Genomic DNA, 47,750 nt, shown 5'->3' with positions numbered 1-47,750 from the left:
CGCATGGAGGCGATTTCGTACAGAGCATCTTCCATCGCGCCATCGCTCAGGTTGTACCAATGCTGCATGCAGTGAATACGTAGCATGGTTTCCAGCGGATAAGGTCGCCGGCCATTACCAGCCTTGGGGTAAAACGGCTCGATGACTTCCACCATGTTTTGCCATGGCAGAATCTGCTCCATGCGGGACAAGAAAATCTCTTTTCTGGTCTGACGGCGCTTACTGCTGAATTCATTGTCGGCGAAGGTGAGCTGATGACTCATGATGAACCCTTTTTCATGGCTCCAGATGACAAACATGATCTCATATCAGGGACTTGTTCGCACCTTCCCTAACGCATATCATGGTTAGGTAAGTCACGCCACATATAGCCTTCATTAATATATGCTGGATTAGATTTTAACTTTGATAGCGCTTCATTGATATCAGATATAACTCTATAACCCCACTCAGTTTTCGGTGCAGCAACATAAGTTGATATTTCTTTTGGCTGTCCAGCTATCGGAAGAACTTTGAACTTCCCTAGATAAGCCTTTTTATTTAAATCAGATACTGTTGATGAGCCATACCCAAACTTACTTTCTGTGTAATAGATAATTTCCTCTGGGTATGCGACGGTAAAACCATTTACATCTTTTAATAGCATATCCAGGACATTACCCATCGGAGCATTGAGAGAGTAGTTAACTCTCTTATTTGTTTTATCTTTAATTGCGAGGTCAAATTTACTTCCATATGAACGAGATGCTATGAAATAGCCAAGTTTATCCTTCGATTGAATCAACCGAAGCAAATCAACACCGTCTCCATCAATTATATACTGCTTATAAGTGTTAAGCTCACTGGATGGTATGATTACATGTGGTGCAGTTGATAGTGTTTTATGAAAAGTAGAAAATGTTTGATACTTCTCTCTTTCAGGTGTCTTTATCATATTTCCACAAACAACTTTCTGTCCTTGCTCCATCATATGCCGGATCCTGGCGATGTTAGCCCATATGATCACATGGTTATACTGGGGCAATTCAGCTCTGATCATAGCGTCAGTAACATCAACCACACCTCTACCTGAATAGCTACCATCCTTAATATAAAATGGAGGGATATCATATTGAACCCAATGGATTGTCTCTTTTGCAGTTACATCGACAGATATAATAAAAGAGATGAGTATTAGAAGAATCCTTTTCATGGCAATTTCACCTCTCTATTATACTGATATAAACCATAGTGCGGCGATTAGTCAGCAACACTAACATCTTCACAAGAAAATATTGGCATACGTATGCGCTTTCGTAAACCTACTAACGTAGAAATTTCTGGTTTTCTGTATCGTCAAGGATGGTGCTGAACGTTGATACGCCGAACTCTCCCGCTTGTCGCCATACACGGCAGCATGAGGCTTGATTGTTGCTGTCCCATAGAGCCCATAGAGCCCATAGAGCCCATAGAGCTTGTACGCTATGTGGCGTGCTCTTGAGATCAAGTGCTGTCAGTCAATGGTTAGATAAAAAATGGTTTTCAGGTGAGAACCACACCTACACAATCAGTATTTGAAAATCATGGAATTTTGATATATGAACTATATTTTCGCCTTAAATCATCAATATCTTTTTTTGCTTTCCTTTCTTTTTCCTCTAGTGCTTTTATCTCATTTGATTTTTCTTTCAACAACTGCTCAAACATTACTTTAGCCAGCTCTCTTGCTTTAATATCAATGATGCTTGCCAAGTCTTTTGATTTTTCTGTTAGAGCCTCTTCTCGTTCTTGCAGCGAGATGAGGCTATCATTTAAATTCTTCTGTATTAGGTCTAAGGAGGCTGAACGCCTACGTATTTCGACTTCACCAGCATCAAGCTGAGCCTCTTTAGCTTTAATTGTTCTATTTATATCATCAACCTGTGAATAAAACTCTGCCTTAAGTTCATCTAAATTAAGAAGGTCACGTAGTAAATCTTGCTTTTGATCAACTTCATATTGTATATGATAGAGACGGTCTTTCAATTCCATTTCAAAGCTTCTGTATTGATCTTCCAATAGGATTATTTTTTCCTGTGCCTCTAAAATGGACGACTCTTTTTCTTTTAACACTCTCTCCCATCTTTTTAAAATGGCGTTAGCCTTGCCTTCTGCATGCCGAGACTGTTGAATCACTCTTTGCATATCGCTTAGTTCTGATTCGCGCGTATTTTTTATCGCTTCGAATTCTGCATTAAGTTTTTTAACCTCTGTCTGGTGCTTTGAACTCAAAGATGAATACTGATGCTGTAAAGATAATAATTGTTGTCTATTATGGGAGTAAATCATTTCGGAGAAGTTGCCTACAGGGGCTACAGACACCCATTTTTTGGGGCATTTTTTTAGATAATCTCTTATCTCTTCTTTTGATATTATCTCTCCTTTCACACGAAATCCACTCAGGTCAAGTTCAATGCAGGTTGCATTCACCCTCTTTAATTCTTTAACTTTCCCTCGATCACAAAAATGCGTAACTGCAATTTCGATGAGAACCTTCTCTCCCTCGATGAACCCAATAACATCAGGTATAACTCTGCCTTCATAAACCTCACATACCATCTCATCAAAGGCTATATTTTGATGTATTGGATTTATAGTTCCAATAGGCAGTAACAACTGCCTATCCGTTGCTAAAACCTCTTTAGCTAGGATATGTATTTCCGTTTCCGGCTTCCAGGTACAGGCATTCTGTTCGACTGAATTAGGCTCATGAGAGAAATAATGGGCTTTAACTTGCCCCTTCATTGCCCAGACAACGCCCTGACAACCTATGCATGTGCAATTGCATCCTTTGCCACTCACAACCTCTTTGACATCAACTATATGGCCGTTGTCGTCAAGGGCGCGAGTCATCAGGATTCTTGCCATCTCTATCCTACCCACAAATGGATCTATGTATAAAAGCACATCAGTTTATTCAGTTAAATTGGATGCTTTAACTACATCAGTAGTTACAACACTTTCATGAAAAATCATACACTTACATTTGATTGTTTTGAACTTCGTCAAGTTCCAATTGGATTTAGATGTATGACCACTCCCCAGGTGAGCTCATTGAGCTTTAGAGGGTGCGTAGGAGCGGACTGGTAATCAGGGAGGGGGAATGGATGCAGTACGGTGGAAGACTCTGAAATTGATACCAAAGGAAGGGCGCACGAAAGTAGCGTAAAAAAGACACCAGTTTTAGATTTGTGTAAGGTGATAACTAGATCTGTACATACGATGCACATATCATGGTGGAAATAATAAATGTTGTATATACATCATAAATACCACATATATTCTCTGGTATGCCGAACAACAGGGTTCACTGGGTCATACGCTTGGTCTTGGCCTTCGTAGGTGAGTGAGAGGTAACTGCGATAGTCAGCATCAGTTGCAATCTTCATCACTTGCCGTGTGCCGATAGAGCTTTACCCACCCTAGGTGGTGGGCGGCAAGAGGTTAAGGTCAAGCAACGTTTGGCTGAAGGTTACGAACCTTGTGTTTGTCTGCTTTCCTTAACCTTTACCGAACTGGACACCTGTCCCTCAAATTTTTTCAAAAATCCATCTACATTCAGACCTGCAAAAAATGATAGGACATAAAGTAATTTCTCTGGGTGCTCAGCTGAAGGCGAACCAACAGCCACAAGACCAGCAGAGATAATCAAATAAGTGGCGAAACCCATCAGGCCTGACGCAAATGGTCGTAATAAATACCAAACAACCCAGACCTCATCCCATTGCTTTCTGACACTATAATTCAAATACACCGCCCGCAAGCAATACAGTACGCCACCACTAACTGCTACCAGCACGCACTCGATAACTTGCTTAATCGACACAACCCAAGGAGGGGGGGCATTAGTTGTGACCATGTACCAGTACCCAATGGAAGGCATTAGTAGCAAAAGAAGATAGATGCCAACAGCGATAGCACAGAAAAAATCTCTTTTTGTGTAGGCTTTCGGTTGTATGGGCAGCTCTTTTCTGGTGTTTAGCTGCTCTTGTATAATTTCATTTTGCATTAAATCGATATTCCTTTTTACCGTCGGTTAAAGCGACATAACTTTGTTCGATCCCCGCAGTTCCAAGAATCAGCATGATGAAATAATTAAGCTGATGTTCAGATTCTAGAAAGGTACTTCGGATCGATTGGGTGTCATCCCAAGAAGGGGTTGGATTACAACAAGGGTGAGTATGCCAATCACCGAGGTAGTGTAATCCCATATTGAATCTCTCCTGTATTGTTTTGTTGGCTTCTCGTTTATTCCATGAAAAGCCAAAGCGAGACCTCTTATCAGCGCTGCTGGGGGAGGATACAGATAAGACCGTCACCACACCGGAATCGATTTCTCCAAACAGAAAACCACCAGCTTCATCTTTTTTACCAGTTTGTTTGTGCTGGTATAATTGGTTGATCGCGTTTTCCGAAAAATTCACTGATAGCCCATGTAAAGAGAGGGATGTGAACTCAATAGACGCAGCCTGACTAGATAACGCTGAGGATTCTAGAGCCATCGCCAATCTCTCCATACTTTTCTTCCCAACCTGGATTCCATGTGCCATCTACTGATTGCAGAAGCTTTCGGCTCCCTACCCATACACGATAGCAATCTTCATAAATGCCTTCACAAGCAAGCTCAGTGACAGTTTCAGCTATCATGCTATGCCCGAAGCTAAGTTCTACACCGCCGTATGGCTGGAATACGCCACCACAAAAATGTGTTTTCTTAGTGGTTTGATGGTCAAACTTGGCGCAGCTCTCTTGGAGTTTCCCTGTGTTATCAAATAGAGACCCATAGCTAAAGCTACCGGCCATATTTACATAGCAATGGGTAGCTACAGCATGTGCTTCGGTAAAACAGAAGACAACACTACATAATAGTCTGTCATTTTCTATCATTTCCTGTATGGCTTTATCTGATGCCCATTCTGCTGTTGCACTTATGACCAAATCACATTTTGTTGTAAGTGCTTCTATAGCCTTCTCGTCGTCAAACCATTTACGACACCCTGCATACAAAACATTTACCCATGGGTAGCTCTTCTGAATATAACTTTTGCAAGCTTCCGCTTTATTGGTGCCTATGTAGTTCATGCCAAGAAGGTGTCTGCCGACATTTGCAGCCTCAAGCGAGTCACCATCACATAAAACAAACTGACTGAACCCAGCTTTAATAAGTAGAGGGATAAGACTTGAACCTACAGAGCCAAGCCCGATAATACCAATAGTAGTTGCACTGGTTATTGGGAGGCATGGGTTCGAGTCTCTACCTAGAACCCATGATGCGTCTCTGCGTTCTACGTCTATTCCACGGATAGCAATTTGCGAACATCTAGCTTTTAGGTATTGTAAAGGGATACGGTTATCTCTAAAACCATTTCCAGCTTTTGCTTTGGGCAGATTTTCTTGTCCGGCATGACCTCTTGTACTAATGCCACCCACGCACCTCATCGCAGTGATAATTGCACCGTTGACTGTATTGGTTTGTACTAAGAATGCAGGATTATTGAGACTAGAACCCAAGATACATGCGATTGCATCTAACGCTTGGTTGTGATTGACACATTGGGCTTCCAGTATCGACAAAATATTACCAAGTGTCGTTGGATATTCCGATGGCCGCCAAGCTTCAGTCAGATTAATAAGGAGTGTGGTAGAACAGTGTTTGTGGCTCGGCTTGAGGCCAATGTTTTTCAGCCAAGCATTGAGCTCATCTTTGGTGTCAGCAAATATGACGCCTTTGGTGCTGTCATAAGCTACATGAACCTGTCTAGATGTAAGGATCTTGACGTTACATAAACAGGTAGCCTTCTCTTCCTTTGGTGAGGGGGTATAAGAACGAGCCCAGTAACTTAACAAACCAGTGTAGAAGTCCTCATCGAGTTCACCTGAGATTGTTTTTTCTACCAAAGAGTGACTATCGTTGATTAGGTGTTCAACATAAGCAATGTCTTGCGGGTCAAAGGAAACCTCATCCCCCCATACACAAAGCCTACCTTGCTCTTCAACATGAGGGTACTTTAAGACTTCCAGTTTGGGGTGAGTATAGATGTGCGGAACACTGAAGGGAAAAGTAGGTCTAGCCGCAACAATCAATTGAATCTCATTACCACAGTCTGGGTGCCTGATGTCAGTTTGGATACGCCAACTGGCTGCATAGGGGCTTGAGGTAATCCCCAAGCCCCGCAACTCTCCTTCAGATAGTCGCTCAGCCGAATACCTGTCAGAAAGGTACTCGCTTAGTACCTCAATTGAGGTCAGCTGAACATTAGGCATACGTACTTTTTCCGCTCTTAGAAACCGCTGCGGGGTTAGCAACCGTCGAGAAGTCACGCTTTTGTGTTTTTTTTGTTTTCTTTGGCTTGCCTTCAGTGAAAGTGATCATGAGTGAATTCGGATTGCCATCAGCATCCTCACCTTGCTCCACTACGGCCAAAAACTCGCCTCCTTTTTTGTCCTTAAGAATTTTTTCGTATTCATCCCTAGCACGTTGTGATGGAGGTGTCTTTTCACCAAATTCTTGGCTGCTACATAGAATTAATGCGCTTGGGTTTGCGAAGCTCAAGGCAGCATGGGCGGACTCATTCAGTTGAGGATCTTCGCATTGCGATTCGCTGTCATTAGAGAGTGAGCGCCAAGAGCAGTGGTGTGGAGCCAGAAGAACATCATAGGCAAGCTCATCAAGTTGACCCGTAGCCTTCAGTTTGTCATGAAGAACTTCCCAGCACTTAACTTCTGCATCGCCGCCGATGAGAACTGAGTGCGTGTGGGTGATATTGCAAGCAAGTTCGTCATTGTAGATAGTATTAGTCAAGTCAAAGCGAATGATTGCGCTGGAGTTGTTCTTTGTAAGCTCTTCTTCGTCTTCGGCAACCTCCTGTTTATCGGCAGGAGCAAGCAAGAAAGCATTAAGAGAGTTGTCATCTATACCGGACATATCACCGAACAATGTATAAAGATCGGCAACAATTGGCTGGATATCATCTGTTTTGCCATCTTCATCTGAAGAAAGGATGATAATACGATTGCCTGCATCGCCAATGTGCTTGCTATCCCGATAGAGTTGAACTCGACGCTTAGCTTCTGTATTGAATACTCGGGCATCATCACAAAGGGGGTTGTTGCCATCTGCCCCTTTTGCTGTCGCTCGGCGGAATACACGAGGTGATGACCAAATTTCGTTGATGATAATTTTGTTGGACTTATCACTCCAGCCATCTGGAACACCAGTATGGAACATGGTGTCAAATCCGGTTATGTGGTCTGCATCAGGGTGGGTAAGAACAAACACATCCACATAAAGGCGGCCATCCTCGTCAGTGTTCAGGCGCTCTCTCAGACGATCTTCTAGGTAATCGTACTCTTTACCTGCTCTTCGATAGCAGTCAATCAAAATCTTTTTGTTATTTTTAGTGGTGATTAAGGTCATGTCTCCGTTACCTACGGGGAAAACCTCTATTGACGGTGATGCCATTTGTGTGCTCCATAATGAAGATGTGTTTAGAATACATGAGCTAATTGATACACATATCAAACCACTAGTAAGAACCGAATACAACTCAACGTTGTTTATCAAAATCGAAGTCAGATCACCCTTACCCAATCAGTTGCCCCCTTTATTCACTGGCTTGAGAACAGGCATACCAAACCCTATCAACTTGTATACAACCATAACTCTAGCCAGCTGCTTTCCCGCTTGTCGCCAACTTGGCCGCATGGAGCGCTACATTGTTGCCAGTCCCATGGGACTTGTACGCTATGTCACATGCTCTTGAGGTCAAACAACACCAGGTCTTCACAAGCCCAAACCACAACTTAGATGCAGCTCCGTGTGATCGCCCTCTCATCTAGTTTTCTCTACTCATAGGTTTGTGACCAAACAACGCCTGTAATCTGTTACGATATCACTCATTTGGCACCACAACTTGTGGGCAAGTAAATAAGTCGCATGACGCATTAATTAGAGAGTTGTTAATGAATGATTCCATAGCCAAGCTCTCATTTAACTTCATTGGGAAAATCCTTGGCTCAGATACTATTGTTGTGCAGGGAGATAATTTAGTATCCTCAAAAAAAGATACTATTTTAGAAAATGACTCTGCATCCGATTTCAGGAGTTTTGCAACTTTTGAACGAAAACTCCTAGGCGGAATACTTACCTACAAAATTGGAAGTAAGACTAAGAAACACAAATTTATTAGATGCGCTGATTCAGATAGCTTCGTTGAGTCGCTAAATACTTTAATAGCAAAACACATTACAACAACAATAGAGCAGAAAGTTACTGAGTTTAATAGTCTTGCTTTTGACGAGTACCCAAGAGATTCTTGGGTGATCAATCTTGCTCAGATATGTATGTCATTGAGCCGCGACTATGAGGCCCAGAGCGAACAATGGGAAAGATATTTAAATCCTGAACTAATAGAGAAGGTAAAAAACCTAATATCATACCATCCTCTTAATATTGACTACATACGCGAGCAGCACGAAGAGTATCAACTTATAAAAAGAAAAGAGTTCTTTGATGTAGTAGAATCAAATCCATTAACTAATGAACAGCGTTTAGGCGTATTACGTTCAAATGATAGGAATATGGTACTTGCAGCAGCTGGTACTGGAAAAACATCCGTCATGGTTGCTAAGACCCTCGATTTGATAGACCGAGGATTAGCGAAGCCATCGGAGATCTTGGTTCTTGCATATAATAAGACTGCTGCGGGCGAACTAAGTGAACGCCTAGAAGATAAAGCTAAGAAGTCTAATATTGAGCTAGAATCGACTCCAGATATTGCTACTTTCCATGCGTTAGGAAGGATGATTCTACGTAATTCAAACGTTGATACCAATATATCTATTTTTACTGAGGATGACGTAAAGCTAAAATTATGGGTCACCTCATGGCTTGAAGAGTATTTATCATCAGATATCGATAGAATTTATGACTTTATAAACATGTTCCCAGAACCCGTTAACCCTTTTGATTTTAAGTCGAAATCAGAATATGAAGCGTATATCAGGGACAACGAATTTAGAACCCTCAACAGTGATCTCGTTAAGGGTTACCAGGAACTCCTTATAGCAAATTTCCTTTATGAGAATGGTGTTGAGTATAAGTATGAGTCTCCATATGTGACCAAACGGCGCATCGATATTGGTTTTGACTATCGCCCAGACTTTAAAATCATAGAACCTGAACTTTATATTGAACATTTTGGTATAGACCGTAATGGAAGAACCAGGCCGGATATAGATCGTGTTTCTTATAATCAGTCCATTAATAATAAAAGAATGCTGCATAATGAATGTGAAACTGTTTTAATTGAGACATTCCATTATGAATGGATAGAGGGTGTTTTACTGGAAAACCTCAAGAAAAAGCTGTTAGATAATGGTGTCGTTCTTAATCCATTATCTTCTGATGAACTGTTCAACAAGCTGCGTGATATGGGTCATATCACAGGCTGGGGTGAGCTTTTGACAAAAGCCCTCCAATCCATTCGAGTTGAACGCCTCACGAAAGAGTCCATACAGAGTAGGTTCGAGACTACTGGAGTGCATCATTCCAAGAAGCTCTCAGAAATCTTGGATTTGCTTCATCATGCATATATCAGTGAGCTCAGAGAACAGAATGCAATTGATTTTGATGACATGATAATCAGAGCAATTCAAGAGGTTAATGCTGGAAAATATATTCCTGAATGGCGATACATACTGGTTGATGAGTTCCAGGATATATCAACAGCTCGAATGGAGTTCATCCAGACCATCATTAAAAATGGGCCACAGCCATCACTAACTGTCGTTGGTGATGATTGGCAGTCAATTTATAGATTTAATGGTGGAAAGTTAGAGCTAACAACTCGCTTTGGTGAAATCGTTGGTAGCTATACGCTTACTAAGCTACAAAAGACCTTCCGCTATAACAATAGTATTGCTGATACTGCTGGTCAGTTCATTATGGAAAATCCTGAACAGTATAAAAAGTATATAGAAACGCATACTGTGGTTGAGGATTCACAGATTTATCTGCTTGATGACAAATCCCCAGAAAAAGGAGGTTTGAATAAAAGAGTCGCTGAGGTTGTTCAAAAGATTAGAAAAAATGATGCGACTGGAAGCATCGCCGTTATTGCTCGTTATAACTATCTTTTAAATGAGGCTAATAGTGCATTAAAACAGACGAATAATTTGCGCAATGTTAACTTCTGGAGTTTCCATAAATCTAAGGGGTTAGAGGCAGACTATGTAATTTTAATCGGCTTCTTTCAAGGAAAGATGGGATTCCCTAATGAAAATAAAGACAACCTTATAGTTGAATCCCTGCTGCCATCTCTAGACCCATATCCTCATTCTGAGGAAAGGCGTCTCCTGTATGTAGGCATTACCCGAGCAAGGAAGAAAGTCTACATTATTGCCAATCCTACAGCACCATCCGATTTTGTGACGGAGTTACTCTCGCCAAAATACAAGATAAATGTTGTTTCAAAAGCATTCAGTGAGGAATCAAAAAAAAGGTTCAAGTGCCCATACTGTACAGATGGCTATCTAAGGTTGGTCAAGGGGCCGTATAGTGATTTCTATGCTTGTAGCACAGGTTTTGGCTGTCCTGTAGGAAAGGCTAGAGTGTGTGAAAAATGCCACTCACCCTCAATCGATACAAGGAATGAGAGTGTTTGCAATAATTCGCTTTGTGGTTGCAAAATTAAAATATGCCCTGAGTGCGGACGACCAATGAAAATCCGTAATGGTCAGTATGGTGACTTTTGGGGATGTACTGGTTATGGGATTAAGGATGACCAGTGCAAGGTTACCATCAAGGTCAAGGCAGGCTTATGATAGCTAATTACGTGAGTTAAGGTAGGGGAACATATGGATACGTATTCCGAAATCATAAATGAATTCAATAGTACGTTTTCTACCAACGCTAGCCTGTGTGAAGATTTAAAAGTTGGGTGGGATCTGGGAGATTGTAGGTCTTTTGCTTTATACCAGTTAGTAGAAGACCAACGTAGCGCCCCCTTTGGTACGGTTCTATACCACCATATTGGCAGCTACAACACTGGTGAGGTATACGAAGCAGAGGGGACAGCAGGCTTCAGTCTCAGCTCACGACTCGATAGTATTGAAAAATTTTTCCCTTTGTCTTCAAACAAGGCGACTCGAAATTTAGAGATTGGATATCGGTCACCCTGGCTTGGCGGTAGTTGTGCATTTTCCTCTATTCCGTTTAAGCGGTGGTGGGTTGATTCATTTAAAACATTGTGTGCAAATGCTCCTGCCCAGGCTGAGCTGGTTAACTCATTCTTGACGCGAGAGATAGAGGTTCTTGCGAACAAAGCTAGAAAAAATAACGATAAAAGTGGCTCAGTTTACGAGCGCTTCGTAGAACGGTTTGAGTACCTATCACTTCGTGTAAATCAAGAATTTCTTGATTCAACAAACTACATTCTTCATCCTGAACTGTTTTTTAATGTAGTTTCAAATAATTTGGTTAGTTTGAATGAACAAGAGAAAAGGGAGTTAATGAACAAGGCTAGAAGAGATTGCCATTTTGATGACCCACTTAAGAAGTGGTGGTAGTCAGCGATGGCAGTTAGCAGTTCTACGCAATCATCAGACTTATGTAAGCAATGGCTGTCTCGACAGGTTGCTCGGTTGCAAAGGGGATATCGATTACTTCCTAACCAGGCGAGCTCATTGAACTTTAGAGGATTTGTAGAAGCGGACTGACCATTATGCTAGATGATCGAGGGGCCGTACCCTACAGCACATTGAATAGGCTCTAAAATTGATGCCAATGGCAGTATGCCCGAAAGTAGCCAAAACAAGACTCCGGTTTGAGGTCGGTGTCTTGTGATAACTAGAACTGTACAAGTCATTTCTGCTTATAGTCTAAATCTTGACTGTCCAGAATTGCTTCCAACGCCTCTGCTAATCCTGGATCTGAAAGTACTGTTCCTGCTGGAATCGGCCGCTTAGCTATCAGACACCCATCATTGTTGAAAGACAAACTCGGGTTAGATTGATTGAGCAGGTTTGAGATAACTTCCCGATTCAACTCACTCAATATTGTTGCTACCAAATTAGTAGTCCCTATATCCATAGATACAACTGGTAATTTCTCGATGTTTCTCAATGCGTCATTTTGAGCCTTTAGCGAGCGGACTTGGCCAATGAATATCATCATTTTATGCTGAAGAACTGGATCACTAATTTTTGCTAGATCTTGTTCATCAATTTGGATTACTCCATTATCAATTGTCTCAGTAATCTTAACCTTCTTCGCCGCCAGAACCTCTATCCAAGCATCGATTAAAATGGGATAAGGATTTTGGCCATTACGTTTGTTGTAAATTGTTCTAGTCGAGATCTTATACCCTTGTGTTCCTAATATTTTTACTACAGATGCAGCAGAAGGCGTTGAACCCTGTTTTACCAGCTTTGCACAAACCTCATGGATATTCGCAAGCATTTTCCTTTGGTCTGCTTTTCTATTTTTTGATAATTCCTGATACAAATCCTCTACTTGGCTAATTGTTACGGGTGTCATTGATCATTTTCCTTGTGCAAAATCTGACTAGATAACTGTAGTCTTGCCATTTCACGCGGCATACTAGGGGTAAAGCCAAGCTCTTCTAGGGTCACACTACCTGATTGCAATGCTACTATCTCCTCTCCTGTGGCTCTAGTTACAAGCAGTTTTGCCAGGCTATCTGCGACTCTCCGTTTTTCATCTATTGTCAGCGGTAGCATCATGAGCGGCTTATATCCGTTGTTTAGAAGGATAATATTCATCACCTCATCACGTTCTCGCTCATAGTTTTCATCACGGTCATTGATATAAATTCTGCTAGCCTGAACAACGAGATCTAGTGTTTTGAAATTGCTAGGTGACTCAGCATATTCTATATCGAAGTGGCTTTGTGAGTGCACAACAAGATCAATCCCCCCTTCAGGACTTCCATCTGGTATCTGACGAATTTTACTGATGAGATTATGAGTCGCATGAAGCGAACGGATCAGAGTATCTGTTTCATTACTAAGGCGCTCAATTATTGAGTGTAATTTGTTAATATCAGTCCTCAATTTTGCATCAGGCTTTTCTCCAGCCTTCACGGCGGTTCTCAAATTAACCTGAAGTTTATTCACATTTTCGGTGGCATCTTGAGTTGCCTTTATCTTTTTCTCTATCTCAAGTAGTAATTTGTTTCCGTGTACTATCAACTCCATTTTCCAAGGAGAACCGGTAATGAAATGACGGCAATTAATACAGTCTTTATCTGAAACCGCTCCATAAGTATTAGTTTTCCCATTTTTACGAATAACTTCTCCACCATCGTAACACCTCGTACCACCGTATGGGCAAATTCCTAGATGGGTTGCATTCCAAATACCGACAATGGCAGTACAATTTCTGCTTAATGCGATTGCAGCATCTTCACTATTGTATGCTGCATATTTTTTCACCTCATCCCACGAAGAACTCTTAATCCACCGAGCAAAGTCTTCCTGTTCCCTTAGCAGGATATTGTGACTGGCCTCATTCAGTATTTCTGTGACGTGAGCTACCGAATGTTTTATGTAATAGAGGGTCATGGTCAAGCTTTTGTGCCCAGCAACAAGCTTACTAAGCACATCAATTGGAACCCCTTGTTCTGCCAGTGAGGTTAGTCCCGCAACCCTTAATCCGTGAGGTGTAAAGAATACTAATTGGGGTTGTCCAACCTCATTCCAATTAAGAACAAGTTGGATATCCAGTCCCTCTTCATTAAGCTGTTTTTCCAGTTCAGCCATTGCCAGATTCCAATACTGAACTAGAGAACGCTCAGTTGGAGGGACCATGCTAGTTGCAGCACTTCGTTTCGAGTTTATGCCCGAACGGAAAAGATAAAAACGGTCAGGAATACTATCTGCGATAGCCTGATTGGCTGTTTGAGGAAATACAGAATCTGGAATTTCTCTGGCAGAGACAGGATTGTAACACGGATTATACTTTTCCTGCCATGCTCTTAACTCTGTTGCCAGACGGATTATTTCGGGATGCTTCCAAGGAATTTCATAACCAGAGAATTCACTAAACCCCACATCTTTGTCTGCTGTTTTATTGGAGTTTATGTAAAGAACCAGATTCTGGTCACTTTCTTCAAATGAGCGAGATTCTCTCAGTAAACCACGGTCATAAACTCTAGCTTTAGGATCGTTTTTCCAAAAATTAGCGGTACTTGATTTATTTGCAATCCATTTATTTAACTCTGGTGAGAATTGCTTAGTATCGCCCTCTCCAGAATCACACCGTAGCAACTGGATACGCCGAACTGGAATTTCTAACATCATCAGGTAGATATATGTAACTGAAGGTAACCAGAGAGGCTCACCTAGTTCGTTTGTTAAATGGTCACTATATTCACTACTTAATGTTTTTGGCCATGCATAATCTTCTCCTGAGAGCAAATCCCTTAACCTCATTCTAAGCCATAATGGCATAACCTCCTTGGTAGAAGATCCTGGCACATCCAAATCACTTTTATGCGAATTAAAAAAAGATTTAAGTGCTTGCGGACGAACTAATGGGTATGCGGCAGAAAATTTATCACCATTTTCTTCGGTGTCAGATAAATAGGTTTCGATAAACCAGTTGGAAAAGTTCGTGTTGTATCTTACAAAATCGCAGAGAGCGGCCTCACTGGAAAATAACTTTTCATGAAACTTTGCTTCCGACCATGCTATGAAATCTACGGGTGGTTGTGAGCTAAAGAACTCTTCTGGCGATGGTATTTGGGTGCCAAAATAGACATCTTCCAAGAAGATACGAAATCGATGAAATGCAGTATGATAAGTTTTTAGCGTAAAGTTACGAGTTGATTCTATATAGTGGTTCCAACGCTCAACCCATGAAACAAGATGCTCAGGCGGCTTAGCCAGAAGATCCTCGCCTTTGTTGACTTTATCTGAGCGTTTTACGTGAATCGCCTTAGAGAAGTTATACCCTTCTACCATTAAAGTTAGTAGTTGAGCTACCCCCTTTAAACCTGCTTTATCATGAATGCTTAGATCATTAATATACCGGTCCCCGTCGGCGGTTCTTATAGGAGCTAAAAACTCCTCCCAGTCCTCCATAGTGACGTCATTAAGGTATTCCCTTTCCATCAGAAAAAGAAGTTCACTCGCAGCAGTGATAATATTATTGACGAGAGTGGCTCTTGCTTGCTCACTTTTTGGGCTATTAGCAACCCCATGAGAGGCTATATCCTTTTCAAGCCTATCTACTATTGACTTTGGGACAAGTAGCCTTCTTAAATTTTTGGGCATGTACGACTGCCCATATCTAGCGTAAAAAAATTCAGACGTTACCATCCATTTACACGTTTTGTAGTTTTTTATCAAACGCTCAAACGCATTTTCAACCTCTCTTGAAACCTTGGATGCAGCAAAAGGAGAAATGATCATCACAGATAGGGTTATTTCATCATTTTGTTCAATTGCGTTGCCATTTCTTACACTGATACCGCGCAATTTCATTTGACCATTCCTATATTGTTTAGTTGTGAGCTAAGTGTGTAACTGGCCAAGATCTTCTGAACCTTATCTGGTGGTAGTTTTTTGTATACTTCTTGAGCATCAATGGTTCGATGGTGCATTACATCCTTAATTATCTGGGGCTCAACTCCAGCTTCGGCCATTACATGTCCAACGTGGTGCCGTAACGCATGCGGATTGAGTCCATAATCTCGACCACGCGGCAACTTCCGCCCAAGTTTTTTCTCCAACCGCCCTAGAGCCCTCTCAAAAGATTTATCGAATGCAGCCATTGAGTAAGGAGCACCTCGATAGCTGATGCCTGCCCCACGATCTTCACCATTAGATACAAATAAAAATGGATGTTCTGTTCCGTGATTAGCCTTGTAACTCTTCATTAGTGAAGGACGATAGCGGTTCATGTAGAGCAAATACATTTCCCAAAACAGGAACGAGTACGACTCATGTATGAAATAAACAGGCGCTGACAGCGTTTTTTTATCTACGGCCAGAGATTTCCAAGTAGCATGGTGACTTCTGCTAGCACCACTCCGATTTCTAGGTAACATTTTCCTCTGAGCTAGGTACTGCTCTCTGGTTTGTTTGTTGCCTCTAAAACCTGTTTGTGAGCCTGAGGGATGAAATAAGGTTACTGCGCACCCTCTAGCAGGTTCAGGCACGACATCATTAAACCAGAGATGAAATGGTTCCCCTTTTCTAAGCCCACCGCCTGCAAGCAATATAGTGATCATTTTGGCCGTTATGTCCTCTCGTTCAAATGGATCAGTTGCATGAGGATCACGAATAAAGCCATGTGTTATTAGCTGAGGAATTAGCTCTGAAGGGAAGTTGTTGACAGTTCGAATGTTACCTATCGACTCTCGTGGATCATTACCCAATTCCATACCAAAAAACTTCCTCGCCTTATCCAACCCTTCCGCCAGCATGTTGACGTCCTTGGTGTGATATAGCATGGATTTACTGGCTATTATTTTACTAGCCGTCAGCAGCCTCCTTAGGCTAGGTGGGACTTCTTCTAAATACCGAAGGAAAACCGGATCCTCTTTCCTGCTGGTTTCATCTTTCCAAGCGATAAACCTAGTTATGCTAGAGCACATCTTTTTTTGCACAGAAACCGAACCAGGGGCCCAATAAAGACCTGTCTTGTCTTGATAGGTCTCGGGATCAATAGTGCCATGGCAAAGGGACAGCGAGAACCGCCGGAAAAGCTCTTGTCTTGATAGACCTAAATCGGCGACAGCAACGGAGAAATCATATAGCAGGCCCAGCGCTCTAGACGTTTGTCTGGCCCACGACAAGCTAGTATTTGGGCGAGCTTTGAAGTACTCAACAAGAGGCCAGAAAACAGACAGCCCGTTTGGAGTAATCAAGTATAACATTGGTAGCTTCATGGTTGAGACATCAGCCAACTTCTGGATGATCACAACATGAGACCTACCTATTGGAGAATTCTCACCCAACCTCAAAGCAACACTCCTTTAACATGACGTTCCATGTGTTAACTTAATGGTAAGATCTAATAGGGGGTTGGTCAAATCAATAAGCTATAAAATTTTGTTGATTTATGCGACTTATCAGCCTATCATCCGCACCATAAAGCGCTTAGTAGTAACTTGTGGTAACCTAAGTAAAGGGGTTAGAAGAGCAACGGCCTTCTAAGCCGTGGGTCGCAGGTTCGAATCCTGCAGGGCGCGCCATTGATGTTCCCCAATCCTTCTGGATTGGCGAGCGTTGATGAAAATTTCAGTGGTGGCTGTAGCTCAGTTGGTAGAGTCCCGGATTGTGATTCCGGTTGTCGTGGGTTCGAGCCCCATCAGCCACCCCATTATTCTGTCGATAATCGCCGCAAGGTGATGTCCATCGACTTGGTGCAGTGACCTTCTGGTCTGCTCCGCGAAAAACCGGCCTTGGCCGGTTTTTTTGTTTTTGCGCTCGACAGCGCCTTACCTTGTCTGCAAGGCCATCATCCTCCAGATCGATAAACGCGGCTCTGCCCATTTGTCACGATGTGCGCCTCCCCATCGATACACACAGCCACACTCCCCCACACATCAGCCTGTCTGGTTCTTTTTCTGTATTTCCCAGGCGCCATTGATATGCTGATCGCTCTTCTTCTCTCCTGCTTCCCGTTGGAGCTTTTCTATGCAACGCATTCTTTTTGTCGAAGATGATCCCGAGATTGGCCAGCTCATCAGCAGTTGGCTCGGTCGCCACGATATGGACGTGATCCTCGAGCCCAGAGGGGACATGGCGCTGGCCCGGGTCGAGGCCGAACAGCCCGATCTGGTGCTGCTCGATATCATGTTGCCGGGGCAAGATGGCATGTCCCTCTGTCGGGATCTTCGGCCACGCTTCGACGGCCCCATCGTAATGCTCACCTCGCTGGATAGCGACATGAACCAGATCCTGAGTCTGGAGCTGGGCGCCAACGACTACATCCTCAAAACGACACCACCACCGGTGCTGCTGGCCCGACTTCGGGTGCAGTTTCGCCAGCACCAGCAAGCATCAACCCAACCGGCAGCCACCAGCAGCGTTCCCCAGCAACTGCAATTTGGTCTGCTGCGAGTGGATGGTCCGGGGCGAGATGTGCGGCTCGATGGCGAGAGCATTGCTCTCTCGACCGCCGACTTTGATCTGCTGTGGGAGCTCGCCTGCCACGCGGGCCAAATCTTGAGTCGGGAAGCCCTTTTTCGCAGCTTGCGCGGCCGGGAGTACGACGGTCAGGATCGCAGCATGGATGTGGCCATCTCCCGCCTGCGCCGCAAACTGGGTGATAACCCCGACAACCCGACCCGGATCAAGACGGTGCGCCAGAAAGGCTACCTCTTCGTCCCCCACGCCTGGGAATAACCCTCTTTCGGGAGCACCGCCATGCGCCGTCTCTTTATCCAGTTCTATCTGTTGCTGATCGGCTGCTTCACCCTGGCCATCCTGCTGGTGGGCGTGGTCTATCAGGTGACCGCCGAACGGGCGGGTGATCGCTATCTCGAACGCATGATGCAGGGCTCTCTTGGCCTGTTGACCGGCGAGTTGGCAAGAACCCCGCCAGAGCGCTGGCCCGATCGACTAGCCGAGCAGAGCAGCCAGTTTACCCTCCCCCTCAAGATCGGTGAGCTGGTGCGCCAGCCCCTGGCCAGCGAGGATCAAGCCTTTCTGGCCGCCGGCAACATTGTCATCGTCGAGGAGGATGACACCTTCCTGCAACGTATCCCTGATACCGATCGGGTGCTGATTGTCGGCCCTGTACCCTACCTCTCCTACCTGCACGAGCTGCACTGGGTCGATGTGGGACTGCTGCTGGTGATCGGCCTCTCTCTCGGCCTGCCCATTCTGCTCTGGTTGCGTCCCCACTGGCGCGGCTTGCAGCAGTTGGAGCAAACCGCACGTCGCGTAGGCGATGGGGATCTCTCCTGCCGAACCAATCTGCCACCGGACAGCAGCCTGGCCCGGGTGGGACGCACCTTCGATCAAATGGCGACCCAATTGCAGGCCATGATTGCCAGCCGCAAGCAACTGACCGATGCCATCGCCCACGAGTTGCGCACCCCGCTGGTCCGGTTGCGCTATCGGCTTGCCATGCTCGAACCTGCCCCTGCCGAGCAGGAGCAGCAGGCGCTGGAGCGAGATCTGGGAGCGCTGGACGCTCTGATCGAAGAGATGCTCACCTACGCCAAGCTGGATAGACCCGAGTTGCCGTTGCAGCGCGACGAGCTTGAACTCAGTCACTGGGCACAAGCGCATCTTGGCGACTGGCAGGCGCTGGCACCCGAAAAGAGGCTCACCCTCGATCTGCTGCCACGCCACATGCCCTGGTGCGGCGATCAGCGTCTGCTGACCCGCGCGGTGGAGAACCTCATCGGCAATGCCCTGCGCTACGCCGAGAGCGAGGTTACCCTCTCTATCTCTCGGCTGCAGGAGAACTATCTGCTGGAGGTGAGCGACGATGGACCGGGGATCGATCCGGCGCTGGCGCCCCAGATCTTCGAACCATTCGTGCGCCTTGATCAGAGCCGGGATCGTCGCACCGGCGGCACCGGACTGGGGCTGGCCATCGTGCGCAGCATTGCCCGTCATCACGGGGGGGATGTGGCGCTGCTGGCCAGTGACCACGGCGCCCGCTTCTGCCTCACCCTGCCTGTACATTTGGATACAAACCGTCACCAACCGCTCACTGAAGGGCCGCCGCAACCGTCATAGGATGACTGTCATGGAGAACGCTCCATAACATCAACCCGAATAAGGAAATTGAACATGAAAAAGATCATTCCCCTGACCCTGGCTGCCGTCTTCGCCCTCACTTCCGGTTTCACCATGGCGGCCACTCCGACCAAGACAGCCACACCGCAGGCGACCCAGACCAAGGTGGTGAAAAAACACCATAAAGCCACCCACGCCAAGACCCCAGCCGTCAAAGTCGCGCCGAAAACCAAGTGATCCAACCGGTCACTGGATAACACAGAGGGAGGCTGACGCCTCCCTTTCCATCTCTTCCCGAAATTTTCCTGACGAGCGCCTCCCTCGTCCAAACCGGATCCACGACCCGGCTCCCCCCTTTGTGGGAAACGGTCAATGACCACAGGAACATGGCATGTGGCGTCATCTGCTTAAATGGCTAGGCCCCTTGTGCAGCTTGCTGCTGCTCGGCACCGCACTGACCGTGCTGTATCACCTGACTCAGGCATGGCACTGGCACGATATTCGTGTGGCCATCTGGTCCCAACCCCTGCCGCGACTGGCGGGCGCCCTGTTGCTGACCCTGCTCAGTTATGGTTGCCTCTGCAGCTATGACATGCTGGCGCTCCATGCGCTGGGCAAGCGCCTTCCCTGGCAACAGGTCAGCATCACCTCCTTTATCGCCTACACCTTCTCCAACACCCTGGGATTTGCCCTGCTGACCGGCACCTCGGTACGCTATCGGCTCTACTCAGCCCTCGGTCTGGCGACCGGTGAGGTAGCCCGAGTGGTGCTGTTCTGCTCCATCACCTTTTTCCTCGGCCTGCTGGCGTGGGGAGGTGGCGCCCTACTGACCTGCGATATATCACAGCTGCTGCCTGACTGGCCGCAGTGGGCAGATACCCTGCTCAGGCTGGCGGGCGTCATGGCTCTGCTGTTGGTGGCCTACTACCTCTGCTGGCCCGCCCCACGCCTCTCCTGGCGGAAACACCCCCTGACCCTGCCAGGCTTTCGGATACGTCTGTTGCAACTGCTGGTCGCGCTGGCCGACTGGATGGCCGCCGCCGCCGTGCTGTTTGTGCTGTTGCCTGCAGATAGCGTCCCCTACCCTGTGCTGCTCAGTGCCTTCGTGCTGGCCAGCTTCCTCGGGGTACTGGCCCACGTGCCGGGTGGGATCGGCGTGTTCGAAGCGAGCATGAGCCTGCTGCTGGCTCACTACCTGCCAGCCGACAAGCTGCTCGCCTCGCTGCTGCTCTATCGCTGCATCTATTACCTGCTGCCTTTTCTCTGCGCCCTGCTGCTCTTTGCGAGTCAGGAGATGCTGCAACAAAAAGCGCGCTGGCAGCGGCTACAGGGGCTGATGAGCGCGGTGCGCGAATTTCTGCCTGCCCTTATCAGCATGGGCACCTTTGCCGCCGGCAGCCTGCTGCTCTGCTCGGGGATGATCCCGACCATGCGCAGCCACATTGAAGTGTGGCTGCAGGTGTTGCCGCTCCATCTGCTGGAGCTCTCCCACGTGCTCGGCAGCGTGAGCGGTATCCTCCTGATCCTGCTGGCGCGCAGCCTCTACCGCCGTCACGACGCCGCGTTTCGCATCACCCAGCTACTGCTGGCACTGGGGATCGCCTTCTCCCTGCTCAAAGGGGGGGACTGGGAGTCAGCCCTGCTGCTCGGCAGCTTCCTGCTCATCATGACCCCCTGCCGCGCCCTCTTCTATCGCAAGGGGTCGCTGCTCTATCCCCAGTACACCTCGGGCTGGCTCATTTCGGTCGGCGCCGTGCTGCTGGGAGCCCTGTGGCTGCTGCTCTTCTCCTACCGTCAGGTGGAGTATGACCACGCCCTCTGGTTCCACTTCTCGCCCCACGGCGGGGCTGCCCGCGGCCTGCGCGCCATGGGGAGCGTGGTGGCCGTGCTGGCCGTGGCCGGGGTTGCCCAGCTGCTTGCACCGCTGCGCGTGGTCGGTGAAAAGCCGGACAAGGAGACGCTGGCGCGCGCTCACGAGCTGGTGGTGCGCGAAGGGGGGATCCACGGCTATCTGGCCCAGTTGCAGGACAAGTCCCTGCTGTTCCATCCCGCCGGCGACGCCTTCCTGATGTATGGCATCGAGGGCAACAGCTGGATTGTGATTGGGGATCCGATCGGCCACCACGAGCAGATCGAAGAGCTGCTCTGGCAATTTCGCGAGCGGTGCGACGAGCACGACGCCAATCCGGTCTTTTATCAGGTGTCGGCCCGCTATCTTCCGCTCTATCTGGAGCTGGGGCTGATCCCCTTCAAGCTCGGTGAAGAGGCGATGGTCGATCTGGCTACCTTCGATCTGGCGGGCAGCCGCCTGCGCAACCTGCGCCAGAGCCACGCCAAGGGCAAACGGGAAGGGTTGACCTTCGAGGTGGTCGAGGCCAGTGCCGTGGCCCCCCTGCTGCCTAGGTTGCAGACCGTCTCCGATACCTGGCTGCAGAGCAAGATGGGCAAGGAGAAGGGCTTCTCGGTCGGCCGCTTCGAGCCTGACTACCTGACCTTGAGCCCGGCTGCGCTGGTGTGGCACGAGGGGCAGATCGTCGGCTTTGCCAACCTCTGGGTGAGCGACAACAAGGAGACGCTCTCCATCGATCTGATGCGCTACAGCCTGGATACCGGCACCGCCCCCATCATGGATTTTCTCTTTGTCGAACTGCTGTTGTGGGGCAAGGCGCAGGGGTACGCCAGCTTCAATCTGGGGATGGCCCCCATGTCCGGGTTCAACGATCACCCGCTCGGCAGCTACTGGGCCCGCCTTGGCAATACCCTGTTCGTCCGTGGCAGCCGCTTTTACAACTTCCAGGGGCTCAGACGCTACAAGGAGAAATTTTCGCCCCGCTGGGAACCCCGCTACCTGCTCTGCAGCAGCAAGCTGGTACTGCCCAGAACCCTGACTCACCTGATCACCCTGATTAGCCGCGGCCCGCTGGGGCTGCTCAAGAAATAGGAGCATGGCCAATGAGAGCCTTGATTTTGCTGTTACTCAGTCTCGTACTGCCCGTTTCATCTTTTGCGGCGCACGCCGCCCCGGTCAAGGATGACCTGAGCCTGATTGAGCTGCCGGTCAAGCAGTCATCCGACACCCCCATGGTGATCTTTCTCAGCGGCGATGGTGGCTGGGCGGCCCTCGACAAGGGGCTGAGCGCCCAGTTTCAGCTGAACGGCATGCCGGTCGTGGGCTGGAGCTCCCTCACCTACTACTGGAAGAAGAAAACCCCGGAGCAGGTGACCGCCGATCTGGAGCGGATCCTCGATGATTACCAGACTCGCTGGCAGCGCCCCCGCTGGCTGCTGGTCGGTTTCTCGTTTGGTGCCGAGATTGTCCCCTTCGTCATCAACCGGTTGCCGGAGCACTATCGTCAGGGGTTGGTCGGGGCCGTGATGCTCTCCCCCTCCACCAGCTCGGATTTCGAGATCCACGTCAGCGACATGCTGACCCACAAAGCCCGCAGCTACCCGACCGAACCACAGGTGAAGACCATCCGCGACCTGCCGATGCTCTGCCTGCAAGGTGCCGATGACGATGACGGCGACCGCCTCTGCCCCCGTCTCAACCAACCCAACGTCACGACCGTCACCCTACCGGGAGGACACCATTTTGACGATAACTACCCCCAGCTCTATCAGGCCGTCACCAAGCTTCTGAACCTGTCCCCGGATCCGCTGACTGTGGAGCATTAATCGGTATCACCACGGAATGCCTTTCAAGTACCGATCAGGGCGAATCAGCGAGCAATGAAAAGGGCCTCTCTTGCGAGAGGCCCTTGTACTGAATTGGGCGGAAACTTTAAAAGGATCGACCAATGGGTTGGCCGTAGCGTCAAAGTCACCGAGGCTTTTCACTGCGATTGCCCAAGCGGTTCAGCCAGATGCGCTATCAAGAACGAAGATTTGCATTCCTATGCCAGCAACCACGAGGGGATTGCGCCATAAAACAAAAGCCCCGATGTTTCCATCAGGGCTTTGCAATGTGGCGGTGAGGGAGGGATTCGAACCCTCGATACGTTGCCGTATACACACTTTCCAGGCGTGCTCCTTCAGCCACTCGGACACCTCACCAAATTTTGGTCTGTGGTTTAACGTGTTCAGCCAACACGGTGTTCGCTACGCTGTTGCGCTGGAACGGGGCGTAATTTAGGGGAAAGCCCCGCCCGCGTCAATGGCTTTTTTCACCTGGCGAACCGTTCGAACACTTAATGCACAGATTCCGGTGCAACCTGGATTTCCGGCAGGTTGAGGAAGCCGGAACGTTCGCATTCGGCAACCAGTTCGTGGGTGGCAGCGATGGTGCTTTGCACGAACAGCAGGAACTGCTCGACGCTGAGTCCGGCCTTGGTAAAGACGGTGTGGCCGACCACCAGCCGCGGCAGGTTGTCATCGATGATATCGAGGAACACCTTGAGGGAGGGGTACTGCATATTGAGTCGGCCCAGTTCGGCAACCAGCGGCAGCATTGCGGAGGGGCGCACTTCCAGCTCGGAGGAGAACAGCAGGCCTTCCTCTTCCACGAAGATCCGGCTCTCCTGAATACCGTCGACCGACTGCAAAGAGACAATGTGGATACCGTGACACTGGTCGCAGACATAGTGCTCGATACGAGCCTGTTGCAACCAACGCATTATCATTTCGGAGCTGGGGATATTCATCATTTCCACGACAAGATTGGGATCAAGGGGCGCAGTCTAAACCAATTTACTATCAACAAAAAGCACGCCAATCCGATAACCCTGCGGCTCGCTTCTTTTTGGCAAGCGCTATGCATATACTCAGCCAAATCCACGACGACGCTTGCCCCACAGGGGGCCCCATGACTATCCAAGAAAAGTATCGCCTTCATCTGAAATCACTCTCGGATGAGCTGCTCACCCTGCAAAAACCCATCCGCATTCTGGATGCCATCAAATGGCCACGCCATCTGCAGGATCGCTTTCTGGCAAGCGGTGGCAGGGAGCTGCCCGCTATCGACAGGCACTTCTATGATGCCCTCCCCCTCGGCTTCGATCCGCGCAACAAGTATCTGGAGCTCAAGGAGCTGCGGGACCGGATCCGCAGAAAACTGGGGCCACAGGACGATCTTGGCCGGATCCTGCAAGAGACGGTCGATCAGTACATGGTGGTGATCGAGATGCTGCGCCAGCGCGGCCAACCCGATTTTCAGCGTTACAGCCAGCTGCTTTATGGCTCTGCCAGCGATCACCTGCGCGGGGATCGCAAGACCCTCAAGGAGCTGGGCGCCCGCCTGTGCGATATCTTCTCCCTGCCCGGCGCCCGCCATCTGGTGCGCCCCTACCCCAAGGAGCTCGAAGGAGAGGCCGCGGTCGCCAAACTGCAGGGCAAGCTGTCGAGCTACTTCAGTGATGGCACTGTGCAGGTGAAGCTGAGCGATGGGATTGTCTCCGATGCCGCTGCCGGTGGCGACTACATCAAGCTCAACTCCCACGCCCGTTTCTCCGAGCTGGACTTGCAGGTGCTGGAGGTACACGAGGGGTGGGTCCATGTCGGCACCACCCTCAACGGTCGCCAGCAGCCCTTTGCCACCTGGCTGAGCGCCGGTTCACCGCGGATCACCGCCTGTCAGGAGGGGCTGGCTGTCCTGATAGAGACCCTCACCTTCAGCTCCTTTCCGGATCGGGCCAAGCGCATCTCCGATCGGGTGATGGCCATCGACATGGCCGAGCGCGGCGCCGATTTTATCGAGGTGTTTCAGCACTTCGTGCAGCAGGGCACCAGCGAGCACGACGCCTACAAGATCACCCAGCGGGTCTTTCGTGGCGGCATGGTGGGCGGCGGCGCCTGCTTTACCAAGGATCTCTCCTACGTGCGTGGCTATGTGGAAACGGTCAACTTTATCCGCAGCGCCGTGCTGGAAGGGGTGCCCGAAATCCTGCCGATGCTGTTTGTCGGCAAGGTGACACTGGATGACATTCCGGTGCTCTATCAGCACTATCTGGAGGGGCTGATTGCCGCACCCCGCTATTTGCCGCCGATGTTTCGCGATCTCACCGGCCTCTATGTCTGGTTCGGTTTTGCCTCCGGCATGTCGCTGGTGGATATCGGCCGGGTACAGCACCATTTTCGCCAGCTGTTTCAACGCCTGCCGGTGGCCGACCCCATCATTGCGCCGGTGGATATCGAGATCGACTGAACCGCAGAGAAGCACGCAGGAAAAGAAAAAGGGCGCCAGATTGGCGCCCTGCTCAACGATTCAAATATCGCAGCCGAATTACTTGTAGGCCCGACCTTCGAGATAGTGTTTGCGACAGAGTGACACATAGCGATCGTTGCCGCCGATCTCCACCTGTTCGCCATCACGCATCACCTGCCCCGCTTCGTTGACCCGGGAGTTCATGTGAGCCTTGTTGCCACACCAGCAGATGCTCTTCAGCTCTTCAAACTTGTCGGCCAGACAGAGCAGATGGTAGGAACCGGGGAACAGCTCGCCGCGAAAATCGGTCTTGAGGCCATAGGCCATCACCGGAATATCCTGCTCATCGACGATGCGGGCCAGCTGGTAGACCTGCTCACGGGTCAGGAACTGGGCCTCGTCCACGATAAAGACATCGATATGTTTCTTTGCATGGCGCTCTTTCACCATTTCAAACACATCACAGCTGTCGCTGAACACGTCCACCTTCAGTTCAAGGCCAACCCGGGCACTGATCACCCCGACCCCGAAACGGTCATCGATGGCTGGCGTCATCGCCAGAGGATGCATGCCCCGCTCCAGATAGTTGAAGTGCGCCTGAATGAGCTGGGTGGATTTGCCTGAATTCATGGTGGCAAATTTGTAGTGCAGTGAAGCCATGATACTGTTCCGAAACTGAATTTATGGGGCGCATGCTAACCAAAGCCCCTGACAAAACCAAGGGGCCCGCGGGCCCCTTGCTCTATAAATGTTACGCGGTGGCCAACACTGGCCGCGCTTTGGCCTTTTTCAGGTGATAACCGGTAAAGAGCACGAACCAGAGTGCGCTGACACTGAAACCGGCCAGGCTGGAGTGCATCAAGCCCATCGCCAGGTAACCGATGGCCGCACCGAAGGCGATGGCCAGTGCATAGGGCAGCTGGGTCATCACGTGATCGATGTGATGGCAACCGGCACCGGTAGCAGAGAGGATGCTGGTGCTGGAGATGGGTGAGCTGTGATCCCCGAACACCGAGCCAGCCAGTACCGCAGCCAGCATCGGCAGCATCAGGCTGATGTCGCTGGCGGCGGCCATGTCACCGGCCAGCGGCAGCATGATGCCGAAGGTACCCCAACTGGTGCCGGTAGCAAACGCCATGGCACAGGAGAGGATAAAGACCACAGCAGGCAGCACTTCGATCGGCAGGTTACCGTTAGCCAGCGAAGCCAGGTACTTGCCGGTCTCCACGTCGCGCACCACGGCACCGATGGTCCAGGCGAACAGCAGGATGTTGATGGCTGGCAGCATGGCCATGACGCCTTGCGGCGCGGCCTTGATCCAGTTCTTGGCTCCCAGCTTCAGGCGCATCGCCAGACCGATGGAGACCACCAGACTGCACAGGGCACCGTAGACCAGCGAAGAACCGACGTTGGTATTTTCGAACGAGCCGAGCACGCTGAATGGCAGCCCTTTCTCGCTCAGCACCGCAGCACCGGAATCGATCATGAAATAGATGGTGGCAGCGGTCAGAGTCAGGATCGGCAGTACCATGTCGATCATGCCGCCGTTGCTCTCCTCCGGGCTCTCCATATCCAGACCGATGGGGCGGCCCTTGGACTCATCCCACAGTTTGCCTTCCAGCGCCCACGCTTCGTGCTGACGCATCGGGCCGATATCGAGCTGACAGGCGATCACCACCAGCACCATGATGAGGGTGAAGACGGCGTAGAGGTTCATCGGGATCATCTCGACAAATGCCGCGATGGGGCTCTGTTCGGTCAGACCGTGGGCCGCCATGATGCCGCCCACCAGGGCGATGATATAGGCGCCCCAGGAGGAGATGGGCATCAGCACGCAGACCGGCGCCGCGGTGGAGTCCAGCAGATAGGCCAGTTTGGCACGGGAGATCTGGAAGCGGTCGGTCACCGGACGGCAGATTGCCCCCACCGACAGGCTGTGGAAGAAGTCATCGATAAAGAAGGCAAACACCATCATGCCGGTCAGGGCTTTGGCGCCCTTGCGGGTCTTGGCACGACGCTCGGCCCACTCGGCAAAGGCACGGGTCGCCCCGGAGACGCTCATCAGGCTGATGAGGCCACCCAGCAGCAGCATAAACAGGATCATGTTGACGTTGTCACGATTGAGCGCGCCATCGACCCAGAAGATCTTGAGCACGGTATTCAACATGTAATGCAGGGATTCGAGGGGTGAAAACTGATTGAGCAGCAAACTGCCGGTGACGATGCCCACACCAAGGGACAGCAGCACGCGGCGGGTCATGATCGCCAGCGCGACAGCCAACAGGGGGGGAAGAACGGACCAACCGGAGTCGGCGAAATGACTAATGTCCATGATCTCTTTGCACCTAAAGATTACAGGTGGAGATCTACCGAGAGGATCTAAAGAAACAAAACCTATGGGGAGGTCATACTCCTCAGCCCCTTCAGGTAGCGCTCCATAGTGGATGACTATGGCAGTCCTGCACCTATTAGATGCAAAACCAGCAGCCCGGTATGATGGCCTGGCCACTTCGGCGCTGACTCCTTTCCTTGTGCATCACAGGCATCACCCTCCGCACAAATACTCATAGGCAGCGCGCCTCTACTTAAAGGTATTCGCCGCACATTTTATCGAGATGGCAGCTTATAGCAAGTTTTTTGATTAAATAGTCATGACAAACATATCAAGGTCGAAAAATGGTAGTCAAATGATGCAACAACGCCAGCTTTGACGCTATTTTCACCTACTGCGGTTTCATTGGCATCCAATCTCCAAGCCTATTGCAGGCCATATTAAATATCTGTATTGATGTTCCCCACGGATATTATATTTAACCCGGCTTGACTTATTTAAATCACCAAGCAAGAATCAGCTGGAACATAATATTTTTCTCTGACTCGACGTGGTAACTCCTATGAATGAATTTTTAAAGGTACTGCTTAATATCCGCAGTCTGCGTGCGACCTGCCGCGAGCTTTCTCTGGAACAACTGGAAGAGGCACTGGAAAAACTCTCCACTATCGTTGCTGAACGTCAGCAGGATGAAGCTGCCGAGCGTCAGGCCCGTGAAGAGCATCTGCGGAAAATTAACGAATATAGCGAAATGCTGAAAGCAGCCGGTATTGACCCGGCAGAATTGGTAAGCGCTGTCGCTACCAACCCCGGCAAATCAGAAAAAGCCAAGCGGGCGCCACGTCCTGCCAAATATCGCTATCAGGATAATGGCGTAGAGAAAACCTGGACCGGCCAGGGCCGTATGCCTTCGGCTATTGCCAGCGCAGTGGCAGCAGGCAAATCACTGGAAGACTTTGCTATCTGATCTCAATCTCGTTGCTAATAAAAAACCTCGCCAAGGCGAGGTTTTTTATTGCCGCTTAAACGTGAAATATCAGATAGCCGATTGCGGGCGATCTGCTGCCTTGACCCACAGCACTTCACGATCCCCTGCTACGCAGATGAGATAGCGGGCAACGGTAAAGAACCAGTCACTCATCCGGTTCAGATAGGGCAGCACCTCGGGATTGACCCGCTCTTCCCGGCTCAATGTCAGCAGCAAGCGCTCGCAATGACGCACCAGAGTACGCACCACATGCGCTTGCGCCGCGGCACGGGAACCACCCGGCAATATAAATTGGCGCAGCGGTGGCAATGGCTCACTATAACGATCTATCTGCTGTTCAAGGCGAGTTGTCCAGGCAGCATTAACCTGCCAAATCGATTCATTCTGGGCGTCACTGGAGAATGCCAACTCCCCCCCCAGATCAAACAACTCCTGTTGCAACAGCTGTAAATCAGCCAATAAGCAGAGCTCTTGCGGCGGGACGTCACAAATCAGCAAGCCAATATGGGAGTTGAGCTCATCGATATAACCGTAGGTCTCGACCCGCAAATGATCCTTTGGCAACTGGATACCATCGGCCAGCCGGGTCATGCCCTTGTCGCCCTGCCTCGTATATATTCTCATACCGACATCCTGTTAATAATGGGAATAATCATGGATTCGAGTCCATTGAGTTTGATTTCGTAAGCCAACGCCAGCGTCTGGCCCAATTTACCCACCGGAAAACCGCTGCGCGCCATCCACACCAGATAGGGCTCTGGAATATCGATGATACGCCGCCCCTGATATTTACCGTAAGGCATCTTGTTGGTCAGGGTCAGCAGTACCTGTTCGTCGGATAGCCAATCCATATTAATCGATATCCAGATATTTATGAGTCTGGATTGAGAGTCGCCAGTTACGCGCGATACAGGTATCCATCGCCAATTGGGTGGCCCTTGGCTTCTGGCTGATCGGCTGCAAGGCAATGACCACATCAGGGCGCAGGGTAGCAGTAGCGAGCAGCGTATCCAGCTCTTCAATATGGTGCTCGGTGGCCACCGGATGCTTGATCTCGTTGGCCCGCTCCAGCGCCGAGACCAGCACAGGCAGCCCCCCTTTCATGCCAATTTTGGGGGAGACGGTCACCCAGGTCTGCTCATGGGTCTTGATCTCGCTGGTGCCACTGGTTTCAATCTGCACCTGATAACCCGCCGCCAGCAGGGCTGACGAGAGTTCGTGCAGATCATAGAGGCAGGGCTCGCCACCGGTGATCACCACATGGCGCGCCTGATAACCCAGGTCGGTAAAGCTCTTGATAATCTGCGCGGTGCTAAGTTGGCTCCAACAATCGGATTCGTTGGAGCGATCCAGCACCGCCTCCTTGCCCACTTCACGAGCCGGATCAACAACCCAGGTATGACGGGTATCGCACCAGGGGCAGCCCACCGGGCAACCCTGCAGGCGAACAAAGATGGCGGGCAGGCCGGTAAAGATGCCCTCCCCCTGGATGGTCTGGAAAATCTCGTTGATTGGGTAGTGCATCTCGATCACGGCTTGTTGCAAAAGTCGCGGATTATACCCCAAGCCACGGCAAGACGCAGGCTCACTCTGCGCTTTTCTCGCCCAGCCCGGTTTTCTCAAACAGTCTGGCCATGATGCCCGCCTTGTCGGCCAGATAGTTGTTCAGGCCGCGACTGCGCAGTTCACACGCAGGACACGTGCCGCAGCCGTCACCGGCAATGCCGTTGTAGCAGGTCAGGGTCTGCTGGCGCACCGTGTCGAGGTGACCATAGTGATCCGCCAGTGCCCAAGTCTCGGCCTTGTCGAGCCACATCAAGGGAGTTTCAAAACGGATGCCGCGATCCAACCCCAGCGACACCGCCTGATTGAGGGCCTTGACGAACTCGTCACGGCAATCGGGATAGCCGGAGAAGTCGGTCTCGCAGACACCGGTGATCACCGCTTCGGCGCCCACCTGATAGGCATAGATGGAAGCCAGGGTCAGGAACAGGATATTGCGACCCGGCACGAAGGTGTTGGGCAGGCCATTATCCTGCAGCTCGCAGCTGACCGGGATGTCGTCACGGGTCAGGGCAGAGACCGCCAGCTCATTGAGCAGCGTCACATCCATCACCTTATGGGCGGCGATCCCCAGTGCACTGCCCAGACGGCGCGCGGTGTCGATCTCTTCCCGATGGCGCTGGCCATAGTCAAAGGTGATGGCGTGCACTTCATCATACCGGGCCAATGCCTGCACCAGACAAGTAGTGCTGTCCTGACCACCGCTGAAAACCACGACTGCTTTTTTCATCTTGATAACTCCTTGAATTGTCACGCGCGGCGGCCTTCGGCAAAGTCCTGCCACTGGGTATTCAACCGATTGAACAGGGTCAGCAAGGGCGCATAGCGCTCCGGCCTCCCCTCCCACCGGGACAAGAGGTGATAGCCCGCCTCTATGGTAGAGAGGGCATCGGGAAAGGGTTTCTTTCGAATGGCATATTGACCGGCAATGGCACCAATGCAGATGCGGGGCAAGCAGGCCAGTGCCGGGTTGCTCTGCAACATGCGATAGGCTTTGCGCCAGGTGCCGTCAAGCAAGATAAAGGCGACTGATGCGGAGCCAGAGGATTCACTCTCCCACTGTTGGCGAAGATCGGTCAGCGAAATGGCATCCTCATCCGGCCAGAGCAAATAATAACGACGGGATTGGTCAGCCAGCAGCACATTGAGCCACTCATCGCGGGAAAAGTCCTCCCCCACATGGATCTCGCACTGTTGCAAAGAGGCCGCCAGCAGTGCCGCGGTCCCCTTGGGATGTGCCACCTCGTTGGGGTGCTGCAAGATGTAGAGGGGCGTGTGATTGTCAACCGGCACAATATAATCGCACAGGCAGGCTTTGAGGGCTCGGGTGCAACGTGTACAGTATCGACTGTTCTTGTCGTTGGACTGTTTCATGTTGTCAGACAAATCTGGATTGCTCTGGGTTATCACGCTCTCTCTCACCAGCTTGCTACTCTTCTTTACCGTTCCCAATCTTCAGCTCTCCTTCGATCGGCCCTTGATCGCCGGGGGCGAAGGGTGGCGGATCATAACAGGCAATCTGGCTCATACCAATCTGTGGCACCTGCTGCTCAATCTGGGCGGCCTCGCCATCCTCTATAGCCTGTTTCGCGACTATCTGGGTGGGGCTCGCCTGCCGCTGCTGATGTTGCTGCTCTGGTTGGCCGTGGGCTTGGGGATCTGGTGGTGGTGCCCGCAGACCCAGTGGTACATGGGGCTATCCGGCTCGCTGCATGGCCTGTTTGTCTGGGGGGCAATGCAGGATATTCGCCACGGACGCCGCACATCGGGCTGGCTACTGCTGGCAGGGATGGGGCTCAAGCTGGCGATGGACTTCTACAACGCAGGAGAGAGCCCGATCTCCACCCTGATCAATGCCAGGGTACACATCGGCTCTCATCTTATCGGGGCCGGTGCAGGCCTGTTGCTCGGCCTGCACCGTGTATCACTGGGTGAGCCTGTTACGCACCAACCAACTCGGCATTGATGCTGGCCAGCATGGCGGCCGGATCGGCAGCCTGCGTAATGGGGCGACCGATAACCAGATAATCGGACCCCGCCTCGACCGCCGCTTTGGGTGTCATCACCCGGCGCTGATCCCCGGCCGCGGAACCGGTCGGGCGAATACCCGGGGTCACCAGCTTGAACTCATCACCCAGCAAGGCTTTAAGCTCATGGGCCTCGTTGGCAGAGCAGACAACCCCATCCAAGCCGGATGCCTTGGTCAAGGTAGCCAGCCGGATCACCTGCTCGGCAGGGCTCACATCCAGACCAAGAGGGATCATGTCGGACTGCTCCATGCTGGTCAGTACGGTCACCCCGATCAACAATGGCGCCTTGTCGCCATAAGGCAGCAGCGCCTCTTTGGCGGCACGCATCATCCGCTCACCACCACTGGCATGCACGTTGACCATCCAGACACCGAGCTCGGCACTGGCTGCCACGGCTTTGGCAACGGTATTGGGAATATCGTGAAATTTCAGATCCAGAAAGACATCGAATCCCTTGGCCACCAGCTGGCGTACAAACTGCGGGCCAAACAGGGTAAACATCTCCTTGCCTACCTTGAGACGGCACTGGGCCGGAGAGATACGTTCAACGAACGCTAAGGCATCTGCCTCGTGCTGATAATCCAGCGCTACCAGTACTTTGGGATCTTGCATCTCACATCCTATTGCTTGTTATTCACCGTCCAGACCACGGATCGGCTTGATGGAACCCCACTGGCGACAAGACGGGCACTGCCAGAACAACGAGTGAGTGGCAAAGCCGCACTGCCGACACTTGTGGGTTGACTTGATTTTTATTTGCTCGCCGACCAGCTGTTGCAGCAGTTCGAGGCTCTCCTTGGCAGGCCCCTCTTCCGCACTGGCCAGCTGAAAACCCACCAGCTGGTAAAAACCTTTCATCGACGGATGACGACGCAGCTGACGCAACACCAGCGAACGGGCCTGGCTCAGGCCATCACGCTCTTCAACCAGCTTGGCAAGGGCCAGGGTCACGCTGACACCGGCGTGATCTTCCACAGCCTTCTCAAGCAGCGGGATCAACGCAGGCGTGCGCCCCAACTGCTGATAGCACTCGAGCAATTTGGGCATTGCCTCGGAGGCAAAGTCGATATCCTGCTCGAACACCCGCAGCAGCTCCTTGCTGGCCTGCTCATACTCCCCCTCTGCCATGGCGAGCTCAGCGAGGCGCAAACTGGCTCGGGCACATGCCGGATTGATACTGAGCGCCCGTTTGAGCTTGGCCAGCCCCTCCCCTTTATTGCCCTCACGCAGCGCGATCTCGGCTTGCTCGCAATAGAAATGGGAGATGGGGTCGGCCAGCTTCTTGCCCTGGAATTTTTGCAGACGAACCGCCACATCGATGGCCTTATCCCAATCCCGCAACTGCTGATGGATGATCAACAGCTGTGCCAGCGCCGTCTCTTCATAGTCGCTGTCATCGCACAGCTCATTCCAGAGCGCTTCAGCTCGGTCCAGCAGACCAGCAGCCAAAAAGTCGCGCGCAAGCTCCTGCAGGGCAAGCTGTCGCTGCTCCCGGGTCAGTTGGCGGGTTACCAGGTTCTGGTGGATCTTGATGGCACGATCGACCTCCCCACGCTGGCGAAACAGGTTGCCGAGGGAGAGGTGTGTTTCGATGGTTTCACTGTCCACCTCAAGCAGTTGGATAAAGAGATCCACCGCCTTGTCGGATTCATCGGACAGCAAATAGTTGAGGCCCGCCACATACTGGCGGGAAAACTGGTTACTCTGTTTTTGGGTGTCCTGGCGAACACTCCTGCGACCCATGTACCAGCCATAACCGGCGGCGATGGGTAACAGCAGGAAAAGCAGTTCAAGCATTGAGGAACATTATTCCTTACCCGGTGACCGGGCCAGCTCCAACTCGCGGGATTGACGACGCATGGTGCGGTTGAGGGTGCGGTTTTGCATTTTCAGGCGCAGGAACAGCAGGCCGAATACCAGCCAGCCCAGCAAAAAACCGCCAGCGAAGAAGAAGCCCAACAGCATGGCAAGCGAAAACTCACCCTGAGCGATCAGGTAATTGAACTGAACCAGCTGGCCATTTTGTGAGCCCAGCGCCAGGGTCAGAACAAACACCAGCACCAGCGGAATGAGGGCCAAAATACGCTTCATAAGAGCTCCCTGTCAGTATCTAATGAGAGGCTGATTATCCTTAAAATCGCAGGCAGACTCTAGAGTGAATGAGAAAAGAGTTTAAGAAACAAGACGATTGGCACAGGAATCGGTGCCAAAAAGAAAAAAGGCATACCCGAGGTATGCCCATTTCTGCATTATTCAATGATGTTGACGCGCTCGCGCAACTCTTTGCCAGGTTTGAAGTGCGGGACATATTTCCCGGTCAGTTCAACCTTGTCCCCAGTCTTGGGGTTGCGGCCCACACGGGGCGCACGATAGTGCAGTGAAAAACTGCCAAATCCGCGGATTTCAATCCGGTCGCCGTTTTGCAAGGTCGACGCCATCTGCTCAAGGATCTCCTTGATGGCGGCTTCGACATCCTTGGCCGGCATATGCATGCGGCTGGCTGCCAGTTGTTCGATGAGATCTGATTTGGTCATAACGTTAAATCTCCTTCCCCGATCACATGCAATATTCATTTTGCCAGGATAAAAAAGGGCGGCGCAATGCCGCCCTTTTCTTGCATCAAGGATTACTCACCCTTGGCGGCTTTGAACGCTTCCATCATAGCATTGCTGAACACAACTTCTTCTTGCTGGTTCAGGTTATCGATAGCAACACGCTCATCAGCCTCGTCCTTAGCACGGACAGACAGGCTTACGGTGCGGTTCTTACGATCAACGCCCATGAATTTAGCTTCAACTTCGTCACCAACAGACAGCACCAGAGTGGCGTCTTCTACACGGTCACGAGCAGCGTCGGAGGCACGCAGGTAGCCTTCTACGCCATCAGCCAGTTCGATAACGGCACCTTTGGCATCAACCTCGGTAACCTTACCCTTCACGATAGCACCTTTCTTGTTGTCAGCCAGGTACTTGTTGAACGGGTCTTCTTCGATCTGCTTGACACCCAGGGAGATGCGCTCACGCTCCGGATCCACTTGCAGAACAACGGCTTCGATCTCGTCGCCTTTCTTGAATTCACGCACGGCTTCTTCGCCCTGGTTGTTCCAGGAGATGTCAGACAGGTGAACCAAGCCGTCGATGCCGCCATCCAGACCGATGAAGATACCGAAGTCAGTGATGGACTTGATCTTGCCGGAAACACGGTCGCCTTTGGCGTGAGTTTCGGCAAACAGCTGCCACGGGTTGGATTTGCACTGCTTCAGACCCAGGGAGATACGACGACGCTCTTCGTCGATGTCCAGAACCATCACGTCAACCACGTCGCCAACGTTAACAACCTTGGACGGGTGGATGTTCTTGTTGGTCCAATCCATCTCGGATACGTGTACCAGGCCTTCAACGCCTTCTTCGATTTCAACGAAGCAGCCGTAGTCGGTCAGGTTGGTCACGCGGCCAGACAGACGGGTGGTCTCCGGGTAACGCTTGGCGATAGCAACCCAGGGATCTTCGCCCAGCTGCTTCAGACCCAGGGATACACGGGTACGCTCGCGGTCGAACTTCAGAACCTTGACAGCGATCTCGTCGCCAACGTTGACGATTTCGGAAGGATGCTTAACGCGCTTCCACGCCATGTCGGTGATGTGCAGCAGGCCGTCAACACCGCCCAGATCTACGAATGCACCGTAGTCGGTCAGGTTCTTGACGATACCCTTAACTTCTTGACCTTCTTGCAGGTTAGCCAGCAGGCTTTCGCGCTCGGAGGTGTTCTCGGTCTCGATCACGGCACGACGGGAAACAACAACGTTGTTGCGCTTCTGGTCCAGTTTGATGACTTTGAACTCGAGTTCTTTGTTTTCCAGGTGAGCGGTGTCACGGATCGGACGCACGTCAACCAGAGAACCCGGCAGGAAGGCACGGATGCCGTTCAGTTCAACGGTGAAACCACCCTTGACCTTGCCGTTGATGATACCGATAACGGTAGCTTGCTCTTCGTAAGCCTTCTCAAGCTGCAGCCAGGCTTCGTGGCGCTTGGCTTTTTCGCGGGACAGCTTGGTTTCGCCGAAACCATCTTCGATAGAGTCCAGAGCCACGTCAACGGTGTCGCCGACGTTGATTTCCAGCTCGCCCATGGCGTTCTTGAATTCTTCAGCCGGGATAGCGGACTCGGATTTCAGACCGGCGTCAACCAGTACGAAACCGTTCTCGATAGCAACGACAGTACCCTTGACGATGGAACCTTGACGGGTTTCAACGGCGTTCAGGGACTCTTCAAAGAGTTGAGCAAAAGATTCGATCATTGTTTATGTCACAAATGAAACATCCACTTGCAATCCGGCACAAGCGGGGCTGTTTTAAATAATCTGCGCCATCCTTGGTGCAGACGACCGGATGTCAGCTTGCGCTGGCATCACCAAGTTGTTGCTCTGCATAGGCGAGCACTGTTGCCAGCACTTCATCTATGGTCATGGCGGTAGAGTCTACCACCAGAGCATCTTCTGCCGGTTTCAGGGGTGCAGTAGCGCGATTTCTGTCGCGATCGTCACGTTCCCGAATCTCGGTTAAAAGACGCTCAAAGTTAACATCAAAGCCCTTATCTTGCAACTGCTTATAGCGACGCTGGGCCCGTTCTTCGGCACTGGCGTCGAGGAAAATCTTTACCTCGGCCTCGGGGAAAACAACTGTACCCATGTCACGACCATCGGCAATCAGACCCGGGGCCTGACGAAATGCCCGCTGACGGCGCAACAATGCTTCGCGCACCCGGGGGAAGGCGGCGATTTTACTGGCAGCATTACCCACTTCTTCAGTGCGAATGGTGCGGGAGACATCTTCCCCTTCCAGGATCACCTTGACCAGATCGCCCTCAACCTGAAATTGCACATCCAGATTGGCGGCCAGCGGCACCAGTGAGGCTTCACTGTCCAGCTCTACATCGTGATGCAGGGCGGCCAGGGACAACACCCGATAGATGGCGCCCGAGTCCAGCAAGTGCCAACCCAGCTTCTCAGCAAGCAGCTGACACAAGGTGCCTTTACCTGCACCACTGGGGCCATCAATTGTCATTACGGGGGCCATCTGAGGCATAACTTCTCTCCTGCACTGTGTTGCTCCCATCCCGAAGGGGTGGGTTAATGGGCGCCGATTATACCCGAATGTGGTGAGCCTGGCAGTCATCAATCCGCACAAAGGGCCAAAACCCCGACGGACAGCTGTGCTTGTATCTCATTTGGACATTTCATTAAGCAATGCAGGGACTTGTTCTTATGGTCGTTCCTGACAAGGCGCGCTAAACTGGCCCCCTTTTTTGAGCCGTTAGTAGTAAGGAGCAACCTATGAGCAGCGTTACCCTCGTGGCCAAATCCAAATTGCCAACCCCTTGGGGCACCTTCACGCTGGTAGGTTTTCAGGAAACCGGCACAGGCAAAGATCACGCCGCACTGGTGATGGGCGACATTACCGGTGAAGAGCCCGTGCTGGGCCGGATCCACTCAGAGTGCCTGACCGGCGACGCCCTGTTCAGCCTGCGTTGTGACTGCGGTTTCCAGTTGCAGGCGGCCATGGAGAATATCGCCAAAGCCGGTCGTGGCGTGTTGCTGTATGTGCGTCAAGAGGGCCGAGGCATCGGCTTGCTCAACAAAATCCGCGCCTATCACCTGCAGGATCAGGGAGCCGATACCGTGGAAGCCAACGTGGCCCTTGGTTTCGCCGCCGATATGCGCGACTACACCATCTGCGCCGATATGCTCAAGCAGCTTGAGGTCAAGTCTCTCAAACTGATGACCAACAACCCGCGCAAGATGAAAGCGATGGAATCCTTCGGTATTCCGGTGGCCGAACGGGTACCGTTGCAGGAAGGGCGCAATCCCCACAACGAGTTCTATCTGTCGACCAAGGCCAACAAGCTGGATCATATGCTGAAGAAGTGAGCCTGAATTGACGAATGTCAGATTGTCAAACGCCTCCCATTGGGAGGCGTTTTTCTTGGGATGACCACACATCAACCCAAGCTATCTAAGTGGCACGGTCAAATTGGCCAGCATAGCTTCAAGCTCTTCGCCAGTGCGGGCAGCACAGTATTGTTCAACACGCTCCCGGGTCAATTGCGGCGCGAGACGTCCAATCAGGTCATACAGATAGCCGCACAAAAACGCCCCTCTGCGCAACCCGATAGCGGCAACGCCACTAGGTAGCCAAGGCACCTGTTTGAGCAGCAGATCACCATCGCGCTGGGGCTCCCAGGCAAAAGTTGCCATCACTCCGATGCCCATTCCTTGTCTGACATAGGTCTTGAGCACATCGCTGTCGCTCGCACAGCAGGCGATCCGGCTCTCGGCATGAGCGCAATCAGTGCCATGTGCAGCAGAGAGCGCCCTTCCATCGGTCACCAATGCAAACTCCACCAGCTCGGCCGGGGTCAGCGATGTTGCTTTGGCCAACGGATGATCCTTGGGCAGCACCAAGCCCCGTTGCCACTGAAAAGAGGGGAGCATGAGCAGATCGCTCCCCTCCTCCGGTTCATCCGCCAGCAGCAGATCAGCAGCGCCATCATGCACGGCTGCGCGGCACTGCGCCGCACTCCCTTGCATCACAGTTACTGCAACTTTGGGGAAGCGGGCCATGAATCCCTTGAGGATGGCGGGCAGAATATAACGGGCTTGTAGATGAGTAGCGGCAATAGTGAGGGTTCCCTGCTCCGGATGCACATGCTGCCTGGCCATCACCTTGATGGTGGCCACCTTGTCCAGCACCTCGGCGGCCACTTTGATCACATCCCGACCTATGGGGGTGATCTGGGTCAGGTGTTTACCGCTGCGCTCGAAGATCTGGATCCCCAGCTCATCCTCCAGCATCCGCACCTGTTTGCTGATCCCGGGCTGGGAGGTAAAGAGGCTCTCGGCGGTGGCCGACAGATTCAGCCTGTGGTTGGCCACCTCGACGATATAGCGCAATTGCTGCAGTTTCATGGTGTAGCCCTCAAGCGAACCCACTGTTAATAGTAACAAACTTTCAGCAATGACCCGCCGCCATCAGGCTGGGCGATCCTTGAGTAGGAAATCGCGCAAGGCACGGTTGGCCATAGAGAGCGGATCACCACGCCGCCACGCCACACAGAGGTCTAGGTAGATGGGCGGGTCGAAGGGTACGCCACTCAGATCCGGCTCCTCTTCCAGCACCATCCGCAAGAAGGTGGTCACCGCAAAGCCTTGCCGCACCACCGCCTTGAGCAGAGGGATAAGATTGCTCTCGAAGGCGATATCGGGTTCAACGCCCAGGCTCTGGGCCAGCGCCTCCATATGCTCCCGGTGGTAGAAACCACGGCGAAACAAAGCCAACTCCTGAGCGAAAAACTGCGAGAGGGTGACGGCCGGTTCGCCGCGCAAGGGGTGATCGTCCCCCACCACCATCAACATCTCTTCGCTCAGCAGATGTGCCCCCTCAATGGCGGGGGGGAGATCACTGGTGATGAGAATGGCCAGATCGAGGGAGCCATCCACCATCCGGCTGAGCAGCTCACGGGTGCCGGCCTCTTCGACCCGGATCTTGAGGCCGGGATAGCGATGCTTGAAGGCCATCAGACGAGGGGGGAAATAGTAGGAGCCCATCATGTAGGGGATCCCGATCCGCACTTCCCCCCGCTCCAGCCCCTTGAGCTCGGCCATCTCGGCCTCGGCCTGATGCATCTGCAACAACAAGCGCTCGGCATGGCGACAGAGCACCTCTCCCTCCGGGGTGAGCCGTACCGCCCGATCCTGTCGATCAAACAGGCGCAATTCGAGCTGCTGCTCCAGCTTGGCGATGGCCATGCTGATGGCCGGTTGTGCCACATGCAGACTGTTGGCTGCCTTGGTAAATGAGCCGGCATCCCTGACCGCCAGCAGATAGGTGAGCTGTTTCAGATCCATGTATCAATTCATCTTATGAGATAGATAACTTAAATATATTATATTTATAACCGCAAGGACTCTACCCTGACCAAAAGTAGTCAGGACAATACGCAATGATTGAAGTTGGAAGTCGCGAGTGGATACGTGCAACCCTGGCCCTCAGCCTGGGCTCTTTTCTGGTGTTTCTGAACCTCTACCAGACCCATCCCCTGTTACCCCTGATTGCCGAAGTCTTCTCGGTCAACTCCCTCTCGGCCAGCTGGACCCTGGCAGGATGCACTGCAGGCCTCGCCGCCTCCCTGCTGATCTGCGCCAGACTGGCGGATCGCCATGGCCGTCGGCAAGTCATGCTGGGGACACTCACCCTGGCGATCCTGCTCTCACTGTTAATCCCGCTGGTTGAGCAGTTTGGTTCCCTGCTGTTGCTGCGCATCCTGCAGGGCGCGCTGCTGGCAGGGCTGCCCGCGACCGCGATTGCCTATATGGGGGAAGAGTTCAGCAAACGGGCGCTGCTCTCGGCGGTGGGGGTCTATATTGCCGCCAACTCCCTCGGTGGCATTGCCGGTCGGGTGGTAGGCGGCCTATTGGCAGGCTGGTTTGGCGACTGGCAGCATACCTTTCTGGGGATTGGAGTGATCAGCCTGTCACTGCTGCCGCTGGTCTTCTGGCTGCTGCCCCATCAGACCCGCTTTGTGGCGAGCGCCCCCGTTCGCGGCCAATTTGCTCGCGCCTTGCAACAACACCTGACCAATCCCTTGCTGGTAGGGGCCTATCTGATTGGCGGCCTCAACTTTATGGTGTTTCTGAACCAGTTCAGCTACCTCACCTTCCTGCTGGCCAAGCCCCCCTTCTCCCTGCCCACCCAATGGCTCGGCATGCTGTTTCTCACCTATCTCTCGGGGACTGTAGCCTCCTCCTTGAGCGGCCGCTTTGCCAACCGCTGGGGGGCACAACGGATGCTGCTAGTGGGGATCGCGCTGATGGCTATCGGCAGTCTGTGGCTGCTGCAGGGCAGTCTGCTCGGGATCCTGAGCGGCTTGCTGGTCTCCAGCTTCGGTTTTTTCCTGGCTCACGCCTGTGCCAGTGCCTGGGTGGGTCATCATGTCGAACACAACCGGGCCCTCGCCTCCTCCCTCTATCTGGTGGCCTACTATCTGGGGGCGAGTCTGGGGGGACTTTACCTGCACCCCTTCTGGGAGCAAGGCGAGCTGGGCGGTCTGGTCATGGGAATTGAACTGGTCCTCATCCTGACGGCAGGCTTGAGCCTCTGGCTCGGCCGTCTCAAGCAGCGAAGCCAATCGCCACAGCCCGCCCAGCACCCCCACCGACACGGGTAACAGGCTCAGCGCAAACAGGGTCACCCACGAGCAGATGGCGATCTCGCAACCCAGCACCGCCAGATAACAAAAGGGGTCACACCGGTGACCCCTTTTGCTGCGTTATTCAAGAGCCTGTCAGGCTCGCACCGCATTTAGAGCAGGAGCACTCCTGATCGAAATAATCCGCAGGCACCGCGACCACAGCACCGGTCGCCACCTCTTCGGCGATCACCTCAGCCAGCGGGCGCAGATGAAACTTGATCTGGCCGGAAGGCAACATCAGGCCAATATCGGGGTTGCGGGTATCCTGCATGTTGCCGGTTTTGAATGGCAGCTCGGGATAGCGCGCTACCAGATCTTGCAGTGAAGTAACCACCAGCTCGATATGTTCCAGCCCCGCCTGATGGACGCGACCCGGTTTCGGTGCAGCCAGCTCGATACAGGGTACCTGTACCTCACCAGCCAACAGCAGCTGATGCAACTGATAAGTGGCGATGGGACGTCCGCCAATCATACCCTCCACCAGCAAGGAGCCCGCTTCAGCCAATACAGCACACAGCGCGCGGTACTCCTGCAAGGTCGCCGCCCGATAACAGAGGTGATCGACCGTTGGCTGGGAAAATGTGACGCCAGCAGCGGCCAGTTCGGTCAACAGCTGAGAAACAAATGGGGCCATTGGCCCCAGTGTGGAATCGAGTGGGTGGGACATGCTTACCATTTCTTCTTGGGTTGAAACAGGACATCGAGCTCGTCGGCTTCCTTGTCCTTGATGTTTTGCAGATCCTGCGCGCTGTTTTGCTGCTGCAGCTCTTCAAGCTCCTTGAGCCCCTGACGCATATCCTCTTCACGAGCCAACAGATAGGGATCCTTGTCGCCAATGCTGGCCATTGCCGACAACCCCTTGGTATAGAGCTGGCGGCAAGTACCATATTGGCCCTGAATGCGGGCATCCATCGCCCGCTTGACCAGATTCGAGATGTTGATTTTGAGCTGCATCAGCTCGAGACGACGATCTTCCTGAGCAAACCCCTGCGGATCAATTTTGCCCTTGTTGTGCTCGACACGCAGTACGGCACGTAGCTTTTTTACCAGCTGCAACATCTGGATCGCCTGACGATCAGACTCGGGGGTTTTGAAGTGCCCCTCATCCTGCGCACTGTAATTTTCCTGCACGTTCTTGATCTGGATCTGCACATCGGCGATGCGCTGCTTGATCTGGTTGTTGGGCATCACCTGGGCGATGGCGCGATAGGCATCAAGGATCCGGTGCTGCAACAGCAACACCATGTTTTTGGAGAAAGGCACCAGATTGACGTTCAGCAGTACCTCTTCGGTCTCGTCGGCTACCGTCTTGTGTCTGGCAACGGCGTGACGCTTTTCAGCCTCCGCCTTCTGCTTATATTGCTGTACCACGTTATAGGCGATAACCAAAAACAGGAGCGCGCCGATAGACAGCAATACCAAAGTTAAAATCATAGGATGTCCAAACCCCTGTCCCAATCCAATTGCGTGATCCTACAACAGCTTATCGACTTAAGGTAGCCTGTAGATCCCCCCCTTGCCCACGATTTGTCGCCAAGCTGTATACCCGGTCTCAGGGAAAGATTTCAGGATCACGGGAAAATGACCATGGTGGTCATCACTCCCATAGTATCGCCCATCAGCGCCATTACTTGAGGTTAAAGCCCCGCGATTGCAGGAATCCCAGCATGAAAGGGCGGGACTCCTTGCCCAGAATGGCGCGGATCTGGCTACTCCAGGTCTGCTGTTTGTTGTTGCTGCTGCGGGCCTGATAGTAGTCCGCGATCTGCTGATCGTACCGGGCCAGCAGGTCGCGATCCAGCTCGTGCTGGTAGCGCTCCTGATGCACCACCAATCCCCTGGGCAGGCGGGGTTTCTGCTCCGGCTGCTGGGCAGGGTGGCCAAGGCAGAGGCCAAACAGCGGGATCACCTGATGGGGCAAGCCCAGTAGCTCGCTCACCTCGGCAGGATGGTTGCGAATGCCGCCGATATAGACCCCGATCAGCAACTGCTCCGCATAACCGGTCTGGGCCTCGGGCACGATCTGGCTGTGACGATGGTAATCGGCGCAGAACACCAGAAACTCGGCCGCCTGCACCACATAGGGTTGATTGCCCGCCAGCATGGCCAGCTGCTGACGCGCCTCGGGTTCACTGACTCGCACAATACTGGTCACCTGCAAAAAGCTCGAGGTCGAGGCGGACTGGGCGGCGGCGAGAATGACATCCAGCTGCTGCGGGACGATCGGCTCGGCAGTGAACTGACGAATGGAGCGATGGGAAAGGATAAGATCGATGGTCTGATTCATGGCACCTCCAAAATGAGGTAACACCATAGCGAAAAAAACGAGGGAGCCCAAGGCTCCCTCGCACACCCAGCTTAAGGGGCCGGATAGACGTAAGGGGCTTGCAACCCGAGCGGGAAGCCGAGCGCCCAGTAGAGCAGCAGGAAGATGGTCCAGCTCACCAGGAAGGCCAGTGAGTAGGGCAGCATCATGGAGACCAGAGTGCCAATCCCGGTGCTCTTCACATACTGCTGGCAATAGACCACCACCAGCGGGAAGAAGACCATCAGCGGGGTGATGATATTGGAAGCAGAATCCCCGACCCGATAGGCCGCCTGGGTCAGCTCGGGGGAGATCCCCACCGCCATCAACATGGGCACCAGGATCGGGCTGATCAGCGCCCACTTGGCGGAGGCCGAGCCGACTACCAGATTGACGGTGGCGGTGAGCAGGATCATCCCGACGATAGTCACCTCACCGGGCAGCGCCAGCGCATGGAGCACTTCGGCACCGGAGAGGGCCAGCAGGGTGCCCAGATTGGAGTCACCAAACGCCTTGATAAAGAGCGCGCAGAAGAAAGCCATCACCATGTAGGAGCCCATCTTGTTCATGGTGGCCGACATGGCGTCGATCACATCCTTGCCGCTCTTGAAGCTGCCTGCGACAAAGCCGTAGACAATCCCGGGCAGGATAAAGAGCAGGAAGATGAGCGGTACAATGGACTTCATCACGGGGGCAGCGAAGGTAGTCAGGGAGCCATCGGCAGCACGCAGCGGGGAATCGTTCGGGGAGAGCGCCAGCGCCAGCAGCACGATAGCCGCCAGCATGGCAAACCCGGCCCAGTTGAAGGCTCGGCTCTCTTGCGCGCTGTAGCGCCCCATCTCGTCGGCACTCTCCAGATCCTCGTTGAGCGCCACATGCTTGAGGCGCGGCTCAACCACCTTTTCGGTAATGAACCAGCCGACGCAGATGATCAGCAGCGAAGAGGCTCCGGTAAAGATGATGTTGCAAAGGGTGTTGACCATGTAGTCAGGATCGAGCAACTGAGCGGCGGACTGGGTAAAGCCCTGCAGCAACGCATCCCCGCCGGAGGGCAGGAAGTTGGCGGCAAAACCGCCGGAGACACCGGCAAAGGCAGCGGCGATCCCCGCCAGCGGATGGCGTCCGGCAGCGTGGAAGATGATGCCACCGATGGGGATCACCAGCACATAACCCGCATCTGCGGCGGTGTGGCTGACGATCGCTACCAGGATCAGCATGGGGGTGAGGAAACGGGCAGGCGTCACTTTGAGCAACTTTTTCAGACCGGTATTGATAAAACCGGACTGCTCGGCCACCCCAACCCCGAGCATAGCCACCAGCACGATCCCCAGCGGGGCAAAGCCGGTGAAAGTGGTCACCATAGTGGAGAGAAACTCGGCCAGACCGGCACCGGTCAGCAGGTTGTTGACCACTACCGCCTCCCCGGTACGGGGGTTGACCAGATCAAACTGGAATTGTGACAACACCCAGGAGCCGACCCAGACGATCAGCAAGGCATAGAGGAACAGCATGGCGGGGTCGGGTAATTTGTTCCCGGCTTTCTCGACGCCATTGAGGAAACGGTTCAGCCAACCCTTGGGAGGGCTGGCCGGACGGTCATTGACAGCAGCATGACTCATTATTGCAATACTCCTTTCCCTAGAAATGAGGTCGCATGCTAGCAACTCCAGCCAATCCGTCTCATGACCGATCGCAAAATAATGATTAATTTTGATTAAATATTACGGAATAAAATCCCAAGTTGTGGTCTAACGCACACTTGTTACTCTGCCATTACGGCATCTAACAGTGGATAACGCCCAACCTGACACTCCACCACGAAACCGCTCGCCTCGACTTGTGCCACCGTCAGCGGCTTGCTGAACAGATATCCCTGGAACACATGGCACCCCTGGGTCTGCAGTGCGGCCAGCTCGTGAGGCTCCTCCACCCCTTCTGCCATGATCCCCAAACCCAGATTGGTGGCCATGGCGGCGGTCGCCCGGATCACCGGCAGGTTGAGGCCGACCACGAAAGAGCGATCCAGCTTGATCGTATCGATGGGCAGGCGATTGAGATAGGCAAGGGATGAGTAGCCGGTACCAAAATCGTCGATGGCAATCTTGATCCCCAGTTCACTCAAGTCATCGAGAATATCGAGGCACCCCTTCATATCCAGCATAAGCACAGTTTCGGTCAGTTCCAGCGTCAACAGGGAGGCATCCACCCCGTGCAGCTCCAGCTGCTGGCGCACTTGCCCGGGCAGTGCCGACGAGAGCTGGAAACCAGAGAGGTTGACGGAAACTGGCACCCGGTGATGGAGGCGCTTCTTCCAACTGGCCATTTGGGCAAGCGCGGTAGAGAGCACCCAGCTGCCGATCTCGCGGATCAGCCCCATCTCTTCGGCAAGGGGGATAAATTCCACTGGCGAGACATGGCCAAGCACCGGGTTATACCAGCGCAGCAGCGCCTCGTAACCGATCAGACGCCGTTTGGCGACATCGACCTGTGGCTGGTAACAGAGGCTCAGCTCCTGACGACCGATAGCCTTGGCCAGAAACTGCTTGAGATTGAGCTTGCGCTGCAGGGTCTGCTGCATGCTGGGGGTAAAACGCTGCCAGCGCAGCCGCCCCATCTGCTTGGCCTGATACATGGCCATATCGGCGCGGGTGATGAGGTTATCACCATCGTCCGCATCATCGGGATAGATGGCAATGCCGATACTGCCGCCGATGGTTACCTCCGGCAGACCGCTCAGTTGCAGCGGCTTGGTCATCTGGGAGAGCATCTGATCGGCCACATCCTGGGCTCGTTCGCTCTGGTTTCCCAAGGGAACCAACGCGGTAAACTCGTCCCCGCCAAGACGGGCCAGCTCAACATCGCGGGGGCAAATCTGTTTGAGGCGACCGGCAACCCGCTCCAGCAGGCGGTCTCCCGCCTTATGGCCGTAGTTGTCGTTGACCAGCTTGAAGTTGTCCAGATCCATGAATACCAGCGCGAAACGCTCCCCCAACCCGCAATAGGCCTCGAGAGATTTCATCAAGCCATAACGGTTGAGCAGGCCGGTCAGGGAGTCATGCCAAGCGAGGTGGCGATGCTCCAGCTCCTCGAGTTTACGATCGGTAATATCGCGCATGGTAAGCAGGATCCGTGCTCCTTGCTGGATATAGCGGAACTGATACTGGAACCAGCGCATCCCCTTGAGGGTTCGGCACTCCCCTTCGGTCACTACTTCATCGAGTCGGGAGAGCTTCTGGTAAAAACTGTCGTCACTACCGGAAAAAACCTGGGAGAGCGTGGCGATCCGGTGACCGAAACACATCTCGAAGTGATAGTTGCCGCTTTCGAACGCGCCATTGCTATCGAACAGGCAGGCCAGGGTATCACCGGTTGCCAGCGAGGACTCCTGATAGAGGGTATCGGAG

General features: G+C 52.2%; 43 protein-coding genes, 2 tRNA genes and 1 riboswitch (1 of these 46 only partly in view). Of the genes, 13 read left to right on the top strand and 32 right to left on the bottom strand.

Annotated features, from left to right (window positions below; translation table 11 throughout):
• The 7 genes from G5315_RS13165 to G5315_RS13135 all read right to left on the bottom strand — a co-directional run.
• The coding region (locus tag G5315_RS13165) for a transposase (protein ID WP_421333169.1) at positions 1-263 on the bottom strand (263 nt) is incomplete at its 3' end.
• Between the two features lie 68 nt (positions 264-331).
• Entirely contained in the window at positions 332-1,192 is an 861-nt protein-coding gene (locus G5315_RS13160) for a TIGR02285 family protein (RefSeq protein WP_421236048.1), read from the bottom strand.
• Positions 1,193-1,560: 368 nt separating this feature from the next.
• Positions 1,561-2,886: a hypothetical protein gene (locus G5315_RS13155; RefSeq protein ID WP_376901211.1), complete on the bottom strand. Its 1,326-nt coding sequence runs from the start codon at positions 2,884-2,886 to the stop codon at positions 1,561-1,563.
• A gap of 604 nt (positions 2,887-3,490) precedes the next feature.
• The gene (locus G5315_RS13150) at positions 3,491-4,027 is read right to left on the bottom strand and encodes a hypothetical protein (protein ID WP_159158219.1); all 537 of its coding nucleotides are present in this window, start codon (positions 4,025-4,027) and stop codon (positions 3,491-3,493) included.
• Complete coding sequence (locus tag G5315_RS13145; RefSeq protein WP_376901212.1) at positions 4,017-4,520, bottom strand: Mov34/MPN/PAD-1 family protein; 504 nt, start codon at positions 4,518-4,520, stop codon at positions 4,017-4,019. The genes G5315_RS13150 and G5315_RS13145 overlap by 11 nt, the downstream gene beginning before the upstream one ends.
• Positions 4,492-6,186, bottom strand: a complete 1,695-nt coding sequence (locus G5315_RS13140) for a ThiF family adenylyltransferase (protein WP_421333168.1) — start codon at positions 6,184-6,186, stop codon at positions 4,492-4,494. Before G5315_RS13140 ends, G5315_RS13145 begins: the two co-directional genes overlap by 29 nt.
• An 88-nt stretch (positions 6,187-6,274) precedes the next feature.
• Positions 6,275-7,435: a hypothetical protein gene (locus G5315_RS13135; RefSeq protein WP_376901214.1), complete on the bottom strand. Its 1,161-nt coding sequence runs from the start codon at positions 7,433-7,435 to the stop codon at positions 6,275-6,277.
• Positions 7,436-7,980: 545 nt separating this feature from the next.
• Here G5315_RS13135 and G5315_RS13130 point away from each other — a divergent pair.
• Both G5315_RS13130 and G5315_RS13125 read left to right on the top strand, forming a co-directional pair.
• Entirely contained in the window at positions 7,981-10,842 is a 2,862-nt protein-coding gene (locus G5315_RS13130) for a UvrD-helicase domain-containing protein (protein WP_376901215.1), read from the top strand.
• 33 nt (positions 10,843-10,875) lie between these two features.
• Positions 10,876-11,586, top strand: coding sequence for a hypothetical protein (locus G5315_RS13125; RefSeq protein ID WP_376901216.1), 711 nt, complete (start codon positions 10,876-10,878; stop codon positions 11,584-11,586).
• Between the two features lie 295 nt (positions 11,587-11,881).
• On the opposite strand, the gene gmtX is transcribed toward G5315_RS13125, so the two are convergent.
• Genes gmtX through G5315_RS13110 form a run of 3 tightly spaced genes read right to left on the bottom strand, consistent with a single transcriptional unit; the run spans position 11,882 to position 16,922 of the window.
• Positions 11,882-12,556: a gamma-mobile-trio protein GmtX gene (gene gmtX, locus G5315_RS13120; RefSeq protein WP_236319824.1), complete on the bottom strand. Its 675-nt coding sequence runs from the start codon at positions 12,554-12,556 to the stop codon at positions 11,882-11,884.
• Positions 12,553-15,525 carry a VPA1269 family protein gene (locus G5315_RS13115; protein ID WP_182927755.1) on the bottom strand — a complete coding sequence of 991 codons (2,973 nt, stop codon included), beginning with the start codon at positions 15,523-15,525 and terminating at the stop codon, positions 12,553-12,555. The genes gmtX and G5315_RS13115 overlap by 4 nt, the downstream gene beginning before the upstream one ends.
• Positions 15,522-16,922 (bottom strand): tyrosine-type recombinase/integrase, encoded by a 1,401-nt coding sequence (locus G5315_RS13110; RefSeq protein ID WP_164091218.1) that lies wholly within the window; start codon positions 16,920-16,922, stop codon positions 15,522-15,524. The genes G5315_RS13115 and G5315_RS13110 overlap by 4 nt, the downstream gene beginning before the upstream one ends.
• Before the next feature lie 370 nt (positions 16,923-17,292).
• Between G5315_RS13110 and G5315_RS13105 the strand changes: the two genes are divergently transcribed.
• The 6 genes from G5315_RS13105 (at position 17,293) to G5315_RS13080 (ending at position 23,418) form a co-directional block, all read left to right on the top strand.
• Positions 17,293-17,368, top strand: a tRNA-His gene (locus G5315_RS13105).
• A 317-nt stretch (positions 17,369-17,685) separates the two neighbouring features.
• Positions 17,686-18,396: a two-component system response regulator RstA gene (gene rstA, locus G5315_RS13100; RefSeq protein ID WP_236371530.1), complete on the top strand. Its 711-nt coding sequence runs from the start codon at positions 17,686-17,688 to the stop codon at positions 18,394-18,396.
• Between the two features lie 21 nt (positions 18,397-18,417).
• The gene (gene rstB / locus G5315_RS13095; RefSeq protein ID WP_421333167.1) at positions 18,418-19,743 is read left to right on the top strand and encodes a two-component system sensor histidine kinase RstB; all 1,326 of its coding nucleotides are present in this window, start codon (positions 18,418-18,420) and stop codon (positions 19,741-19,743) included.
• 54 nt (positions 19,744-19,797) lie between these two features.
• The gene (locus tag G5315_RS13090; RefSeq protein ID WP_005337116.1) at positions 19,798-19,980 is read left to right on the top strand and encodes a hypothetical protein; all 183 of its coding nucleotides are present in this window, start codon (positions 19,798-19,800) and stop codon (positions 19,978-19,980) included.
• 154 nt (positions 19,981-20,134) lie between these two features.
• Positions 20,135-22,684 carry a bifunctional lysylphosphatidylglycerol flippase/synthetase MprF gene (gene mprF / locus G5315_RS13085; protein ID WP_421333166.1) on the top strand — a complete coding sequence of 850 codons (2,550 nt, stop codon included), beginning with the start codon at positions 20,135-20,137 and terminating at the stop codon, positions 22,682-22,684.
• An 11-nt stretch (positions 22,685-22,695) separates the two neighbouring features.
• Positions 22,696-23,418, top strand: a complete 723-nt coding sequence (locus G5315_RS13080) for an AcvB/VirJ family lysyl-phosphatidylglycerol hydrolase (protein ID WP_421333165.1) — start codon at positions 22,696-22,698, stop codon at positions 23,416-23,418.
• A 290-nt stretch (positions 23,419-23,708) separates the two neighbouring features.
• Here the strand turns inward: G5315_RS13080 and G5315_RS13075 are convergent.
• Positions 23,709-23,796: transfer RNA gene (locus tag G5315_RS13075), tRNA-Ser, on the bottom strand.
• A 134-nt stretch (positions 23,797-23,930) separates the two neighbouring features.
• Positions 23,931-24,386: a YbjN domain-containing protein gene (locus G5315_RS13070; protein WP_005337119.1), complete on the bottom strand. Its 456-nt coding sequence runs from the start codon at positions 24,384-24,386 to the stop codon at positions 23,931-23,933.
• 158 nt (positions 24,387-24,544) lie between these two features.
• Here G5315_RS13070 and G5315_RS13065 point away from each other — a divergent pair, with 158 nt between their 5' ends.
• Positions 24,545-25,882 (top strand): flavohemoglobin expression-modulating QEGLA motif protein, encoded by a 1,338-nt coding sequence (locus G5315_RS13065; protein WP_421333164.1) that lies wholly within the window; start codon positions 24,545-24,547, stop codon positions 25,880-25,882.
• A gap of 78 nt (positions 25,883-25,960) precedes the next feature.
• Here the strand turns inward: G5315_RS13065 and G5315_RS13060 are convergent, their stop codons facing one another.
• Positions 25,961-26,542, bottom strand: coding sequence for a thymidine kinase (locus G5315_RS13060; protein WP_421333163.1), 582 nt, complete (start codon positions 26,540-26,542; stop codon positions 25,961-25,963).
• Positions 26,543-26,633: 91 nt separating this feature from the next.
• Complete coding sequence (locus tag G5315_RS13055) at positions 26,634-28,214, bottom strand: Na+/H+ antiporter NhaC family protein (protein WP_005351177.1); 1,581 nt, start codon at positions 28,212-28,214, stop codon at positions 26,634-26,636.
• A gap of 88 nt (positions 28,215-28,302) precedes the next feature.
• Positions 28,303-28,474: riboswitch (Lysine riboswitch) on the bottom strand.
• Between the two features lie 302 nt (positions 28,475-28,776).
• Here G5315_RS13055 and G5315_RS13050 point away from each other — a divergent pair.
• The gene (locus tag G5315_RS13050) at positions 28,777-29,181 is read left to right on the top strand and encodes an H-NS family nucleoid-associated regulatory protein (protein WP_005359895.1); all 405 of its coding nucleotides are present in this window, start codon (positions 28,777-28,779) and stop codon (positions 29,179-29,181) included.
• 69 nt (positions 29,182-29,250) lie between these two features.
• Here G5315_RS13050 and G5315_RS13045 read toward each other — a convergent pair whose 3' ends face one another.
• The 5 genes from G5315_RS13045 to G5315_RS13025 all read right to left on the bottom strand — a co-directional run bounded on the left by G5315_RS13045 (position 29,251) and on the right by G5315_RS13025 (position 32,139).
• Positions 29,251-29,826, bottom strand: coding sequence for a cob(I)yrinic acid a,c-diamide adenosyltransferase (locus G5315_RS13045; RefSeq protein ID WP_139405266.1), 576 nt, complete (start codon positions 29,824-29,826; stop codon positions 29,251-29,253).
• The gene (locus G5315_RS13040; RefSeq protein WP_421263205.1) at positions 29,823-30,053 is read right to left on the bottom strand and encodes a DUF3820 family protein; all 231 of its coding nucleotides are present in this window, start codon (positions 30,051-30,053) and stop codon (positions 29,823-29,825) included. Before G5315_RS13040 ends, G5315_RS13045 begins: the two co-directional genes overlap by 4 nt.
• A gap of 1 nt (position 30,054) precedes the next feature.
• Entirely contained in the window at positions 30,055-30,726 is a 672-nt protein-coding gene (gene queE, locus G5315_RS13035) for a 7-carboxy-7-deazaguanine synthase QueE (protein ID WP_040069335.1), read from the bottom strand.
• Between the two features lie 61 nt (positions 30,727-30,787).
• The gene (gene queC / locus G5315_RS13030) at positions 30,788-31,495 is read right to left on the bottom strand and encodes a 7-cyano-7-deazaguanine synthase QueC (RefSeq protein ID WP_005359893.1); all 708 of its coding nucleotides are present in this window, start codon (positions 31,493-31,495) and stop codon (positions 30,788-30,790) included.
• A 20-nt stretch (positions 31,496-31,515) separates the two neighbouring features.
• Positions 31,516-32,139 (bottom strand): tRNA-uridine aminocarboxypropyltransferase, encoded by a 624-nt coding sequence (locus tag G5315_RS13025; RefSeq protein WP_040069333.1) that lies wholly within the window; start codon positions 32,137-32,139, stop codon positions 31,516-31,518.
• On the opposite strand from G5315_RS13025, the gene rrtA reads away from it, so the two are divergent.
• Positions 32,138-32,731: a rhombosortase gene (gene rrtA, locus G5315_RS13020; RefSeq protein ID WP_179901969.1), complete on the top strand. Its 594-nt coding sequence runs from the start codon at positions 32,138-32,140 to the stop codon at positions 32,729-32,731. The genes G5315_RS13025 and rrtA overlap by 2 nt on opposite strands.
• Here rrtA and pyrF read toward each other — a convergent pair.
• The 6 genes from pyrF to cmk form a co-directional block, all read right to left on the bottom strand.
• On the bottom strand, positions 32,706-33,407 hold the full coding sequence (pyrF, locus tag G5315_RS13015) for an orotidine-5'-phosphate decarboxylase (RefSeq protein WP_108614207.1): 702 nt from the start codon (positions 33,405-33,407) through the stop codon (positions 32,706-32,708). The two genes, rrtA and pyrF, sit on opposite strands and share 26 nt — an antisense overlap.
• Positions 33,408-33,425: 18 nt before the next feature.
• Positions 33,426-34,592 (bottom strand): lipopolysaccharide assembly protein LapB, encoded by a 1,167-nt coding sequence (gene lapB / locus G5315_RS13010; RefSeq protein ID WP_005346478.1) that lies wholly within the window; start codon positions 34,590-34,592, stop codon positions 33,426-33,428.
• 9 nt (positions 34,593-34,601) lie between these two features.
• On the bottom strand, positions 34,602-34,886 hold the full coding sequence (locus tag G5315_RS13005) for a LapA family protein (RefSeq protein WP_005337143.1): 285 nt from the start codon (positions 34,884-34,886) through the stop codon (positions 34,602-34,604).
• A 158-nt stretch (positions 34,887-35,044) separates the two neighbouring features.
• Positions 35,045-35,329 (bottom strand): integration host factor subunit beta, encoded by a 285-nt coding sequence (ihfB, locus tag G5315_RS13000; protein ID WP_005299934.1) that lies wholly within the window; start codon positions 35,327-35,329, stop codon positions 35,045-35,047.
• A 92-nt stretch (positions 35,330-35,421) separates the two neighbouring features.
• Positions 35,422-37,092 carry a 30S ribosomal protein S1 gene (gene rpsA / locus G5315_RS12995; RefSeq protein ID WP_005337148.1) on the bottom strand — a complete coding sequence of 557 codons (1,671 nt, stop codon included), beginning with the start codon at positions 37,090-37,092 and terminating at the stop codon, positions 35,422-35,424.
• Positions 37,093-37,186: 94 nt separating this feature from the next.
• Positions 37,187-37,879 carry a (d)CMP kinase gene (gene cmk / locus G5315_RS12990; protein WP_019444698.1) on the bottom strand — a complete coding sequence of 231 codons (693 nt, stop codon included), beginning with the start codon at positions 37,877-37,879 and terminating at the stop codon, positions 37,187-37,189.
• A 248-nt stretch (positions 37,880-38,127) separates the two neighbouring features.
• Here cmk and ribA point away from each other — a divergent pair, with 248 nt between their 5' ends.
• Positions 38,128-38,721, top strand: a complete 594-nt coding sequence (ribA, locus tag G5315_RS12985) for a GTP cyclohydrolase II (protein ID WP_005337152.1) — start codon at positions 38,128-38,130, stop codon at positions 38,719-38,721.
• 81 nt (positions 38,722-38,802) lie between these two features.
• Here ribA and G5315_RS12980 read toward each other — a convergent pair whose 3' ends face one another.
• A complete protein-coding gene (locus G5315_RS12980) occupies positions 38,803-39,759 on the bottom strand; it encodes a LysR substrate-binding domain-containing protein (RefSeq protein ID WP_421251427.1) in 957 nt (318 codons plus the stop codon).
• A gap of 63 nt (positions 39,760-39,822) precedes the next feature.
• On the bottom strand, positions 39,823-40,698 hold the full coding sequence (locus G5315_RS12975; protein WP_042053074.1) for a LysR family transcriptional regulator: 876 nt from the start codon (positions 40,696-40,698) through the stop codon (positions 39,823-39,825).
• 95 nt (positions 40,699-40,793) lie between these two features.
• Between G5315_RS12975 and G5315_RS12970 the strand changes: the two genes are divergently transcribed.
• Positions 40,794-42,017: an MFS transporter gene (locus tag G5315_RS12970; protein WP_421251428.1), complete on the top strand. Its 1,224-nt coding sequence runs from the start codon at positions 40,794-40,796 to the stop codon at positions 42,015-42,017.
• A gap of 106 nt (positions 42,018-42,123) precedes the next feature.
• Here the strand turns inward: G5315_RS12970 and G5315_RS12965 are convergent, their stop codons facing one another.
• From G5315_RS12965 to G5315_RS12945, 5 genes are all read right to left on the bottom strand, one after another.
• The gene (locus G5315_RS12965; protein ID WP_421333162.1) at positions 42,124-42,717 is read right to left on the bottom strand and encodes a VOC family protein; all 594 of its coding nucleotides are present in this window, start codon (positions 42,715-42,717) and stop codon (positions 42,124-42,126) included.
• Complete coding sequence (locus tag G5315_RS12960; protein ID WP_216953387.1) at positions 42,711-43,475, bottom strand: DNA repair protein; 765 nt, start codon at positions 43,473-43,475, stop codon at positions 42,711-42,713. Before G5315_RS12960 ends, G5315_RS12965 begins: the two co-directional genes overlap by 7 nt.
• Before the next feature lie 193 nt (positions 43,476-43,668).
• The gene (locus G5315_RS12955; RefSeq protein WP_421333161.1) at positions 43,669-44,328 is read right to left on the bottom strand and encodes a nitroreductase family protein; all 660 of its coding nucleotides are present in this window, start codon (positions 44,326-44,328) and stop codon (positions 43,669-43,671) included.
• Between the two features lie 71 nt (positions 44,329-44,399).
• Positions 44,400-45,965 carry an AbgT family transporter gene (locus G5315_RS12950; RefSeq protein WP_216953385.1) on the bottom strand — a complete coding sequence of 522 codons (1,566 nt, stop codon included), beginning with the start codon at positions 45,963-45,965 and terminating at the stop codon, positions 44,400-44,402.
• Between the two features lie 143 nt (positions 45,966-46,108).
• Positions 46,109-47,750, bottom strand: the 3' portion of a protein-coding gene (locus G5315_RS12945; protein ID WP_421172599.1) for a putative bifunctional diguanylate cyclase/phosphodiesterase. It continues 311 nt past the right edge of the window; 1,642 of the gene's 1,953 nt are visible here — the last part of the coding sequence; the start codon falls outside the window, past its right edge — the gene reads right to left on this strand; it ends in the stop codon at positions 46,109-46,111.

Source organism: Aeromonas sp. 603607, from assembly GCF_049171595.1.
GTDB lineage: Bacteria > Pseudomonadota > Gammaproteobacteria > Enterobacterales > Aeromonadaceae > Aeromonas > Aeromonas veronii.
This window is presented reverse-complemented; position numbering and strand designations above follow the sequence as displayed.

Coding starts and splice junctions, on each gene's coding strand:
- G5315_RS13160 (WP_421236048.1), bottom strand. CDS start 1,192: ATGAAAAGGATTCTTCTAATACTCATCTCTTTTATTATATCTGTCGAT.
- G5315_RS13155 (WP_376901211.1), bottom strand. CDS start 2,886: ATGGCAAGAATCCTGATGACTCGCGCCCTTGACGACAACGGCCATATA.
- G5315_RS13150 (WP_159158219.1), bottom strand. CDS start 4,027: ATGCAAAATGAAATTATACAAGAGCAGCTAAACACCAGAAAAGAGCTG.
- G5315_RS13145 (WP_376901212.1), bottom strand. CDS start 4,520: ATGGCTCTAGAATCCTCAGCGTTATCTAGTCAGGCTGCGTCTATTGAG.
- G5315_RS13135 (WP_376901214.1), bottom strand. CDS start 7,435: ATGACCTTAATCACCACTAAAAATAACAAAAAGATTTTGATTGACTGC.
- G5315_RS13130 (WP_376901215.1), top strand. CDS start 7,981: ATGAATGATTCCATAGCCAAGCTCTCATTTAACTTCATTGGGAAAATC.
- G5315_RS13125 (WP_376901216.1), top strand. CDS start 10,876: ATGGATACGTATTCCGAAATCATAAATGAATTCAATAGTACGTTTTCT.
- gmtX (WP_236319824.1), bottom strand. CDS start 12,556: ATGACACCCGTAACAATTAGCCAAGTAGAGGATTTGTATCAGGAATTA.
- G5315_RS13115 (WP_182927755.1), bottom strand. CDS start 15,525: ATGAAATTGCGCGGTATCAGTGTAAGAAATGGCAACGCAATTGAACAA.
- G5315_RS13110 (WP_164091218.1), bottom strand. CDS start 16,922: ATGTTATACTTGATTACTCCAAACGGGCTGTCTGTTTTCTGGCCTCTT.
- rstA (WP_236371530.1), top strand. CDS start 17,686: ATGCAACGCATTCTTTTTGTCGAAGATGATCCCGAGATTGGCCAGCTC.
- rstB (WP_421333167.1), top strand. CDS start 18,418: ATGCGCCGTCTCTTTATCCAGTTCTATCTGTTGCTGATCGGCTGCTTC.
- G5315_RS13090 (WP_005337116.1), top strand. CDS start 19,798: ATGAAAAAGATCATTCCCCTGACCCTGGCTGCCGTCTTCGCCCTCACT.
- mprF (WP_421333166.1), top strand. CDS start 20,135: ATGTGGCGTCATCTGCTTAAATGGCTAGGCCCCTTGTGCAGCTTGCTG.
- G5315_RS13080 (WP_421333165.1), top strand. CDS start 22,696: ATGAGAGCCTTGATTTTGCTGTTACTCAGTCTCGTACTGCCCGTTTCA.
- G5315_RS13070 (WP_005337119.1), bottom strand. CDS start 24,386: ATGATGAATATCCCCAGCTCCGAAATGATAATGCGTTGGTTGCAACAG.
- G5315_RS13065 (WP_421333164.1), top strand. CDS start 24,545: ATGACTATCCAAGAAAAGTATCGCCTTCATCTGAAATCACTCTCGGAT.
- G5315_RS13060 (WP_421333163.1), bottom strand. CDS start 26,542: ATGGCTTCACTGCACTACAAATTTGCCACCATGAATTCAGGCAAATCC.
- G5315_RS13055 (WP_005351177.1), bottom strand. CDS start 28,214: ATGGACATTAGTCATTTCGCCGACTCCGGTTGGTCCGTTCTTCCCCCC.
- G5315_RS13050 (WP_005359895.1), top strand. CDS start 28,777: ATGAATGAATTTTTAAAGGTACTGCTTAATATCCGCAGTCTGCGTGCG.
- G5315_RS13045 (WP_139405266.1), bottom strand. CDS start 29,826: ATGAGAATATATACGAGGCAGGGCGACAAGGGCATGACCCGGCTGGCC.
- G5315_RS13040 (WP_421263205.1), bottom strand. CDS start 30,053: ATGGATTGGCTATCCGACGAACAGGTACTGCTGACCCTGACCAACAAG.
- queE (WP_040069335.1), bottom strand. CDS start 30,726: ATGCACTACCCAATCAACGAGATTTTCCAGACCATCCAGGGGGAGGGC.
- queC (WP_005359893.1), bottom strand. CDS start 31,495: ATGAAAAAAGCAGTCGTGGTTTTCAGCGGTGGTCAGGACAGCACTACT.
- rrtA (WP_179901969.1), top strand. CDS start 32,138: ATGTTGTCAGACAAATCTGGATTGCTCTGGGTTATCACGCTCTCTCTC.
- G5315_RS13025 (WP_040069333.1), bottom strand. CDS start 32,139: ATGAAACAGTCCAACGACAAGAACAGTCGATACTGTACACGTTGCACC.
- pyrF (WP_108614207.1), bottom strand. CDS start 33,407: ATGCAAGATCCCAAAGTACTGGTAGCGCTGGATTATCAGCACGAGGCA.
- lapB (WP_005346478.1), bottom strand. CDS start 34,592: ATGCTTGAACTGCTTTTCCTGCTGTTACCCATCGCCGCCGGTTATGGC.
- G5315_RS13005 (WP_005337143.1), bottom strand. CDS start 34,886: ATGAAGCGTATTTTGGCCCTCATTCCGCTGGTGCTGGTGTTTGTTCTG.
- ihfB (WP_005299934.1), bottom strand. CDS start 35,329: ATGACCAAATCAGATCTCATCGAACAACTGGCAGCCAGCCGCATGCAT.
- rpsA (WP_005337148.1), bottom strand. CDS start 37,092: ATGATCGAATCTTTTGCTCAACTCTTTGAAGAGTCCCTGAACGCCGTT.
- cmk (WP_019444698.1), bottom strand. CDS start 37,879: ATGCCTCAGATGGCCCCCGTAATGACAATTGATGGCCCCAGTGGTGCA.
- ribA (WP_005337152.1), top strand. CDS start 38,128: ATGAGCAGCGTTACCCTCGTGGCCAAATCCAAATTGCCAACCCCTTGG.
- G5315_RS12980 (WP_421251427.1), bottom strand. CDS start 39,759: ATGAAACTGCAGCAATTGCGCTATATCGTCGAGGTGGCCAACCACAGG.
- G5315_RS12975 (WP_042053074.1), bottom strand. CDS start 40,698: ATGGATCTGAAACAGCTCACCTATCTGCTGGCGGTCAGGGATGCCGGC.
- G5315_RS12970 (WP_421251428.1), top strand. CDS start 40,794: ATGATTGAAGTTGGAAGTCGCGAGTGGATACGTGCAACCCTGGCCCTC.
- G5315_RS12965 (WP_421333162.1), bottom strand. CDS start 42,717: ATGGTAAGCATGTCCCACCCACTCGATTCCACACTGGGGCCAATGGCC.
- G5315_RS12960 (WP_216953387.1), bottom strand. CDS start 43,475: ATGATTTTAACTTTGGTATTGCTGTCTATCGGCGCGCTCCTGTTTTTG.
- G5315_RS12955 (WP_421333161.1), bottom strand. CDS start 44,328: ATGAATCAGACCATCGATCTTATCCTTTCCCATCGCTCCATTCGTCAG.
- G5315_RS12950 (WP_216953385.1), bottom strand. CDS start 45,965: ATGAGTCATGCTGCTGTCAATGACCGTCCGGCCAGCCCTCCCAAGGGT.